21 protein-coding genes and 1 pseudogene are annotated in these 53,542 nt (G+C 69.9%); 15 read left to right on the forward strand and 7 right to left on the reverse strand.

Translation table 11 applies throughout. From position 1 onward, the window contains the following. Positions 1 to 93: 93 nt before the first annotated feature. From ACWDOP_RS35770 to ACWDOP_RS35795, 6 genes and pseudogenes are all read left to right on the forward strand, one after another. Positions 94 to 1,254: pseudogene (locus tag ACWDOP_RS35770) on the forward strand (carboxyl transferase domain-containing protein); the annotation flags it as partial. 5 nt (positions 1,255 to 1,259) lie between these two features. Further along, positions 1,260 to 3,275, forward strand: coding sequence for an acetyl/propionyl/methylcrotonyl-CoA carboxylase subunit alpha (locus ACWDOP_RS35775; RefSeq protein ID WP_456348605.1), 2,016 nt, complete (start codon positions 1,260 to 1,262; stop codon positions 3,273 to 3,275). After that, positions 3,272 to 4,432, forward strand: a complete 1,161-nt coding sequence (locus ACWDOP_RS35780) for an acyl-CoA dehydrogenase family protein (RefSeq protein ID WP_379002422.1) — start codon at positions 3,272 to 3,274, stop codon at positions 4,430 to 4,432. The genes ACWDOP_RS35775 and ACWDOP_RS35780 overlap by 4 nt, the downstream gene beginning before the upstream one ends. 5 nt (positions 4,433 to 4,437) lie before the next feature. Continuing rightward, complete coding sequence (locus ACWDOP_RS35785; RefSeq protein ID WP_456348622.1) at positions 4,438 to 4,917, forward strand: MaoC family dehydratase; 480 nt, start codon at positions 4,438 to 4,440, stop codon at positions 4,915 to 4,917. Continuing rightward, entirely contained in the window at positions 4,914 to 5,738 is an 825-nt protein-coding gene (locus tag ACWDOP_RS35790; RefSeq protein ID WP_454201677.1) for an HpcH/HpaI aldolase/citrate lyase family protein, read from the forward strand. The genes ACWDOP_RS35785 and ACWDOP_RS35790 overlap by 4 nt, the downstream gene beginning before the upstream one ends. A 25-nt stretch (positions 5,739 to 5,763) precedes the next feature. Beyond that, positions 5,764 to 7,704, forward strand: a complete 1,941-nt coding sequence (locus ACWDOP_RS35795) for an acetoacetate--CoA ligase (RefSeq protein ID WP_456348606.1) — start codon at positions 5,764 to 5,766, stop codon at positions 7,702 to 7,704. Positions 7,705 to 7,715: 11 nt separating this feature from the next. Here ACWDOP_RS35795 and ACWDOP_RS35800 read toward each other — a convergent pair whose 3' ends face one another. From ACWDOP_RS35800 to ACWDOP_RS35815, 4 genes are all read right to left on the reverse strand, one after another. After that, positions 7,716 to 8,141 (reverse strand): DUF4254 domain-containing protein, encoded by a 426-nt coding sequence (locus ACWDOP_RS35800; protein WP_456348607.1) that lies wholly within the window; start codon positions 8,139 to 8,141, stop codon positions 7,716 to 7,718. Between the two features lie 268 nt (positions 8,142 to 8,409). Next, positions 8,410 to 8,613, reverse strand: a complete 204-nt coding sequence (locus ACWDOP_RS35805) for a DUF397 domain-containing protein (protein ID WP_456348608.1) — start codon at positions 8,611 to 8,613, stop codon at positions 8,410 to 8,412. A 203-nt stretch (positions 8,614 to 8,816) separates the two neighbouring features. Continuing rightward, positions 8,817 to 9,020, reverse strand: a complete 204-nt coding sequence (locus ACWDOP_RS35810; RefSeq protein ID WP_456348609.1) for a DUF397 domain-containing protein — start codon at positions 9,018 to 9,020, stop codon at positions 8,817 to 8,819. Next, positions 9,017 to 9,901 (reverse strand): helix-turn-helix domain-containing protein, encoded by an 885-nt coding sequence (locus ACWDOP_RS35815; protein WP_456348610.1) that lies wholly within the window; start codon positions 9,899 to 9,901, stop codon positions 9,017 to 9,019. Before ACWDOP_RS35815 ends, ACWDOP_RS35810 begins: the two co-directional genes overlap by 4 nt. Before the next feature lie 198 nt (positions 9,902 to 10,099). Between ACWDOP_RS35815 and ACWDOP_RS35820 the strand changes: the two genes are divergently transcribed. The 4 genes from ACWDOP_RS35820 (at position 10,100) to ACWDOP_RS35835 (ending at position 13,847) form a co-directional block, all read left to right on the forward strand. Continuing rightward, positions 10,100 to 10,345 (forward strand): hypothetical protein, encoded by a 246-nt coding sequence (locus tag ACWDOP_RS35820; protein WP_456348611.1) that lies wholly within the window; start codon positions 10,100 to 10,102, stop codon positions 10,343 to 10,345. After that, positions 10,342 to 10,782 carry a hypothetical protein gene (locus tag ACWDOP_RS35825; RefSeq protein ID WP_456348612.1) on the forward strand — a complete coding sequence of 147 codons (441 nt, stop codon included), beginning with the start codon at positions 10,342 to 10,344 and terminating at the stop codon, positions 10,780 to 10,782. Before ACWDOP_RS35820 ends, ACWDOP_RS35825 begins: the two co-directional genes overlap by 4 nt. Positions 10,783 to 10,976: 194 nt before the next feature. After that, entirely contained in the window at positions 10,977 to 13,436 is a 2,460-nt protein-coding gene (locus tag ACWDOP_RS35830; RefSeq protein WP_456348613.1) for a hypothetical protein, read from the forward strand. Between the two features lie 60 nt (positions 13,437 to 13,496). Next, positions 13,497 to 13,847 (forward strand): hypothetical protein, encoded by a 351-nt coding sequence (locus ACWDOP_RS35835; RefSeq protein ID WP_456348614.1) that lies wholly within the window; start codon positions 13,497 to 13,499, stop codon positions 13,845 to 13,847. A gap of 69 nt (positions 13,848 to 13,916) precedes the next feature. On the opposite strand, the gene ACWDOP_RS35840 is transcribed toward ACWDOP_RS35835, so the two are convergent. The 3 genes from ACWDOP_RS35840 to ACWDOP_RS35850 all read right to left on the reverse strand — a co-directional run bounded on the left by ACWDOP_RS35840 (position 13,917) and on the right by ACWDOP_RS35850 (position 16,831). Next, positions 13,917 to 14,957, reverse strand: a complete 1,041-nt coding sequence (locus ACWDOP_RS35840; RefSeq protein WP_456348615.1) for a TIGR03617 family F420-dependent LLM class oxidoreductase — start codon at positions 14,955 to 14,957, stop codon at positions 13,917 to 13,919. A gap of 68 nt (positions 14,958 to 15,025) precedes the next feature. Next, on the reverse strand, positions 15,026 to 15,754 hold the full coding sequence (locus tag ACWDOP_RS35845; protein WP_456348616.1) for an ABC transporter ATP-binding protein: 729 nt from the start codon (positions 15,752 to 15,754) through the stop codon (positions 15,026 to 15,028). Positions 15,755 to 15,781: 27 nt separating this feature from the next. Further along, complete coding sequence (locus ACWDOP_RS35850; RefSeq protein ID WP_456348617.1) at positions 15,782 to 16,831, reverse strand: ABC transporter permease; 1,050 nt, start codon at positions 16,829 to 16,831, stop codon at positions 15,782 to 15,784. A gap of 131 nt (positions 16,832 to 16,962) precedes the next feature. On the opposite strand from ACWDOP_RS35850, the gene ACWDOP_RS35855 reads away from it, so the two are divergent. From ACWDOP_RS35855 to ACWDOP_RS35875, 5 genes are all read left to right on the forward strand, one after another. Beyond that, positions 16,963 to 18,117: a sensor histidine kinase gene (locus tag ACWDOP_RS35855; RefSeq protein WP_456348618.1), complete on the forward strand. Its 1,155-nt coding sequence runs from the start codon at positions 16,963 to 16,965 to the stop codon at positions 18,115 to 18,117. Next, positions 18,114 to 18,752 carry a LuxR C-terminal-related transcriptional regulator gene (locus tag ACWDOP_RS35860; RefSeq protein ID WP_454201694.1) on the forward strand — a complete coding sequence of 213 codons (639 nt, stop codon included), beginning with the start codon at positions 18,114 to 18,116 and terminating at the stop codon, positions 18,750 to 18,752. The genes ACWDOP_RS35855 and ACWDOP_RS35860 overlap by 4 nt, the downstream gene beginning before the upstream one ends. Before the next feature lie 54 nt (positions 18,753 to 18,806). Continuing rightward, entirely contained in the window at positions 18,807 to 19,232 is a 426-nt protein-coding gene (locus ACWDOP_RS35865) for a PPOX class F420-dependent oxidoreductase (RefSeq protein ID WP_456348619.1), read from the forward strand. An 18-nt stretch (positions 19,233 to 19,250) separates the two neighbouring features. Next, positions 19,251 to 20,030, forward strand: a complete 780-nt coding sequence (gene cobM, locus ACWDOP_RS35870) for a precorrin-4 C(11)-methyltransferase (RefSeq protein ID WP_456348620.1) — start codon at positions 19,251 to 19,253, stop codon at positions 20,028 to 20,030. Between the two features lie 282 nt (positions 20,031 to 20,312). Further along, positions 20,313 to 53,542: non-ribosomal peptide synthase/polyketide synthase (locus tag ACWDOP_RS35875; protein WP_456348621.1), on the forward strand; the 33,230-nt coding region annotated here is incomplete at its 3' end.

Here is a 53,542-nt window from a genome sequence, read left to right on the forward strand (position 1 = left end):
CTTGTTGCCGTCCCGCTCGTCGACCAGGAAGACGGTGTTGCTCAGCGCGGTGATCTCCGAGACCGCCAGCTTCTCCTTGGGATCGTGCAGCGGGTGCCGCGCCAGGACGAGGTCTTCCCCGACCGCGAGCACTTCGGCCGCATCTTCTTCAACCAGGCGAACATGAGCGCCAAGGGCATCGCGCAGATCTCGGCGGTCATGGGCTCGTGCACCGCGGGCGGCGCGTACGTCCCGGCCATGAGTGACGAGACCGTCATCGTGCGCGACCAGGCCACCATCTTCCTGGGCGGGCCGCCGCTGGTGAAGGCCGCGACCGGCGAGGTCGTCACCGCGGAGGAACTCGGCGGCGGCGATCTGCACGCCCGCACCTCCGGCGTGGTCGACCATCTGGCCGACAGCGATCAGGACGCGCTGCGCATCGTGCGCGACATCATCGCCACCCTGGGCCCGAAGACCCCCGTGCCGTGGGACGTGGCGCCCACCGTGGATCCCATCGCACCCCAGGACGAGCTGTACGACGTGGTGCCGGTGGACCTGCGCACCCCGTACGACGTGCGCGAGGTCATCACCCGCGTCGTCGACGGCGGCGAATTCGCCGAATTCAAGGCCGAATACGGCCGCACCCTGGTCACCGGCTTCGCCCGCATCCACGGCCACCCGGTCGGCATCGTCGCCAACAACGGCGTGCTGTTCGCCGAATCCGCCATGAAGGGCGCGCATTTCATCGAACTCTGCGATCAGCGCAAGATCCCGCTGCTGTTCCTGCAGAACATCACCGGCTTCATGGTCGGGCGCGACTACGAGGCCGGCGGCATCGCCAAGCACGGCGCGAAGATGGTCACCGCCGTCGCGTGCGCGCGAGTGCCGAAGCTGACCGTGGTCATCGGTGGTTCCTACGGCGCGGGCAACTACTCCATGTGCGGGCGCGCGTATTCCCCGCGCTTCCTGTGGATGTGGCCCAACGCCCGCATCTCGGTCATGGGCGGCGAGCAGGCCGCCTCGGTGCTGGCCACCGTGCGCGGCGATCAGCTCGACGGCAACGGCAAGCCCTGGTCCGAGCAGGATCAGGAGGCCTTCAAGGCCCCCATCCGCGACCAGTACGAGGCGCAGGGCAACCCCTACTACTCGACCGCGCGGCTGTGGGACGACGGCGTGATCGACCCAGCGGATACCAGAACCATTGTCGGCCTGGCGCTTTCGGCGTGTGCGCAAGCACCGCTGGAGGACGTCTCCTACGGCGTCTTCCGGATGTGATCGAGATGATGAACAAAGCCCACCCCGTCGGCTTCGACACGGTGCTGGTCGCCAATCGCGGCGAGATCGCGGTGCGCGTCATTCGCACGCTGCGCACCATGGGAATTCGCTCGGTCGCGGTGTACAGCGACGCCGACGCCGATGCCCGCCACGTGCACGAGGCCGATGTGGCCGTGCGCCTGGGCCCGGCGCCGGCCCGCGAGTCGTACCTGGACATCGCCAAGGTCGTCGACGCCGCTGTGCGCTCGGGCGCGCAGGCCGTGCACCCCGGATACGGCTTCCTGTCCGAGAATTCGGCCTTCGCGGCCGCGCTGGACGAGGCGGGCATCGCCTTCCTCGGACCGCCCGCGCGCGCCATCGAGGTCATGGGCGACAAGATCGCCGCCAAGAACGCCGTCGCGGCCTACGGCGTGCCGGTGGTGCCGGGTATCGCCCGACCGGGCCTGACGGACGACGAATTGATCGCCGCCGCAACCGATATCGGCTACCCGGTGCTGGTCAAGCCGTCCGCCGGCGGTGGCGGCAAGGGCATGCGCCGCGTCGACGACCCGGCCCTGCTCCCGGACGCGCTGATCAGCGCCCGCCGCGAAGCCGGCGCGGCCTTCGGTGACGACACCCTGTTCCTGGAGCGATTCGTCAACCGCCCCAGGCATATCGAGGTGCAGATCCTGGCCGACGAGTTCGGCCACGTGCTGCACCTGGGCGAACGCGAATGCAGCCTGCAGCGCCGGCACCAGAAGGTGATCGAGGAGGCCCCGTCGCCGCTGCTGGACGCCGAGACCCGGGCCCGCATCGGCGCCGCCGCCTGCAACACCGCGCGCAGCGTGGACTACGTGGGCGCGGGCACCGTCGAGTTCATCGTCTCCGCCGACAATCCCGGTGAGTTCTTCTTCATGGAGATGAACACCCGCCTGCAGGTGGAGCACCCGGTCACCGAGTTGGTCACCGGCGTGGACCTGGTGGAATGCCAGGTCCGGATCGCGGCCGGGCAGAAGCTGTCCGTGCAGCAGTCCGACATCCGCCTCACCGGCCACGCCGTCGAGGCGCGGGTGTACGCCGAGGATCCGGGCCGCGGCTTCCTGCCCACCGGCGGCACCGTGCTGGAGCTGTCCGAACCCGAAGGCGACGGTGTCCGGGTCGATTCGGGCCTGCGCGTGGGCACCGTGGTCGGCACCGACTACGACCCCATGCTCTCCAAGGTCATCGCCTACGCCCCCGACCGGACCCGGGCGCTGGCGAAACTCGATACCGCGCTGCGGAACACCCGCATCATGGGTGTGCGCGCCAATATCGACTTCCTGCGCTTCCTGCTCGCCGACCCCGATGTCCGCGCCGGACATCTGGACACCGGTCTCCTGGACCGCCGCGCGGGCGACTTCACGCCCGCCCCAATCACCGACGAGCAGTTCATCGCCGCGGCGGTCCGGCTGTGGCTGCGGCGCTGGCCGAGCACCCCGGGCGACCTGTGGGCGATCCCGACCGGCTGGCGGCTCGGCGCACCCGCGCCCACCACCTTCCGGCTGGTCGGCGGCGATCGCACCGAACACGTGCACCTCACCGGCACCCCCGCCGACGCGCGGGTGTGGCTGGAGGACGGCGAGCAGCGTTCCCTCACCGCCACCTCGACGGACGGCGACGTGATCCTCACCCTGGACGGCCTGCGCACCCGGGTCGGCGTCGCCGCCCTGGACGAACAGCTCTGGGTCGCCGACGCCACCGGCGTCGCGCTGCTGCGCGAGGTCGCCGAGGCCGATATCCGCAGCGCCGGAGCGCATGTGGGCGATGCCGAGATCACCAGCCCGATGCCCGGCTCGGTCATCGCCACCCCGGTCGCCACCGGCGACGAGGTCGCGGCCGGAACCGCCGTCGTCGTGGTCGAAGCCATGAAGATGGAACACGCGCTCACCGCCCCGGTCGCGGGCCGGGTCGAACTTCTCGTCGCACCGGGTGCGCAGGTCCGCCTGGACCAGCCGCTCGCCCGCATCATCACCGCCGAAAACCAGGAGCACACGCCGTCATGACCGACTTCCTGTCCACGGGCACGCTGCCGGACGAGTACCGCGAACTCGCACTCACCGTGCGCGATTTCGCCAACCAGGTGGTGGCCCCGGTCGCCGCGAAACACGATGCCGAGCACAGCTTCCCGTACGAGGTGATCGCGGGCATGGCCGACATGGGCCTGTTCGGCCTGCCGTTCCCGGAGGAGTTCGGCGGCATGGGCGGCGACTACTTCGCGCTGTGCCTGGCGCTCGAGGAACTCGGCAAGGTCGACCAGAGCGTGGCCATCACCCTGGAAGCCGGTGTCTCGCTGGGCGCCATGCCGATCTACCGCTTCGGCAACGAGAAGCAGCAGCGGGAATGGCTGCCGCAGTTGACCTCCGGCCGCGCCCTGGCCGCCTTCGGCCTCACCGAACCCGGCGCGGGCAGTGACGCGGGCGGCACCCGCACCACCGCGGTGCTGGACGGCGACACCTGGGTCATCAACGGCAGCAAGCAGTTCATCACCAACTCCGGCACCGACATCACCCGCCTGGTGACCGTTACCGCCGTCACCGGGACCACCGACGGCAAGAAGCAGATCTCCACCATCCTGGTCCCCACGGACACACCGGGATTCGTCGCCGAGCCCGCCTACAACAAGGTCGGCTGGAACGCCTCGGACACCCATCCGCTGAGCTTCACCGACGTCCGGGTGCCCGCGGAGAACCTGCTCGGCGAGCAGGGCCGCGGCTACGCCAACTTCCTGCGGATCCTGGACGAGGGCCGCATCGCCATCGCCGCCCTCTCGGTCGGCGCGGCCCAGGGCTGCGTGGACGAGAGCGTCAAGTACGCGAAGGAACGCGAAGCCTTCGGCCGGCCCATCGGCAGCAACCAGGCCATCGCCTTCAAGATCGCCCGCATGGAGGTGCGCGCCCACATGGCCCGCACCGCCTACTACGACGCGGCCGCGCTCATGCTCTCGGGCAAGCCGTTCAAGAAGCAGGCGTCCATCGCCAAGCTCGTCGCCAGCGAAGCCGCCATGGACAACGCCCGCGACGCCACCCAGATTTTCGGCGGCTACGGTTTCATGAACGACTACGCTGTGGCGCGGCACTATCGCGACAGCAAGATCCTGGAAATCGGTGAGGGCACCACGGAGGTGCAGTTGATGCTGATCGGGCGGGAGCTCGGCCTGTGACGGACATCGAGGCCCGGCGCCGAGTGGTGCAGCGCGGACTGTGGTTCGAGGAATTCGAACTCGGCGTGGTGTACGAGCACCGGCCCGGCCGCACCATCACCGAGGCCGACAACGTGCTGTTCACGACGCTGACCATGAACACCCAGGCCCTGCACCTGGACGCGGCTTTCGCCGAGACCCAGGCGCCGTTCAACCAGCGCCTGGTGAACTCCATGTTCACGCTCTCGACCCTGGTCGGGCTCTCGGTCGCGCAGCTCACCCAGGGCACCATCATGGCCAATCTCGGCTTCTCCGACATCGCGTTCCCCAAGCCGCTGTTCCACGGTGACACGCTGTACGCGGAAACCGAGATCGCGGAACTGCGGGAATCCAAGAGCAGGCCCGGGGAGGGCATCGTGACGTTCGCGCACACCGGCCGCAATCAGCACGGCGACGTGGTGGCCACCGCCCACCGCAAGACCCTGGTGCGAAAGCGGCCGGCATGAACTGGGAGATGCCGGGGCCGGCCTGGCTGTTCTGTCCCGCCGACCGCCCCGAGCGCTACGGCAAGGCCCTGGCTGCGGCCGACGTGGTGATCATCGACCTGGAGGACGGCGTCGCGGAGATCGACAAGGCCGCCGCCCGCACCGCGCTCATCGAGCATCCGCAGGACCCCGAACGTACCGTTGTCCGGGTGAACGCGGCGGGCACGCTCGAGCACATGCTCGACCTGGATGCGCTGGCGCGCACCGACTATCGGCGCGTCATGCTGCCGAAGTGCGAATCGGCGGAACAGATCACCCAGCTGACCGACCATGACGTCATCGCGCTCATCGAATCCCCGCTCGGGGCCATGGCGGTGGGCCGGGCGCTCATGGTGCGCAACGCCATCGGCGTCATGTGGGGTGCGGAGGATCTCGTCGCGGCGCTGGGCGGCAACGCGTCCCGGCACGCGGACGGGAGCTACCGGGACGTGTGCCGGCACGTGCGCTCGCAGTCGCTGCTGGCGGCCAAGGCCTACGGGAAGCTGGCCCTGGATTCGGTGTATCTGAACATCCCGGACCTGGACGGCCTGGCGGCCGAGGCGCAGGACGCGATCGCCGTCGGCTTCGACGCCAAGGTCGCGATCCATCCGAGTCAGGTACCGGTCATCCGGCGCGCGTACGCGCCCGCGCCGAGCGAAGTGCAGTGGGCGCACCGGCTGCTGGCGGAGGTGCCCAAGCAGCCCGGGGTGTTCACCTTCGAGGGCCGCATGGTGGACATGCCGGTCATCCGGCAGGCCGAGCGGATCGTGCAGCGGGCGCAGACCGCGGAATCCGCGTCGTAGGCAGCGCAGCGTAGGAGGATTGACGGTGGAACCACAGTGGGTGCCGAGCACGGCGGATATCGCCGGTGCGCGGGTCACCGATTTCGCGGAATTCGTGCGGCGCCGAACCGGGGTACAGGCGCCGGACTACCGGGCGCTGTGGGAGTGGTCGGTCGCCGATCTGCCCGGCTTCTGGGGTGCGCTCTGGGACTACTTCGAGGTGGGCGAGCGCGGAGACGATGTGCTCGCATCGGCGGATATGCCTGGCGCGCGGTGGTTTCCGGGCACCGAGCTGAACTACGCCGATCAGGTGCTGCGCCGAGCGCGCACCGATCGGCCGGCCATTCTCGGTGTGGACGAGGTCGGCGGCGTCACCGAGGTGTCCTGGGCCGGCATGATCGGTGCGACAGCGGCTTTCGCGTCGGTACTGCGTGCGCACGGTGTGGTGGCCGGGGATCGGGTCGCGGGCTACCTGCCGAACATTCCCGAAGCGGTCATCGCGTTCCTCGCCACCGCGAGCATCGGCGCGGTGTGGAGTGCGTGCGGGCAGGACTACTCCGCCCAGGCCGCGCTGGATCGGCTCGGACAGCTGGAGCCGAAGGTGCTGGTCACCGCGGACGGGTATCGATTCGGCGGGAAGACGCACGACAAGACCGGTGACATCGCCGCGCTGCGCGCGGGACTGCCGTCCCTGGCCGCCACGGTGGTGGTGTCCCGATTCGGCGGGGATGTGCCGAACGCACTGTCCTGGAACGACATCGAGATCGCCGGGGAGTCGGCGACGCTGGTCACCGAACCGGTTGCCTTCGATCATCCGCTGTGGGTGCTGTTCTCCTCCGGAACCACCGGCAAGCCCAAGGGCATCGTGCACGGGCACGGGGGAGTGGTGCTCGAGCATCTGAAAGCGGTTGCGCTGCAGTCGGATATCGGTCCGGACGACACGTTTTTCTGGTACACCAGCCCGAGCTGGATGATGTGGAACTTCCAGGTCGCCGGACTTCTGGTCGGCGCGACCATCGTCTGCTACGACGGCAGTCCGTCGGCGCCCACCCCGGATGCGCTGTGGGCCATCGCGTCTCGCGTGGGCGCCACCGTCGTCGGCACGAGCCCCGGCTACGTGCTGGCCTGCGCGAAGGCCGGATCGGTGCCGCGGGTCGATCACGAGCTGTCCGCGCTGCGCCTGGTCGGCATCACCGGATCCTCGCTGCCGCCGTCCTCGTCACTGTGGTTGCGCGACAACGTCGGTGACCGCGTGCCGGTGGCCTCGATCAGCGGTGGCACCGATGTGGTGTCCGCGTTCATCGGTGGCGTGCGCACCGTTCCGGTGTGGCCCGGTGAACTCTCCGCGCCGTATCTCGGCGTGGCCCTGGAAGCCTGGGACGAATCCGGTAAACCGGTGCACGGGGAGGTCGGGGAACTGGTGATCACCGCGCCCATGCCGTCCATGCCGGTGGCGTTCTGGGACGACGCGGACGGATCCCGGTACCGCGACGCGTATTTCGACATGTACCCCGGTGTCTGGCGGCACGGCGACTGGATCACGCTCACCGAGCACGACAGCGTCATCGTGCACGGCCGTTCGGATTCCACCTTGAACCGGCACGGCATCCGCATGGGCAGCGCCGACATCTACCAGGCGGTGGAACGACTGCCGGAAATCGCCGAAGCCTTGGTCATCGGCGCGGAACAGCCCAACGGCGGCTACTGGATGCCGCTGTTCGTAACCCTGGCTCCCGGTGCGGAATTCACCGACGAGCTGAAGTCCCGCATCAATGCCGCCATCCGCACCGAGGTCTCGCCCCGGCACGTGCCCGATCAAATTCTCGAGGCCCCCGGCATCCCGCACACGCGCACGGGCAAGAAACTCGAGGTACCGATCAAGAAGATCTTCCAGGGCGCGGATCCGGCGAAGGTGGTAGCGCCCACCGCGGTGGACGCTCCCGAACTCCTCGACTGGTACGCCACGCTGCGCCCGCCGGCGAAGTAGCCGCCGCGGACTCAGTGCGTACCGGGTAACCGGCGGCGCCCGGTGCAGACCTCCGAGGCCAAATCCTCGTAGCCCACCGCCAATTCGGCGAGGTTCTCCCAGACCATGGCGAGATCCTTGCCGGTGGCGTGCGCCAGCGCGGCATAGGCGCTGGCGGTCAATTGCGCCAGGCGATCGATGACGGCGCCCATGGTTTCGGTGTGCACCCTGGCCGCGCCGTGCGAGGGCGGTAATTGCGCCGTCACCCAGCAGTCGATGACGCGCACCAAATCGGTTCGCATCAGCTCCAATTCGGCTAGATGCTCCGGAAGCGCGGCTAATCGCCGTTCGTGGATCTCGGTGAGATCGTGGGCAGCGCGTAGCACCGGGTGGCCGGGGGAGTGGGTGCCTCGGCAGGCGCGCAGCACCTGGGTCTTGCTCGGAAGTGTGTTCGCCATTGTGACGACTCCTCTACCGCGAACTGCGAATTCCGAAAAGACTAACCAGTGGATGTGACGGGAACATGACCTGTTTTCCAACAGGGAGATGTTGTTGTGGTGAGGACGAACCGGCGATTAACACCCCCGAAATCCACCGCTCGGTGACGAGTGCGGTTCGACCTCGGGCCTGCCTCGACGCCGGCGGCGGATGCGACGAAACCCCCAGGTGTCCCGGGGGTTTCGGTGTCTTCCAGCATGTGAACGATGACGGCCGTCCATATCCCCCTTAGAGGGTGAATTCGCCGCCTTCGACACCGGCGATGAACGCGTTCCATTCACCCGGGGTGAAGACCAGCGCCGGCCCGCCGGGGTTCTTGCTGTCGCGGACGCCCACTCTTCCGCTGGAAAGGCGTGCCACCTCGACGCACTCTCCAGAAGGCTGGCTGAAGCTGCTCTTCTTCCAGACGGCTGTGTTCAGTTCATCGTTCACGGTCGTACTCCTTCGTGATTATGAGGACGAGGCGTCGGCTTCGGTCCTCATCGAGTGCCTGCCCGTCCACATGGGGCGCAGGTGTTCGATTTCGAAGTGGTAGCCACGGTAGATGTGACAGGCGGCGGAAGCATCGGAACCACCAGGTGTCCTCGGGGTTTCGGTGTCTTCGGTATGCGGACGTTTACGGTCGTCCATCTCCCTCAGGGAGTGAATTCGCCGCCCTCGACACCGGCGATGAACGCGTTCCATTCGCCCGGGGTGAAGACCAGCGCGGGGCCGCCGGGGTTCTTGCTGTCGCGGACGCCGACGTGCCCTGCATCAAGGAACGCGACCTCGACGCAGTCTTGGGATGCCGTGCTCCGGCTGCTCTTGAACCATCTTGTGCCCGATAGGTCGATATTCACCGTGTGTACTCCTTCGCGATTTCGAGGACGAGGCGTCGGCTTTGGTCCTCATCGAGCGCCAGCCTGTCCATGCCGGTACAGGCGAGTCGATACTGGGCGACCTTATCGGGCTCCTTCAGGTACAGGCCGCCGGTGTAGCCCTGGACGAAGACGATCGGAGGGAAGGTCAGTTCAGCCTTTGCCCGAGGCGGGAACTCGAACATGACGAACGTCCCCGCGACGAGACCTTGGTACATGCGGGCGGACGAGGGGATGACCCGAATGGAGACGTTGGGCAGCTCCGCCATGGCGGCAAGGTGCTTCAGCTGCCCCTCCATGACGCTGTCACCGCCGTTGTTGCGCCACAACACACCCTCATCGATCAGCACCGACAGCCGAAGAGGGTTGTCCGACCGTGTGATTCGCTCCTGACGCTTCATAGCGACCTGGAGCATTCGCTCCGTTTCTCGAGATGACTTGTCCGGGAACTCGATCCAAGAGATCGCGCGACGGTATTCCAGTGTCTGGAGTTGGCCGGGTATGAAAGTGGTCTGGAAGGAAGTCAGCTTGTGGGCCGCGTTCTCCAGCCGGACAAACAGGTTGAATTCCTTCGGGATAGCGTCGGTGAAGTCGTGCCACCAGCCTTTGCCCTCGGCGGCCTCCTTGATCAACTCGAGGATGGCCTTTTTCTGGGCAGGAGGGGCTTCGAACAGGTCGCACAGCTTGGCGATCAGGACCGGGTTCAGACGCACCTCCGCGTGGCCGGACTCGATCCGCCACAGGGTGGGCCTGCTCATGCCGCTGTCCTCGGCTGCCTGCTCCATGGTGATCGAGGTGCCCTCGCGAAGGGCTCTCAACTCGAGGCCGAGGAGGATGCGGGGCAGAGCCGTCGATGATGCCATCTGACCGTCCTTACGGGAGGGCGTGTTTCGGCTGAAACCAGGATGACGGTTCAGGTGAAGCGACGCCGGGTTTTGGTGAAACTCATCAGCTGAAACGTTTCAGAAGCTCGACTCGCGGTGGTGGACTGTAGATGCGTCCGGAGTCGAGAGGTCCGAAACCGCACCTCACGCCTTCCTCTCTCTCGCCAGCTGCACCGAATGGTCACGCAGCCTGACGGGCCGGGCGCTCTCGAATCTTCGTCACGCATCTGGGAGGACGCGATAGCGATGATTACCGGCACCGGACGACTCAAATGTGAAGATCCCGGCTCGGCCCAGCTGGCCGAGGCTACGAAAATGATTGGGCTGCATCAGGATTGCGGTGATTCCTGCATGGTGGCGCTGCGTGCTCGTCAGGCGCTCGGAACGAATGTGCTGAGCGCCCGGGTAGGCGGTGTCGAATGACGCGGCCGTTCACGCTGATCCGGGGCGGCAGTGCCTCGTCGCTGCGCGTGGTCGAAACCGTGGTGGAACTACCCGCCCGCGAGGCCGCCGTGGCGGTCATCCACGAGGCGTTCGTCGCCCTCGACGTGGACGAGTCGGAGGAGTGGCTCGACCATGTGCGGCGCAGCAAAGGACTGCACTGGCGTTCCGGCATGACAAAACCGACCGCGAGGGACTTGATCCTGATCGACGAGGACAACGAATGCCCGGTCGGCCACATCATCGAGGACATCGATGAGAGCCCGGTCGACGTGGTGCTCGTGTCCGCGCTGGCGGATCTGTGCGGGGAACTGGAGAGGCTGCGCGAATACGTCGATGTTCTTGTCGCGACCGGGATCCGGTACCCCCGCCGGCGGCCCACCGTCGCTCAACGCCCCGTGCTGAGGGTGGTGGACTGATGTACCTCGATGAGAGCCAGGCGAAGCTGCTCAAGGCGCTTCGACGGCATCCGGGACTCATATGGGATCTGGCTAACCAGTGGCGCTGGCAGCAGATCAAGACCGACTAGACGTGGCAACCGTGTCTGCACCACCTTGGAGCGGTAATCGCCCATATCCCGTTTGCTGTCGGCGGTCTGTGATTGGGTACCCAGATGGTTTCGGAAGCGGCGGTCACGTACTCCACGGTGCGGCGCGGACTCCGCGCCTCCCGAGTGGCGATTATTTTCGACGGGGACGAGCACTGGTCACATTGGGCGAGACGTGCGGTGTACCTTGCCAACTCGATCTGGGGCGGTGCGGGGTTCGTCTTCGTGCCGCACCACGGCGGCGAGGTGGCACCGTCGGTTTTGCGGGCGGTCCGGACCTACGATCCGGACCATGTGGTTACCTTTGCCCGGGAGCTCGTCGATTTCGAGTACCTGATTCCTGACCATCTACAGATCCGGAATGTGGACGGACAGCTCCTGACCGGCCGAGACCGGCTTCAGGAGCTGACTAGCGAGCACATCGACTGGGAAACCCACACCGAATCCGATCGCCAGGCACGCGACCAGGTCGCGGCAGCGTGCTCCCCGTACAAGCACGCACACTCCAATGGCAGCGACACCGTTGTCCGGCAATTGGGCTTTCCTGTAGACGATTTCCCCAAAATCCGTTTCATGCCGGGGCTGGCGGTGACGAACTGTATTCAGTGTCCCCCGAATTGGGGCGGGCTGCTCGGAGTGGCCGTAGCGTCGCATGCCGGACTCGTCGACCCTCCGAACCCGGCCGCTATTGAACCCGAAATCGACGACCACACCATGCTCCGGCTTACAGAGTGGCTGATGGGAACCCGGCCGCTCGGCCCGCAACGATTGGCCCGACTTCCGTTGGACGGTGCGTCGCTGACCGATATCGGCCAGGCATGGGATTACACCATGACCAGTCTGGTGGAGGTCTCTATCGCGCACACCCCGTCCTGCCGGACGTTGATTGTGGTTGGGGACACGCCGGAGGATTTCGCGCTGAACCGATTGTGGCAGAACACCTATGGGCGCAGTGTGTGGTTGCCCAGTCCGCTCTGCAGCATCGATCAAGATCAGCTTCCATCCGTAGTCGCCGCCGGCCTTGCCCGAATCTTCGACCACGCCCGCTCCGAGCCTGCAACGGTGCTGGTTACCTCGGCTTCCCTGACCCAGCCGAAACTGGATGCGGTTCTGGAACGCTTCCGACTGGCGGCCCGCGGTCGGCAGAGTGGAGGAGGCGACCCCGGCGAGATCGGTCAGGCGGTGCTGGCTGAGGATCTGACTTGGCCGCAGCGGAATACAACACACCTGGCGATCCGCGAGCAGTTCGACGACGGACTCACCCTCCCGACCGAGGTCGACTCATCGGGAACGAGAACAATGCTGACGCCGCTGCCACCACCGCTGCTCGATGACAAGCTCCTCGCCGAACACCGTTCTCTCACATGGCACGTCGACATCACTTGGATGGACGGCCCATCGATCGACGGTGGTGGACTAACCAGTCGGGATCTCATGCCTAAAACCGACGGACTCCCCACCACAGTGGTGCGCAGTTCACGACACGGGGCTTCGTACCCGTCGAAACGATACGACCTTGTCGTCAGTGGCATCCCGGTCGTCAACCGACTACCGCGCCCAAGGCTTCGCCACCTGAGCCTGGCGTCCTGGGTGGATGCACAGTTGGCGAAGCAGAACCTCAGCACGAAGCTCAGTTCAGCGGGACAGCGAACAGCCCAGCTCACCCGGATGCTCGGCGGGCGTTCCGGACTCGTGGAGTTGTTCGCAGGTCCGCTGCTGCCGGCACTGCGAAGGATGGACGCGAAGGCCGCCCGCACCGCAGACTGCTATCCACACCATGAAGGAGTGAGGATCCGCGCCCACTACGGCGTACTCAATTTCTCTGGATTCGTTGCCCTTTCCGCAGGCAGCGCCGAGGAGGAGGTGCGTGAGCGTCTCGATTTCGCATTGCGAGCAGGCGTGATTCGGCGTGGGCTGGTTCTCCGGTGCGCGGTCTGCACCGAACTTCAATTCCAGACAATCGACAAACTCGGCCAGAGCTGGGTATGTGAACGCTGCGATTCCAACAGCGATCTCGGCCTTTCAGCATGGAGAATGCCACTGCAAGAACCAGTCTGGTTTTACGACCTGCACCCAGTAGGCAGGCAGCTTCTTGACGACAATGGCGACGTCCCGATCGCCTTGGCCGCCCATCTTTCCAGCACGTGCGAATCCGTCGACGAGTACATGGACCTGGCAGAGATCGAGTTCGTAGGCAACAGGCGAGCCGAGGTAGAGGTGGATCTGGTGGCGTACGTCGAAGGTTCCTTGATCGTCGGCGAGGCGAAGAGCGCTGCGCAATTGTCCCGCCGGACAAGGGCGCAACGACACGCAGAGATAGTTAAGAAATGCCGGGCCGCTGCGTGGATCGGGGCCGACGAGCTCATCTTCGCCACATCCACCCCAGCGTGGACCGACCAGGCCGAAAGCGACATCCGCAGCGCGACAACAGCATTCGAATGGCCATCACTGGGCGCGCCGCGGATTCGCTTGATCGCCGGACTCGACCCGTCTGAGACCACGACCTCAACACTTCTCCGTCTCTAGAGTGTTTCGTGCAGTCTCGTCACGACGAGAACCTGCGGACCGCAGCGAAGCGGGATCGACATGAACGATGTCGGTGAGGCGGAGCTTTGGCGACGGTTCACCGACATCGGTTGGACAGATGCCGAGGGATTGTCCGATGAGATCGAACTGTGGACAGGGCCGTTCGCGACGAGTGGGTCATCCGTGCGCCTCGCCGATGTATCTGGTCGCCTCGCCACGACCCTTCGTGACCTCCACGGCGTTCCTGATCCACAGCATCTGACCTTCTATGGGCACCTGCCGACCGACGGCTGCCCTACCTCGATCGCGAACTCGGTCCTCCACGTCGGGCACTTTGCCCCCCGGGTGCCCAAGAAAGATCTCTCCCATCGCGACGTCGGTACCCAAATACACACACTCAATTCGGCATGAGCGTACGTTCGTCAGGCCCGCTCAACGGTTGGCGGTGGCGCGGCCGATGCCGAACCCAGCGTCTCGTCTCTATCGACTCCCGCGAGCCGAAATCTCCCGAATCCCGGCCAGCATCTCGCCGAACTCCCCATCCTCGTCCGGCTCCGCCGGCACATCCAGCGCGATCCCGTGACACCGATCCCCGTACCAGGAATCCAGCACCGCGGGCAGTTCCCCGTACGTCCCCTGCGGCACCAGCGTCGCCACCATGTCGTCGGTCAACAACCCCGGCAGCGCGCCCCACGCTTTGGCCGCCGCACCGGCCGAGAGCTGATCGGCGATCTCGCCCAACCCGAGCCGGTCCAGCGTGCCCCGGTAGGCGGGCGTCGAATACAGGAAGGCGAGTTCGGAGCGGCGCTCGTGCCGCAGCGCGGTCAGGGCCGATTCGTCGCGGCCGGTGATCACCTTGGGTACCACGACAATTCGCGGGCCGCCGTCGGCGCGGCCCACCTGTACCCCGCCGTTGCCGAGGGTCGGCAGCACATGGTTCTCCAGGGAGAGCGGATGCGACCCGGTCGGGTGTGCGACGAAACCGTCGGCCAGCGCCCCGGCCAGTTCGCACATGCGGCGGTTCACCGCGCCCATATAGATGGGCGGTACGGGGACATCGAGCGGTCCTGGATTGAAAAACGGTTGTAGACGGGTGAATTGGTAGTGGCTGCCGTGGTGGTCCAGGGGCGTGCCGTGCTGGAACGCCGCGAAGATCGCGCGCAGCGCGGTGACGTAGTCGCCGAGCTGGGCCACCGGGTCGGTCCAGGGGGTGGAGAAGCGGCCCACGATGTTGCCGCGCACCTGGGATGCCACCCCCAGCTGGAACCGGCCGCCGGAGAACCCTGCCAGGTCCCAGGCGGCCAGGGCGGTCACCATCGGGCTGCGGGGGAAGGCCACCACCATCGAGGTACGGATGGTCAGGCGGGTGCTGTGTTCCACGGCCAGGGCGCAGACGGCGAACGGGTCGCGGATCGTCTCGGAGATGTGGACAGTGTCGAAGCCGAGCGCCTCGATGCGGCGGATTCGGGAGGCCACCTGTGACAGCGGGGTGTCCGCGGGCAGCGACGTCACAACTTCCACGGCGAGCCTTCTCGTTCTCGTGCTCGCCGGGGACGGCAAGCGGGTGCTTGCCGATCGTCGCACGCCGGTTATGCGGCGATTGTCGCGGTACTCCCGAGGGTCAGTACGCCGTCGACCATCCGGTGCACGGTGTCCATCCGATGCAGGTGGGCGCGGTCGTGGGTGACCAGCAGCGTCGCGGCGTTGTGTTCACGGACGATGCGCACGATCAGCTCGATGATCGCCGCACCCCGCTCCTGGTCCAAGGCGCTGGTGGGTTCGTCGATCACCAGCAGGGCGGGCTCGTTCATGAGGGCGCGGGCAATGTTCACGCGCTGGCGCTGACCACCGGACAGCTGCGCGGGGCGCTTGTTCTCGTGGCCGGACAGACCCACCGCGTCGAGCAGTTCGCGCGCGTGCGCCCGGGTCGCGCGGCGGCGGGCCGGGGAGACCAGCAGGGACTGGCCGAGGTGAGCCATGGCCTCGAGCTGTTCCAGGGCGGTGAGGGCGGGAATCAGGTTCGACTGCTGGAAGACGATCCCGATCGCGGTGCGGCGCATGGCGGTTGCCGCGCGGCGCGACAGCGCGGCCAGATCGACCGGACCACCGTCGGTGTCCAGCTCGATGCGGCCCGAATCGGGGCGGACCAGGGTCGACACCGCCGCCAGCAGGGTGGACTTACCGGAGCCGGAGGGGCCGGTGATGGCCGCTATCTCGCCGCCACCCACCCGCAGATTCACCTTGTCCAGCGCGGTCACGCGCTCGGCGCCGTCGGGGAAGGTGAGGGTCAGGTCGGTGACTGTCAGGGTGTTGGTCATGGCGAATCTCCTGGGGGACAGGGCTTGTCAGCGGGCCTGGTTGAGCGCGGTGAGCGGATCGGTGGTGGCCAGGAAGCGCAGGGCGAAGGCCGCGCCGAGCAGGCCGAGCAGGACCAGGGCCGCCGCGGGCAGCAGGGTGGTGCTCACCGTGAGGGTGAAAGGCATTGCGTCGCCGATGAACACGCCCGCCAGCACCGTGCCGCCCAGGCCCGCTCCTACGCCGGCCACCAGGACCACCAGGGCCTGCCCCAGGGCATCGCGGACCAGCGAACCGGTGGTCGCGCCGAGCGCCTTCAGGGTCGCCACGTCGGGCATGCGCTGCACCGTCCACACCGTGAAGAACGCGCCGATGACGAGCGCGGAGATCGCGAACAGCATCACCGTCATCAGGGTGAGCGAACCGTTCTCGGCCTGGTACGAACTCATGGCCGACAGCGAATCCGCCGCCGATGTGCTGGTCGTGCGCGCCGCGCTGTTCACCGCCGCCATGTCGCTCACCCCCGAGACCGCGAGCACCGTCGCCGCACCGGAACGGGGGTTCAGTTCCTGCCAATCGGACAGGGTCATCCACACCACCGGCGTGTGCGCGTACCAGTCGTCGCCGGTCACGCCCGCGACGGTGAAGTTTCCGGCGCCCAGAGCCACCGTGTCACCGGTGCCGGCGCCCAGATCCTTGGCGGCCGCGCTGCTGAGGATCACCCGGCCCGGCTCGGTAGCCGTGCGATTGCCGAAAGGTGTTCCCTCGACCCCGAACAGCGCGACCTGGGTCGCGCCGGCCCCGTCGGCGGTGGCCCGGGCGCGGCTGATGCCGATCGGGTCCACGGTGCCGCCCGCCTCGCGCCAGGCCCGTACCTGGTCCGGGGCGAGGGTGGAGGCGTCGAAGGAGGGCCCCGAGCCGGTGTCGGCGAACACGACCGATTCGGCGGTCAGCGACTCCACCGCCGAGATGTTCTGATGTGCCAGCCCGGCGGTGAGCCCGCTCAAGAAGGTGACGAGCAGCGCGACCAGGGTCACCACCAGGGTGATGAGCAGGAATCGGCCGCGGGCGGCCCGCAGATCTCGGAGTGCGACGAACATGGTTCCACCCTGTCGCGGAATCGCCCGGAAACCATCGCGCCGCCGAAGGAATCGCGGCGCTGCCATCGGTGGGTCGGCGTTTCCTACTTTCGATGGATGCCGCTTGAGTTGCCCGGCATAAGCTGGTCGGCGTGCACCGTTCGCCCCTGACCCCCGTCTTCTCCGGCCTGCAGGTCGGCCTGCACGTGCTGGTGGTGGCGCTGACGGCGGTGGTGGTCGGGCGGGCGTTCGTCGCCGACGCCCACCCCTACGTCGTCCTCGTGCTCGCGGGCGCGTTCCTGGGCGTGTACTTCACCGGCGGGCTGTTCCGGCGGCGGCTCACCGCCGCCCGGGTGTGGCTGCTCGCGCTGACCGTCATGTGGCTGGGGCTGGTGACCGTCGAACCCATCGCGGTGTACCTGGTCTTCGGCCTGTTCTTCCTGTATCTGCATCTGCTGCCGCGCAATTGGGGCCTGCTCGCGGTGGTGGCCGCGACGGTGCTCTCGGTGTTCGGATTCGCCTGGCATCGCGGCTGGTCCATGGGCGGGGTGATCGGGCCGCTGCTGGGCGCGCTGGTGGCGGTCGCCATCGGGCTCGGATACGAGGCCCTGTTCCGCGAGGCCGCCGAGCGGCAGCGGCTCATCGACGAATTGCTGGCCACCCGAAACACGCTGGCCGACAAGGAACGCACCGCCGGCAAGATGGCCGAGCGCGAACGCCTGGCCCAGGAGATCCACGACACCGTCGCCCAGGGCCTGAGCAGCATCCAGCTGCTGCTGCACGCGGTCGAGCGCGCGGCCCCGGATCATCCGGCGCTGGAGAAAATCCGCCTGGCGCGCGAGACCGCGGCGGACAGCCTGGTCGAAACCCGCCAGCTCATCGCCGAACTCACCCCGGCCGCGCTGGAGGGACAGTCGCTGGCGGGCGCGCTCACCCGGGTCGCCCAGCGCGCCGCCGCCCCCGGCCTGGACGCCCAGGTACTGGTGGAGGGCGAACCACACGCGCTGCCCATGTCCGTGGAGGCGGCGCTGGTGCGGATCACCCAGAGCGCGGTGTCGAACGTGGTGCGGCACGCGGGAGCCCGGCGGATGCGGGTCACCCTGACCTACGCCGGGGACGCGGTGCACCTGGACGTGGTGGACGATGGGGTGGGCATCGCGCCGGCGGTGCTGACCCAATCGCCCTCGGGCAGTTTCGGTCTCACCGCCATGCGCAGCCGGGTGGAACAGCAGGGCGGCACCATGAGCGTGGAGTCCGAACCCGGTCACACCGCGGTCACCGTGTCGTTCCCCGTGGAGGAGCCATGATTCGCATTCTGCTCGCCGACGATCACGCGATCGTCCGGGCGGGGCTGCGCGCGCTGCTGGATTCCGGTGTGGCCGAGAGCGATTCCGGCGCGGACATCGAGGTGGTCGGGGAGGCGGCGACCGCGGAGGACGCGGTGGCGTTCTGCGCGACCACCGCCGTCGATCTGGTGCTGATGGATCTGCGCTTCGGGCCCGGCAGCTCGGGCGCCGAGGCCACGGCCGCGCTGCGCGAATTGCCCTCGCCCCCCAATGTTCTGGTGGTCACCAACTACGACACCGACGCCGACATCCTCGGCGCGATCGAGGCCGGCGCGTGCGGCTACATCCTCAAGGACACCCCGCCCGCGGAACTGCTGGCCGCGGTCCGCTCGGCCGCCGCGGGGGAGAGCGTGCTGTCGCCGTCGGTGGCCTCGCGGCTGATGACCCGGGTTCGTAAGCCGGACACCACGCTGAGCCCGCGCGAGATCGAGGTGCTGCGACTGGTGGCGGACGGGCACTCCAACCGGGAGATCGGCAGGCGGCTGTTCCTGAGCGAGACCACCGTCAAATCCCATCTCGTGCACATCTACGCAAAACTCGGGGTCAAGTCCCGGACCTCGGCGGTGGCCCGGGCCCGCGAACGCGGCGCGATCTGAACGGTCCCGCCGGGTTCATCCGGTTCGCGAGGGTTGCGGCCTACGGTGTTCCCCATGGCCTCCCTCTCTGATCCGACAGTGCGTGAATTCCTCTCCGAAGGCACCCGGACCGGCAAGATCGCCTGGGTCGCGGCGGACGGGCGACCGCTGGTCACCCCGATCTGGTTCGTCCTCGAGGACGACGCCGTGGTGTTCAACACCGGCGCGAACACCGCCAAGGGCAAAGCCATCGCCCGCGATCCCCGCCTGACCCTGGTCGTGGATCTCGAGGTGCGCCCGTATGCCTTCGTCCAGGTCCAAGGCGTCGCCGAGGTCTCCGAGGACCCGGAGGATCTGGTGGCCACCGCCACCCGCATCGGCGCGCGGTACATGGGGGAAGAGCGCGGCGAGGAATTCGGCAGGCGCAACGGCGTCCCCGGCGAGCTGGTGGTGCGCCTGCGCCCGACCAAGGTGCAGGCCCACTTCGACGTCTCGGCCTGACCTGCCAGACTCGCTCGTATGACAGTGCACTTCATCGGGGCCGGACCGGGGGCGGCGGATCTACTGACCGTGCGCGCGGTGAACCTGCTGCGGTCCGCCCCGGTGTGCCTGTACGCGGGGACCTACCTGGACCCCGAGGTGCTCGCGCACTGCGCGCCCGGGGCCGAGCTCGTCGACACCCAGGGCCTGGATCTGGACGAGATCATCGCGCACTGCGCGCGGGCGCACGCCGAGGGTAAGGACGTGGCGCGGCTGTGCTCGGGCGATCCGTCCATCTATTCGGCCCTGTCGGAGCAGAAGGCCCGCCTCGACGCCGCGGGCATCCCGTGGGACGTCACCCCGGGCGTCCCGGCCTACGCGGCCGCAGCGGCCATCCTCGGGGCCGAGCTCACCGTCCCGGAGCAGGTGCAATCGGTGGTGCTGACCCGCACCCACGCCCGGTCGACGGCCATGCCCGAGACCGAGGCGCTGGCGAACTTCGCGCGCACCCGCGCGACCTTGATATTGCATCTGGCTATAACCCGTGTTCGCGTGCTGGCGCGGGAGTTGGCGGGTGAGTACGGCGAGCACTGCCCGGCGGCCGTGGTCTACCGGGCCAGTCAGCCCGGGCAACGTGTGCTGCGCGGCACCCTGGCCGATATCGCCGATCGCGTCGAGGCGGCCCAATTGCGCCAGGCGGCAGTGATTCTGGTGGGTCCGGCGCTGGCCGAAAGTATCGATTGCGCCCAGTCGCACCTGTACGACCCGAGCCGCGACAGGACGCATATCACTCGCGCAGACCCCGAAATGCGGCGATAGCGCAGGGCTATGGCCCTTCGTGGTTGCGCGGGCGCGCCGGACGGTAGATTGGTTCGGGTGTTCAGCAGCAGGACTAGGAAAACGGCGGGGCGATGGCCGGTCGGTGCGGGCTCGCCCCTGTAACAAGATCGGCTGCCTGAAGAGATAGCCCAAAGTACACATCTTTGTCTGATTGTTACGTGAAGTGAGCCTCGAGCATCGGACGCCACGCTGGTCAGTGTGGCGTCCTGTTGGGGTTTTCGGTGGGGAGCGCTGCGTGGTGTTCCGGAAACGAGGTTTGGGTTGGACCGGCTAGATTTCGGCGGCAACGACGAAGCTGGCAGCGAAATCGCGCCGGGATCGGGCGAGGCTTTCCCGCTGTCGCCCGCTCAGCTGGGCATCTGGTACGCCCAGCACCTCGACCCGCAGGTGCCGATCAATATCGCGCAGTTCGTCGAACTGCGCGGCGAGATCGACGTCCCGCTGCTCGAAGCCGCCATGGTCGAAGCCTCCCTCGAGGTCGGTTCCGGCTTCCTGCGCATCGTCGAACGTGACGGCGAACCGCTGCAGGTGGTCGACCCCAGCCTGGACCGCACGATCTACCGGGCCGATTTCCGCGACGCGCAGGATCCGCGCGCGGCCGCCCTGGCGTGGATGCGCGCCGACTACAGCCGCCCGATGGACATCACCGCCGACCGCCTGATCCGCGGCGCGGTGCTGCACGTGGGCGAGGACCTCTACTACTGGTACGCCCGCGTCCATCACATCGTGCTCGACGGCTTCGGCGCCATGACCTACATGAACCGGGTCGCCGAGGTCTACACCGCTCGTTTCCACGGCACCGAACTCGCGCCGAGCAAGGCCACCGACCTGCGCACGCTGGTCGAGCAGGAGTTCTCCTACCGCGACAGCACGCGTTTCAAGGGCGACAAGGAGTACTGGACCGAGCGTGTCGCCGGTCTGGAGGACGGCACCAGTCTGTCCGGTCGCTCGGCGCCGCCGGCCGCGATCAACGGCATCGCCTCCGCCGCGCTCACCGAGGATCAGACCTCGCTGCTGGACGCGGCGGTCGCGCGTCACGAGAATTCGCCCGCCGGTCTGCTGATCGCGGGCTTCGCGGCGTACCTGGCGCAGTGGACCGGTTCCGAGGACGTCATCCTCAGCCTGCCGGTGACCGCCCGCACCACCGCCGCCATGCGCCGCTCCGGCGGCGCGGTGTCGAACATCGTGCCGCTGCGCCTGCGCGTGGGATACGGCACGACGGTGAGCGAGCTGCTCAAGGCCGTGACCGTGGAAGTGTCCGGCGCGCTGCGGCATCAGCGCTACCGGCACGAGGACATCCGCCGCGACAGCGCGGGCGAGGGCGTGGTCACCCGGGAGTTCTTCGGTCCCTGGGTGAACATCATGATGTTCCACAACGAGGTCACCCTCGGCGACGTGACCGGTGAGCTGAGCGTGCTCTCCACCGGTTCCATCGAGGACCTCGGCGTCAACCTGTACCAGTCCCGGGGCGGCGCGCGGAACCACATCGACTTCGAGACCAACCCCAACCTGTACTCCGACGCCGAGACGGCGCAGCATCATTCGCGCTTCCTCGAGTTCTTCGACCGCTTCCTCGAGGCGGGCGCCGAACAGCCGGTGTGGGGCCTGCCCATCACCACCGCCGCCGAGCGCACCCGCAGCCTGCTCGACTGGAACCGGTCCGGCCACGAGGTCCCGGACACCACGCTGCCCGCGCTGCTGGACGCCCAGATCCCGCTGACGCCGGACAACATCGCCCTGGAATTCGAGGGCGAGACGCTGACCTACGCCGAGTTCGGCGCGCGCGTCAACCGGCTCGCGCACTTCCTCGTCGCCGACGGCGTCGGGCCGGAATCGCTTGTCGCGCTGGGTATGCGCCGCTCGCTCGACCTGGTGATCGGCATGCACGCGGTGCTGCGCGCCGGTGGCGCGTACGTGCCGATCGATCCGGATCATCCGGCCGATCGCACCGCGTACATCCTCGAGTCCGCGGCACCGGTCTGCGTGCTGACCACCGCCCGTGACGAGCTCGAACTCCCGGCGTCCGTGCGGCGCTTGGAGATCGACACCCTGGACGTGTCGGACTACTCCGACGCCCCGCTGACCGACGCCGACCGGCTGGCCCCGCTGCGGCCGTTCAACACCGCCTACGTCATCTACACCTCGGGTTCCACCGGCCGTCCCAAGGGCGTCGCGGTCACCCACCACGCCATCGTCAATCAAGAGCTGTGGATGCTCGACGAGTACGGGCTCACCGCGGACGATGTCTACCTGCAGAAGACCGCCACCACCTTCGACGTCTCGCTGTGGGGCTACTTCCTGCCGCTCATGGTGGGCGCCAAGCTGATCATCGCGACCCCGGACGGGCATCGCGATCCGCTGTACGTGGCCGAGACCATCCACCGGCACGGCGTCACCGTCACCGACTTCGTGCCGTCCATGCTGACGGTTTTCGTCGCGCACGCCACCGCGGCCCAATGCGCTTCGCTGCAGCACGTTTTCGTCATCGGTGAGGCGCTGCCGCCGGAGACCGGCGCGAGCTTCCGCGCGATTTCCGGTGCGGGCCTGCACAACCTGTACGGCCCGACCGAGGCCGCGGTCTCGGTGACCTACTGGGAGAACACCGCCGCGGACACCGTCACGGTGCCGATCGGCGTGCCCGAATGGAATGTCGAAGTCTACGTGCTGGATTCGCGGCTGCGCCCGGCCGCGATCGGCGCGGCGGGCGAGCTGTACCTGGGCGGGCGCCAGCTCGCGCGCGGGTACAAGGGCCGCCCGGATCTGACCTCGGATCGGTTCGTCGCCAATCCGCTGTCCACCGCCGGCGAGCGCATGTACCGCACCGGCGACCTGGTGCGCTGGACCGTCGCGAGCGACGAGTCCGGGACCTTCGGCGCGCTGGAGTACATCGGCCGCACCGATTTCCAGGTGAAGTTCCGCGGTCAGCGCATCGAGCTCGGCGAGATCGAGACCGACCTGCTCGCGCACCCGACGGTGAGCCAGGCCGCGGTGCTTGTCATGGACACCGCCACCGGCCAGCAGCTGGTGGCCTACGTGGTCCCGGTGCCGGGGCAGACCATCGATCCCGCCGCGCTGACCCGCTTCGCGGCCGAGAAGCTGCCGACCTACATGGTCCCGGCCTCGATCATGGTGCTGGAAGCCTTCCCGCTCAACACCTCCGGCAAGCTGGACCGCAAGGGCCTGCCCGAGCCGGTGTTCAGCGCGGACGCCGCCGGCTACCGCGCGCCGCGCACCGCCGCCGAGGAGATCGTGGCGGGCGTGTTCGCCGATGTCCTCGGGCACGACCGGGTCGGCGTGGACGACAATTTCTTCGACCTGGGCGGCAACTCGCTGGTCGCCACCCAGGTCGTGGCCCGCGTCTCGGCCGCGTTCGGCACCCGGATCGGCGTGCGCGCGCTGTTCGAGACCCCGACCGTGGCCGGACTGGCCGCGCGGGTGGAAGCCGAAGGCCCGTCCGATGTTTCGGCGCGCCCCCCGCTGGTGGCGCAGCAGCGCCCGGCGCGGGTGCCGCTCTCGCTGGCACAGCAGCGCCTGTGGTTCATCAACCAGTTCGATCCCACCTCGCCCACCTACAACCTGCCGTTCGTGGTGAGCCTGCGCGGCGAGGTCGACCTGGCCGCCCTGACTGCCGGGCTCATGGACGTGGTGGAGCGGCAGGAAGCCCTGCGCACGATCTTCCCCGAGTCCGGGGACGGCGGTTTCCAGCAGCTGGTGCCCGCCGGCGAGGTGGACCTGGGCATCGCGGTGCAAACCATCGCGGCGGCGCAATTGCCCGCCGTGCTCACCGAATTCGCGGCCACCGGCTTCGACGTCACCACCGAGCTGCCCATCCGGGTGCGCGTGTACGAGATCGCGGACGGCGGTGACACCCCGGAGTACGCGGTCGCGTTCGTCGTGCACCACATCGCCGCGGACGGCGTGTCGTTCGGCCCGCTGGCGCGCGACATGATCGCCGCCTACCTGGCCCGCGTCGGCGGCGTCGAGCCCGCCTGGGCGCCGCTGGCGGTGCAGTACCAGGACTACAGCATCTGGCAGCGCGAGCTGCTCGGCGCGGAGTCCGATCCCGAATCCATGGCCGCCCGCCAGATCGCCTACTGGCGTTCGACTCTGGCGGGTCTGCCCGATCAGCTCGATCTGCCCTCGGATCGGCCGCGCCCGGCCGAACCCACGTTCGGCGGCGGCCGGGTGCGCTTCGACATCGACGCGGATCTGCACCGCGCGCTCACCGAACTGGCGCGCGCCCAGGGCGTCAGCCTGTTCATGGTCATGCACGCCGCCATCGCGGTGCTGCTCGCCCGCTCCAGCGGCACCACCGACATCGCGGTGGGCACCCCGATCGCCGGTCGCGGCGAGCAGGCGCTCGACGACCTGATCGGCATGTTCGTCAACACCCTGGTGCTGCGCTCGGAGGTGGACGGCGGCGAGCGTTTCAGCGACTTCCTCGCGCGCACCCGCGAATCGGACCTGTCCGCGTTCGCGCACGCGGACGTGCCGTTCGAGCGCCTGGTCGAGGTGCTCAACCCGGCCCGCTCGCAGGCGCGCCATCCGCTGTTCCAGGTGATGCTCTCCTTCCAGGAGATGTCGCACGCCACGGTGGAACTGCCGGGTCTCGCGGTCACCGCCGAAGAGCTCGAAGTCGACATCGCCAAGTTCGACCTGCAGTGGACGCTCACCGAAAGGCGCGGCGGCGCGGGCGAACCCGAGGGCATCGAGGCCGTGGCGCAGTACGCCACCGACCTGTTCGACGAAGCGACCATCACCACCTTCACCGCCCGGCTGCGGCGCATCCTGGAGACGGTCACCGCCGCTCCCGACAGCCTCATCGGCGATATCGACCTGCTCGAATCCGCCGAACGCGCCCTGGTCACCGGCGACTGGACCTCCGCGGGCCCCGATGTCGCGCGCGAGTCCACGCTGCTGGAGCTGTTCGACGCCACCGTGCGCGCGCATCGCGATCGCACCGCGGTCGTCTTCGAGGGCGAGCGCCTGACCTACGCCGAACTCGACGAGCGCGCGAATCAGCTGGCGCGCGCGCTGATCGGCGCGGGCGTGCGGCCGGACACCCTGGTCGCGGTGGCGCTGCCGCGCTCGGCCGAACTCGTGGTCGCGCTGCTGGCGGTGCTCAAGGCGGGCGGCGGCTACCTGCCGGTCGATCCGACCTATCCCGCCGAGCGCATCGAGTTCATGCTCGCGGACGCCGAGCCGATCTGCGTGGTCAGCACCCTGCGGCACGAGATGTCGCTGCCCGCCGCGGTTCCCGTGCTCGCGGTGGACGATCCCGAACTGGCGCTGGTGGATTCGGCCCCGATCGCCGACGCCGAACGCCTGGGCGCGCTGCGCCCGGAGAACATCGCTTACGTCATCTACACCTCCGGCTCGACCGGCCGCCCCAAGGGCGTGCTGATCCCGCACCGGAACGTGGTGCGGCTGTTCGACAACACCGACGCCTGGTTCGATTTCGACGAGAACGACGTGTGGACCATGTTCCACTCGTACGCCTTCGACTTCTCGGTGTGGGAACTCTGGGGCCCGCTGCTGTACGGCGGCACCCTGGTCGTGGTCGACTACTTCACCTCGCGGTCCCCGGAGCAGTTCCTGGAACTGCTGCAGGAGGAGCGGGTCACGGTCCTGAACCAGACCCCGTCCGCGTTCTACCAGCTGGCCGAGATGGACCGCGCCGGGCGCGGCACCGCGCCGCTGGCGCTGCGCTATGTCGTGTACGGCGGTGAGGCGCTGGAACTTCGGCGCCTGAACGAGTGGTACACCCGCCACCCCGAGGACGCGCCGCGTCTGATCAACATGTACGGCATCACCGAGACCACGGTGCATGTCACCTACCGCCCGCTCGACCGCGCCGCGGTCGCGGCGGCCAACGGCAGCCTCATCGGCCAGGCGATTCCGGGCCTGCGGGTGTACCTGCTGGACCGCCGCCTGCGGCCGGTGCCGGTGGGCGTGCCCGGCGAGATCTACGTCGCCGGTGAGCAATTGGCGCGCGGCTACCTGGGCCGGGCGGATCTGTCCGCGGGCCGGTTCGTCGCCAGCCCGTTCGGGGAACCCGGTGCGCGGCTGTATCGCTCGGGCGACGTGGCCAAGTGGAGCGCCGAGGGCGACCTCGTCTACCTGGGCCGCGCCGACGATCAGGTCAAGGTCCGCGGCTTCCGCATCGAGCTCGGCGAGATCGAGGCGGCGGTACTGGCGCACCCGCAGGTGAGCCAGGCCGCGGTCATCGTGCGGCCGGACGACCGGCTCGGCGATCAGATCGTGGCATACCTGGTGCCCGCCGGCGGCGTCATGGACCTGGACGCGGTCAAGGCCGGACTGGCGCGCAATCTGCCGCCGTACATGGTGCCCTCGGCCTTCGTGCTGCTGCGCGAGATCCCGCTGACCCCCAACGGCAAGCTCGATCGCCGCGCCCTGCCCGCGCCCACCTTCGAGGTGCGCGAATTCCAGGCGCCGTCCACCCCGATCGAGGAGATCGTCGCCCAGATCTTCGCCGAGGTGCTCGATCTCGGGCCCGGCGCCCGGGTCGGCGCGCACGACGATTTCTTCGAACTCGGCGGCAACTCGCTGATCGCCACCCAGGTGGCGGCCCGCCTCGGCACCGCGCTGGACACCAAGGTGCCGGTGCGCATGCTCTTCGAGGCGTCCGGGGTGGCCGCGCTGGCCGCCCGGGTGGAGTCGCAGGTCGGCGCGGGCGCGCGCAAGGCGCTGGTGGCCCGCGAACGGCCGGCCGACATCCCGCTTTCTCTTGCGCAGCAGCGCATGTGGTTCCTGAACCGGTTCGACACCGCCTCCGCGGTGAACAACATCCCGGTGGCCATCCGGCTCTCGGGCGATCTGGACGTGGCGGCGCTGCAGGTCGCGGTCATCGACGTGATCGACCGGCACGAGTCGCTGCGCACGGTCTTCCCCGAGACCCCGTACGGCCCGGTGCAGCAGGTCCTGGACGCCGCGCAGATCGTGCCCGACCTGACCCCGGTGCTGGTCACCGAGGACAACCTGGTCGATCACCTGGTCGAGCTGGCCACCATGGCGTTCGACGTGACCGGCGAAGTGCCCATGCACGCGGCGCTTTTCGAGATCAGCGAGACCGAGTACATCCTCGGCATGGTGGTCCACCACATCAGCGCCGACGGCTGGTCCATGGGCCCGCTGGCCCGCGACGTCATGGTCGCCTACGCCGCGCGTACCTCGTGGGAGGCCCCGGCCTGGTCCGAGCTGCCCGTGCAGTACGCGGACTACTCGCTGTGGCAGCGCGAGGTGCTCGGTTCCGAGGACGACCCGGATTCGCTGATCGCCAAGCAGATTCGCTACTGGACCGACACCCTCGCGGCGCTGCCGGACGAGCTGGTGTTGCCCTCGGATCGCCCGCGCCCGGCGGTGGCGAGCTACCGCGGCGGCACCTACCCGTTCGCGATCTCGGCGCAGACCCAGCAGCACCTGGTGGAGCTGGGCCGCCGGCACAACGCCTCGCTGTTCATGGTGCTGCACAGCGCCCTCGCGGTGCTGCTGGCCCGGCTCTCGGGCACCGAGGACATCGTCATCGGCACGCCGGTGCACGGCCGCGGTGAGGCCGCGCTGGACGATCTGGTCGGCATGTTCGTGAACACCCTGGTGCTGCGCACCGAGGTGGACGCGGGCCGGACCTTCGCCGATCTGCTCGCGCAGGCCCGCGACACCGACCTGCACGCGTTCGCGCACGCGGACGTGCCGTTCGAGCGCCTGGTCGAGGTGCTCAACCCGGCCCGCTCGCAGTCGCGGCACCCGCTGTTCCAGGTCATGCTGACCTTCCAGAACACCCGCCAGGCGAGCCTGGAACTGCCCGGGCTCTCGGTCAACGGCGTGGACTACGACGCCGAACTGGCCAAGTTCGACCTGCAGCTGACCCTGCAGGAAGCCCAGGGCCCGGATGGCGAGAACGCCGGCATGTCCGCCGAGTTCTCTTACGCGCGTGACCTTTTCGACGAGGACACGATCGCGGCGTTCGCGCGGCGGCTGGATCTGATCCTGGCGGCCGTGGTGGCCGACCCGGACCGCCCGCTCGGCGACATCGACCTGCTCGCCGGCGACGAGCGCGAGCGCGTGCTGTCGGGCTGGAACGACACCGGATACGACATCGCCCGCGCGCTGCCGATCGGCCTGCGCCCGGAGGCGGCGACGCTGGTGTCGCTGTTCGAGGAACAGGTCCTGAGCAGCCCCGACGCGACGGCCGTCGAATTCGAGGGGACAGCTCTGTCCTACGCCGAGTTCGCCGCGCGGGTGCACCGGCTGGCGCGCAAGCTCATCGCGTCCGGGGTGGGCGCGGAATCGCCGGTGGCCCTTGCCATTCGCCGGTCCACCGACCTGGTCGTGGCGATGTACGCCGTGCTCGAGGCCGGCGGCGCCTACGTGCCGCTGGATCCCGATCAGCCGGGCGAGCGCATCGACTACGTGCTGGACACCGCACGCCCCGCCGCGATCCTGACCACCGGTCGCGACGATTTCGTGACGGGCCGCAACGTGCCGGTGCTCGAGATCGACGCGCTGAACCTGGACGGGTTCTCCGCCGCCCCGATCACCGATGCCGAACGCGGACGGGCGATCTCGCCCGAGCACACCGCCTACGTCATCTTCACCTCCGGCTCCACCGGCCGCCCCAAGGGCGTCGCGGTCGAGCACCGCGCCATCGTGAACCGCCTGCTGTGGATGCAGCACGAGTACCCGATCGACGCGAACGACGCGGTGCTGCAGAAGACCCCGGCCACCTTCGACGTGTCGGTGTGGGAGTTCTTCTGGCCCCTGCAGACCGGTGCGCGCCTGGTCGTGGCCAAGCCCGACGGCCACCGCGATCCGGTGTACCTGGCGAAGATCATCGCCGAGGCGGGCATCACGACCGCCCACTTCGTGCCCTCGATGCTCTCGGTCTTCACCTCTGCCCTCGAAGCCGACACGGACGCGCCGGAGCGGCGCGACGGCCGGAACACCCTCCTGCGCCAGGTTTTCGCCTCCGGTGAAGCGCTGCCGGCGCCCACCGCGCACAAGCTGCGCGAGCTGACCGGCGCCCGGCTGCACAACCTCTACGGTCCCACCGAGGCCGCGGTCGACGTCACGTACCACGAGGTCGTCGACGCCGACACGGTCGCGGTGCCGATCGGCCGCCCGGTGTGGAACACCCGGACCTACGTGCTCGACGCCCGGCTCAACCCGGTCGCCCCGGGTATCGCGGGAGAGCTCTATCTCGCGGGCGATCAGCTCGCGCGCGGCTACCTGGGCCGCCCCGACCTGTCGGCCGACCGCTTCGTGGCCGACCCGTTCGGCGCGCCGGGCAGCCGCATGTACCGCACCGGCGACCTGGTCACCTGGACCGCCGACGGGGAACTGAACTACCTGGGCCGCACCGACTTCCAGGTCAAGCTGCGCGGCCTGCGCATCGAACTGGGCGAGATCGAGGCCGCGCTGCTCGCGGAGCCGAGCATCGCGCAGTCGGTGGTGGTGGTGCGTACCGACGCGCACGCCGGTGATCAGCTCGTGGGCTACGTGGTCCCGGACGCGGACGCCGTCGTGGACACCGACGCGGTCAAGGCCGCGCTCGGCCGGTCGCTGCCCGCGTACATGGTGCCCGCGGCGCTGGTCGTGCTGGACGCCTTCCCGGTCAACGCCTCGGGCAAGCTCGATCGCCGGGCGCTGCCCGCGCCGGTCTTCGAGACCAAGCGCTTCCGCGCGCCCGCCACTCCCATCGAGGAGATCATCGCGCAGATCTTCGCCGATCTGCTCGGCGCCGAACGCATCGGCGTGGACGACGACTTCTTCGAACTCGGCGGCAACTCGCTCGTCGCGACCCAGGTCGTGGCCCGGCTCTCGGTCGCGCTGAAGGCCGAGATCGGCGTGCGCGCGCTGTTCGAGGCGCCCACCGTCGCGGCGCTGGCCGCGCGGGTGGAGTCGCACGCGGGAACCGGTGTGCGCCAGGCGCTCACCGCGCGCACCCGCCCGGAGTACCCGCCGCTCTCGCTCGCGCAGCAGCGCATGTGGTTCCTGAACCGGTTCGACACCGATTCGGCCGCGAACAACATCCCGGCGGCCGTACAGCTCTCGGGCGCACTGGATCTGGACGCCATGCGGGCCGCGGTCGCGGACGTGGTCGCGCGGCACGAGTCGCTGCGCACCATCTACCCCTCGCACGAGGGCCGCGCGTACCAGCGGGTGCTGCCCGCCGCGCGGGCCGTGCCCCAGCTCGACGTGGTCGAGGTGGGCGCGGTCGATCTGCTCACCGCGGTACGGGGTTTCGCCGGTCGCGGCTTCGACGTCACCGCGGAACCGCCGGTGCGCGTGCGCGCGTTCCGGACCGCCGCGGACGAGCACGTGCTCGTGCTCGTCGCCCATCACATCGCCGCCGACGGTTTCTCGATGAATCCGCTGGTGCGCGATCTCATGACCGCCTACGTGGCGCGCAGTGGCGGCGAAGCGCCCGGCTGGACCGAATTGCCGGTGCAGTACGCCGATTACGCGCTGTGGCAGCGCGAAACCCTGGGCGCGGAGGATGATCCGCGTTCGCTGAGCACCGAACAGCTGGACTACTGGCGCGAGACCCTGGCCGGGCTGCCGGACGAGCTGCGGCTGTCCACGCGCCCGCGCCCGGCGGTGGCCACCTACGCCGCGGGCACGCACCGCTTCCAGGTGCCCGGCGAGCTCATCGGCGGGCTCACCCGCGTCGCGCAGCAGCACGGCACCACGCTGTTCATGGTGGTGCACGGCGCTTTCGCGGCGCTGCTGGCGCGCCTGAGCGGCACCGACGACATCGCCGTCGGCATCCCGGTGGCCGGTCGCGGCGAGCAGGCGCTGGACGACCTGGTCGGCATGTTCGTCAACACCCTGGTGCTGCGCTCGCCGGTGGACACCGGCGCGAGTTTCGCCGAGCTGCTCGGCACCGTCCGCGAGCGGGATCTGCAGGCGTTCGCGCACGCCGATCTGCCGTTCGAGCGCCTGGTCGAGGTGCTCAACCCGGCCCGCTCGCAGGCGCGGCACCCGCTGTTCCAGGTCATGCTCTCGTTCCAGAACCTGGGCCGGACCGCCCTGGAACTGCCGGGGCTGCGCGTGGCCGAACTCGAGATCGACCAGCAGACGGCCAAGTTCGATCTGCAGCTCACGCTGAGTGAGATCGTGGACGCCGGTTCGGCGGCCGCCGATGCCGCCGCGATGGAAGCCGAACTCGTCTACGCCACCGATCTTTTCGACGCCGCGTTCGCGGATGTCTTCGGGCGGCGCTTCGTGCGCATGCTCGCCGCGCTGGTCGCCGATCCGGCGGTCCGGGTCGGCGATGTGGACCTGCTGCTCGATCACGAGCGCCAGCGGGTCCTGCACGGCTGGAACGACACCGCGTTCGAACTGGACGCCGCGCTGCCCGTCGTCGCCGAGGGCGCCGCGCAGACGCTGGTCGCGCTGTTCGAGGCGCAGGTCGCGCAGACCCCCGAGGCGACCGCGGTCACCTTCGAGGGGACGAGTCTGTCCTACGCCGAGTTCGCCGCCCGGGTGCGCAGGCTCGCGCGCTGGCTCGTCGCCGCGGGCGTGGGCCCGGAATCCCATGTGGCGCTGGGCATGCGCCGATCCATCGATCTGGTGGCGGGTATGTACGCCGTCACGGTCGCCGGTGGCGCGTACGTGCCGCTGGATCCGGATCATCCGGCCGAGCGCACCGACTACATCCTCGAGACCGCGCGCCCGGTGTGCGTGCTGACTTCCGGTGAGGATCTGGAAGGCGTTGCGGGCCGCCAGGTTCGGATCGACCAGCTGGACCTGTCGGAATTCGCCGACACCCCGCTGACCGATGCCGACCGCCGGACCCCGCTGCGCCCGGGCAACACCGCGTACGTCATCTTCACCTCGGGTTCGACCGGCCGCCCCAAGGGCGTGGCCGTCTCGCACGCCGCCATCGTCAACCGCCTGGTGTGGATGCACGCCCAGTACGGTCTGGCCGGGCACGACGTGGTGCTGCAGAAGACCCCCGCGACCTTCGACGTGTCGGTGTGGGAGTTCTTCTGGCCCCTGCAGGTCGGCGCGCGCCTGGTCGTCGCCAAGCCGGACGGCCACCGCGATCCGGCCTACCTGCTGCGGATCATCGCCGCCGAGCGGGTCAGCACCCTGCACTTCGTGCCGTCCATGCTGGCGGTCTTCGTCGCCGAACTGGCGGCGGGGGACGGCGCCGCCGCGGCCAGTCTGCTCAACGTCTTCGCCTCCGGTGAGGGGCTGCCCGCCACCACCGCGCAGCGGTTGCGCGAGCTCACCGGCGCGCGCCTGCACAACCTGTACGGCCCCACCGAGGCCGCGGTCGACGTCACCTTCCACGAGGTCGTGGACGCCGACACCGTGAGCGTGCCGATCGGCGCACCGGTGTTCAACACCCAGGTGTACGTGCTGGATTCGCGGCTGCGGCCGGTTCCGGCGGGTGTCGCGGGTGAGCTCTATCTGGCGGGCGATCAGCTCGCCACGGGCTACGTGGCGCGCGCGGATCTGACCGCGGATCGCTTCGTGGCCAATCCGTTCGCCGCGAACGAGCGCATGTACCGCACCGGCGACCTGGTGGTGTGGACCGGCACCGGGGAACTGGAGTACCTGGGCCGCACCGACTTCCAGGTGAAGCTGCGCGGTCTGCGCATCGAGCTCGGCGAGATCGAGGCCGCCCTGGCGGCGCTGCCCGCGGTCGCCCAGTCGGTGGTCGTGGTGCGCGCAGACGAGCGCACCGGCGATCAGCTGGTGGCGTACCTGGTGGCCGCGGACGGCGTCATCGACACCGAGGCCGTCAAGGGCGAACTCGCGCGCCGGCTGCCGGCGTACATGGTGCCCGCCGCCTACGTGGTGCTCGACGCCTTCCCGCTCAACGCCTCCGGCAAGCTGGATCGCCGTGCTCTGCCCGCGCCGGCCTTCGCGGCCAAGGTCTACCGCGCCCCGGAGACCCCGGTGGAGCAGACCGTGGCGGGCGTGTTCGCCGACGTGCTCGGCGGCGAGCGGGTCGGCCTGGACGACGACTTCTTCGAACTCGGCGGCAACTCGCTCATCGCGACCCAGGTGATCTCGCGGCTGTCCGCGGCGCTGGACGCCGACATTCCGCTGCGCGCGCTGTTCGAGGCGACCACGGTCGCCGGGCTGGCCGCGCACCTGGAATCGCGCGTCGGCACCGGCAGCCGGGCGCCGCTGGCCCCGCAGGAGCGGCCCGCGGCCACCACGCTGCCGACCGGGGAGACCGTGGCCCTGGTGCCGCTGTCCCCGGCGCAGCAGCGCATGTGGTTCCTGAACCGGTTCGACAACCGCACCGCCGTGAACAACATCCCGGTGGCGCTGAAGCTGACCGGCGCGATCGACCTCGAGGCGTTCGGCGCCGCGATCGGCGACGTGCTGGCCCGGCACGAGGCGCTGCGCACCGTGTACCCCGAGGTCGCCGGCGACGGCTTCCAGCGGGTGCTCGATCCCGCCGAACTCGATGTCCAGGTGCGGGCCGAGACGGTCACCGTCGCCGAACTGCCCTCGCGCATCACCGAACTCGCGACCGTCTACTTCGACGTCACCCGTGAGCTGCCGTTCCGCGCGACGGTGCTGAGCCTGAGCGCCACCGAACACGTGCTGGTGCTGGTGCTGCACCACATCAGCGCCGACGGCTTCTCGCTGCGCCCGCTGCTGCGCGACGTGGTGGCGGCCTACCTGTCCCACAGCGGCGGCCGGGCCCCGGAGTGGGCCCCGCTGCCGGTGCAGTACGCCGACTACGCGCTGTGGCAGCGCACGGTGCTCGGGGTCGAGAACGACGCGGAATCCATTGCGGCCCAGCAGGTCGCGTACTGGTCCGAGCAGCTGCGCGATCTGCCCGAGCAGATCGAGCTGCCGACGGACCGCCCGCGCCCGGAGATCGCCAGCAACGCCGGCGCCACCTACGAGTTCGCCGTCGACGCCGAACTGCACCGGGCGCTGACCGCGCTCGCGCGCGAGCACGACGTCACCCTGTTCATGGTGCTGCACGCCGCGCTGGCCACCTGGTCCGCGCGCCTGTCCCGCTCGGTCGACATCGCGGTCGGCACGCCCATCGCGGGCCGTGGCGAACGCGCCCTCGACGACCTGATCGGCATGTTCGTCAACACCCTGGTGCTGCGCACCCCGGTGTTGCCGGACAACACCTTCCGCGAGCTGCTGGCCGAGGTGCGGCGTACCGACCTGGCCGCGTTCGCGCACGCCGACGTGCCGTTCGAGCGGCTGGTCGACGTGATCAGCCCGGTGCGCTCGCAGGCGCACCACCCGCTGTTCCAGGTCGCGCTGACCTTCGAGGCCGCCGGCGCGAAGGACGCGGGCGCGCTCGAGCTGCCCGAGCTCGCGGTCGAGGCGGTCGAATTCGACGCGGGCACCGCGAAATTCGACGTGCAGCTGACCGTGGGCGAGCGCGCCGACGGCTCGCTCGGCCTGTCCTGGAACTACGCCACCGACCTGTTCGACCCCGAGACCGTGGCCTCGTTCGCCGAGCGCCTGGTGCGGATCCTGCACGCGGTCACCGAGGACGCGGGCGTGCTGCTGGGCGATATCGACCTGCTCGGGGAGAGCGAACGCCTCGACGTGTCCGAGCGCTGGGTCTCCGCCGGCGACGACATCGTCGCGCTGGCCGAGGCCGCGCGCCTGGCCGCCGCGGCGACGACGGGTACGGTCACCCGCGGCATCGCCGAGAGCGTGTTCGGCTCGGCCACGGGTCTTTTCGCCGATCCGGTGGGCGCGCTCACCGGCCCGTTCGCGGCCCCCGGCGCGACCCTGTCCGGACTCTTCGATCAGGCCGTGGCCGCGCATCCGCACCGGATCGCCGCGCGCTTCGGCGGCGACGAGCTGACCTACTCCGATCTGGACCGGCGCGCGAACGTGGTCGCGCGCAGGCTCATCGAGGACGGCGCCGGTCCGGAATCGCTGGTCGCGGTGCTGCTGCCGCGCTCGCTGGACCTGGTCGTCGCCCTGCTCGCGGTCATCAAGACCGGCGCGGGCTACGTGCCGGTCGACCCGAGCTACCCGGCCGACCGCATCGCCTTCGTGCTGTCCGACGCCGAGCCCACCAGCGTGGTGCTCGATTCCACCGTGCAGGTGAGCGTGCCCGCCGGTCTGCCGGTGGTGCTGCTCGACGGCTACGGCGTGGAAGCCGGCGACATCGAGGACGCCGAGGACGGCCCGATCACCGACGCCGATCGGATCGCCCCGCTGCATCCCGATCACGTCGCCTACGTCATCTACACCTCCGGTTCCACCGGCCGCCCCAAGGGCGTCGCGGTGGCGCACCGGAACGTGGTGCGGCTCATGGCCAATACCGATCGCGAATTCGGTTTCGGCCCGGACGACGTGTGGACCCTGTTCCACTCCTACGCCTTCGACTTCTCGGTGTGGGAACTGTGGGGCCCGCTGCTGTACGGCGGCACCCTCGTGGTGGTCGACTACTACGTCTCGCGCTCGCCGGAGCAGTTCCTGGAACTGCTGCGCCGCGAACGGGTCACGGTGCTCAACCAGACCCCGTCCGCGTTCTACCAGCTCGCCGAGGCCGATCGGATCGCCACGGCGGGCCGTGACGCCGACGGCGCCGCGGCGCTCGCGCTGCGCTACGTGATCTTCGGCGGCGAGGCGCTCGAGCTGCGCCGTCTCTCGGACTGGGTTGCCCGCCACGGCGATTCGACCCCGTACCTGGTGAACATGTACGGCATCACCGAGACCACGGTGCACGTCTCGCACCGGGTGCTCGACGCCGACACCATCGCGGCCGCCACCGGCAGCGTGGTCGGCCGCGCCATCGCGGGCCTGCGGGTGTACGTGCTCGACGAGCGCCTGCATCCGGTGCCGGTAGGCGTCGCGGGTGAGATGTACGTCGCCGGAGCGCAATTGGCGCGCGGCTATCTGCACCGCCCGGACCTGACCGCGGCCCGCTTCGTGGCGAGTCCGTTCGGCGCCGACGGCAGCCGGCTGTACCGCTCGGGCGACGTGGCGCGCTGGAATCGTTTCGGCGAGCTCGAATACCTCGGCCGCGCCGACGATCAGGTCAAGGTGCGCGGCTTCCGCATCGAACTCGGTGAGATCGAGGCCGCGGTCCTGGCGCAGCCGGGCGTGGCGCAGGCCGCGGTCATCGTGCGCGAGGACCAGCCGGGCGATCAGCGCATCGTCGCCTACGTGGTGCCCGAATCCGGTGCCGACGCGGCGGAATCCTGGCTGCTCGCCGTACGCGACGGCGCGGGGGAGCGCCTGCCCTCGTACATGGTGCCCGCCGCGGTCGTCCCGCTCGGCGCCATCCCGCTGACCGTCAACGGCAAGCTCGACCGCCGCGCGCTGCCCGCGCCGGCGGCGCAGGCCCGGGCCTTCCGGGCGCCGGAGACCCCGACCCAGGAGACCGTCGCCGCGGTGTTCGCGGAGGTCCTGGACCTGCCGAGAGTCGGCCTGGACGACGACTTCTTCGATCTGGGCGGCAACTCGCTCATCGCCACCCGGGTGGTCTCGCGCATCGGCGCGGCCCTGGACACCACGGTCGCGGTGCGCACGCTCTTCGAGGCGACCACGGTCGAATCCCTCGCCGCGCGTATCGAATCGCACGCCGACGGCGCCTCGCGCGCCAAGCTGGTGGCCCGCCCGCGGGTGCCCGGCGAGTCCGCGCCGCTGTCGTTCGCGCAGCAGCGGATGTGGTTCCTGAACCAGTACGACACCTCCTCGGCGGCCTACAACTTGCCGCTGGCCATCCGACTCACCGGCGAACTCGACACCGCCGCACTGGAACTGGCCGTGGCGGACGTGGTGCGCAGGCACGAGTCGCTGCGCACCCGCTACCCCGAGCACGGCGGCACGCCGGTGCAGGTGGTCGTGCCCGCCGAGCAGGTCGCCCTGGATCTGCGTCCGGTCACGGTCGCCCCGGCGGCGCTCATCGACACGGTGACGGCCTTCGCCACCGTGGGATTCGATGTGGCGGACCAGGTTCCGCTGCGCGCCCGGCTGTTCCGGGTGGCCGCCCCCGCCGCCGACGACGACTCCGGCGCCGCCGCCGGTGAGCACGTGCTCGTGGTCGTGGTGCACCACATCGCCGGTGACGGCTTCTCCATGGCGCCGCTCTCGCGCGACGTCATGCTGGCCTACTCCGCGCGCACCCAGGGCGCGGTCCCCGGCTGGGCGCCGCTCGCCGTGCAGTACGCCGATTTCGCCGTCTGGCAGCGCGAAGTGCTCGGCTCGGAAGAGGATTCGGCCTCGATCATGGCCCGCCAGGTCGGGTACTGGCAGCGCGTGCTGGCCGGTGCGCCCGAGGAACTGGCGCTGCCGACCGACCGCCCGCGGCCCGCGGTGGCCACCCACCACGGCGCCACCGTGCAGCGTGAGCTGAGCCCCGAACTCGTCGGCGCGCTGGAAGAGCTCGCCCGCCGGCGCGGTTCCTCGCTGTTCATGGTCATGCACTCCGCGCTCGCGGTGCTGCTGGCCCGGCTGTCCGGCGGCGACGACATCTCGGTCGGCACCCCGGTCGCCGGTCGCGGCGAGGCCGCGCTGGACGACCTGGTCGGCATGTTCGTCAACACCCTGGTGCTGCGCACCGGCATCGATCCGGCGGAATCGTTCTCCGATCTGCTGGATCGGGCCCGGCACACCGACCTCGACGCCTTCGGCAATGCCGACGTGCCGTTCGAGCGCCTGGTGGAACTGCTGGCCCCCGAGCGCTCGCAGGCCCGCAACCCGCTGTTCCAGGTCATGCTGGCGTTCCAGAACCTGGACCGCACCGCCCTGGAACTGCCCGGGCTCAGCGTCGCCGCGCTCGACCTGGACGAGAACATCTCCCGCTTCGATCTGCAGTTCACGCTGTCCGAACGGGATTCGGGTATGGCGCTGGCGCTGACCTACGCGGTCGACCTGTTCGACGCCGACACCGCCGCGGGCTTCGCGCAGCGCTGGCTGCGGGTGCTCGAGGCCGTCGCCGCGAACCCGGAGATCGCGGTCGGCGCGATCGACATCCTCGATCGGGCCGAGCGCGCCGACCTCGTCGCGCGGCACGGGCTGCCCGCGATCCAGGCCGCCACCCTGCCCGACCTGCTGGCCGCCGCCGTGGCCCGCGGCCCGCAGGGGACCGCCGTCCGCTTCCAGGGGACAGGTCTGTCCTACGCGGAACTCGACGCCCGCTCCAACCGCCTGGCCAGACTGCTCATCGAGCGCGGCATCGGCACCGAGAACCTGGTCGCCATCGCGGTACCGCGTTCGGACGCTTCGTATTTCGCCGAGTGGGGCGTCACCAAGACCGGTGCGGCCTTTGTGCCGGTCGACCCGAACTACCCCGCCGACCGCATCGCGCACATGGTCACCGACTCGGGTTCCCCGGTCGGCCTGACCGTGGCGTCGGTGCGCGCCGAGCTGCCGGATTCGGTGGAATGGCTCGTCCTGGACGATCTCGACCTCGACGCGCATGCCGCCGAGGCGATCTCGGACGCGGACCGGGTGCGCCCGCTGCGCCCGGAGCATCCGGCGTACGTCATCTACACCTCCGGCTCCACCGGCCTGCCCAAGGGCGTGGTGGTCACGCACGCCGGTCTGGCCAACTTCAGCGTCGAGCAGGCCGAGCGCTACGCCCTCGACTCCTCGTCGCGCGCACTGCATTTCGCCTCGCCGTCGTTCGACGCGTCCATCCTGGAATTCCTGCTCGCCATCGGCGCGGGCGGCACCCTGGTGGTCGTCCCGCCGGGCGTCTACGGCGGTGACGAACTCTCGGAACTGATCCGCTCCGAGGGCGTCACGCACGCCTTCATCACCCCGGCCGCGCTGGCCACCTTCGACCCGACCGGCCTGGACACCCTGCGCGTCCTGGTCGCCGGCGGCGAGGCGGTGCCCGCCGATCTGGTCGCCAAGTGGGCGATTCCGCTGGCGGACGGCACGATTCGCGCCTTCCACAACGGCTACGGCCCCACCGAGACCACGATCATGACCAACATCAGCGACGCGCTGGTGCCGGGCGATCAGGTCACCATCGGCGGGCCGACCCGCGGTATGCAGTCGCTGATCCTGGACAACCGGTTGCGGCCGGTGCCGGTCGGCGTCGCGGGTGAGCTGTACATCGCGGGCATTCAGCTGGCGCGCGGCTACCACGCCCGCCTGGGCCTGACCGCGGATCGCTTCGTGGCCAACCCGGCCGTGGCCGGGCAGCGGATGTACCGCACCGGTGACGTGGTGCGCTGGACCCGCACCGGTGAGGTCGAATACGTCGGCCGCTCGGACTTCCAGGTCAAGGTGCGCGGTTTCCGCATCGAACTGGGCGAGATCGACGCCGCGCTGGCCGCGCACGAGAGCGTGGACTTCGCGGTCACCGTCGGGCACAAGAACGCCGCGGGCGCGACCTCGCTGGTCTCGTACGTCGTCGCCGTGCCCGGACAGTCGATCGACATCGCCGCGGTCACCGCGTTCGTGGAGCAGCGCCTGCCCGCGTACATGGTGCCGTCGTCGGTCATGGTGATCGACCGCGTGCCGCTGACCCCGGTCGGCAAGCTCGACCGCAAGGCGCTGCCCGAACCGGTGTTCGCCACCGAGGTTGTCTTCCGCGCGTCGCGAAACGCGCTGGAGCACACCATTTCCGAGGTCTTCGCCGAGGTGCTCGGCCTGGAGCGGGTCGGCATCGACGACTCCTTCTTCGCGCTCGGCGGCGATTCCATCGTCTCCATCCAGCTGGTGTCGCGGGCCAAGGCGCGGGGCGTGGTCTTCAGCCCGCGCGACGTCTTCGAACAGCGCACCGTCGCCGGCCTGGCCGCCGTGGCCGAAACCGCCGACGCGCAGGGCGATTCCGCGCCCAAGCTGCTGGAACTGCCCGGCGGCGGCGTCGGCGTCATGCCGCTCACCCCGGTGGTGCGGTTCATGGTGGAACGGCCCGGCTCGTTCGGCCGCTTCAACCAGACCATGGCCCTGGAACTGCCGGTCGGCATCGACCGCGCGGGCATCGCCGCCACCGTCGGCACGGTCATCGACCGCCACGACATGCTGCGCGCGCGCCTGCGCCGGGTCCCCGGCGCGGACTGGATCGTGGAGACGGCCGCGGCCGGCGCCATCGACGTGGACGCGCTCATCGATCGCACCGAGTTCGATGCCGCCGCGAGCGACGCCGAACTCGTCGAGATCGCCTCCGCCGCACTCGATGCCACCCTCGACCGGCTCGATCCCACCGCGGGCGTCGTGGTGCGCTTCGTCTGGCTGGCCCCGAGCGACGGCTCGCGCGCGGGCCGCCTCATCGTGGCCGCGCACCACCTGGTGGTCGACGGCGTCACCTGGCGCATCCTGGTGCCCGACTTCGTCACCGCCTGGGGGCAGCTCGCCGCCGGGCAGACCCCCGAACTCGTCGCGCCCGAGACCAGCATGCGGACCTGGGCGCACGCCCTCGAACGCGAAGCGGCCACCGAGGCCCGCGTGGCCGAGCTCGACTTCTGGCGCGGCGTCGTGGACGGCCCGGATCCGCTGCTGACCGAGCGCCCGATGGATCCGGCCGTCGACGTCACCGCGGTGCTGGCCAAGCACCGGGTCGAACTCTCGGCCGAGGTCACCAGGTCGCTGCTGACCACCGTGCCCGCGCTCTTCCACGGCGGCGTCAACGACGGTCTGCTGACCGCGCTGGCGCTGGCCGTGGCGAAGTGGCGCACCGCCCGGGGTATCGCGGCGGACGAGTCCGCTCTGATCCGCCTGGAGGGCCACGGCCGCGAGGAGGAGGTCGTGCCCGGCGCCGACCTGTCCCGCACGGTCGGCTGGTTCACCGCCATCTTCCCGGTGCGCTTCGATCTGTCGCAGCTCGATGTGGACGCCGCTCTCGCGGGCGGCCCGGCCATGGGCGCGGCCATCAAGGCCGTCAAGGAGCAGCTGCTCGCGGTGCCGGACAAGGGCATCGGCTACGGCCTGCTGCGCTACCTGAACCAGGCCACCGCCGATCAACTGCCCGCGCGCCTGCCCGGTCAGGTCAGCTTCAACTACCTGGGCCGGGTCAACACCGGCGAGGTGCCCGAGGCGCTGCGCGGCTTCGGCTGGATCCCGGCGGCCGAACTGGCCGATCTGGGCGGCGCGTACGACGCCGACATGCCCGCCATGGCCCCGCTCGACATCAACGCCATCGTGGTCGGCGATCACCTGACCGCCAATATCGGCTACCCGAGCACGCTGCTGGACGCGGCGGCCGTCGCCGAGTTCGGCGCGCTGTGGATCTCCGCGCTGGAAGCCGTAGCGCGGCACGCGGAATCGGCGCGGGCCGGTGGGCACACCCCGTCCGACTTCGGGCTGGTGCGGGTCACCCAGCGCGACATCGACGGCTGGGAGCGGCGTTTCGGCGCCATCGACCAGGTGTGGCCGCTGTCCGCCCTGCAGTCGGGTCTGCTCTTCCACGCGCAGCTCGCGGCCACCTCGGTGGACGTGTACACCGCGCAGGCGGTGCTCACCCTCACCGGCCGCGTCGACGCCGACCGCCTGCGCGCGGCCGCGCAGGCGCTGCTGGACCGGCACGAGATCCTGCGCACCGCATACGTTTCCGACGCCAGCGGCGTGCCCGTGCAGGTCGTGCTCGACAAGGTGCACGTGGCGTGGGCGCAGCACGATCGCACCGGAACCGGTTACGCCGGCGACATTCTCGAGGCCGATCGCGTCCAGCGCTTCGACCTCACCGAACCGCCGCTGATCCGCTACACCCTGGTGCAGACAGCCGCCGACGAATGGCAGCTGGCCGTGGCCAACCACCACATCCTGCTCGACGGCTGGTCCATGCCGCTGCTCATGCAGGACCTGCTGGTGCTGTACGCCACGCACGCCGACACCGCGGTGCTGCCGCCGGTGCGCTCCTACCGCTACTTCCTGGAATGGGTTGCGCAGCAGGACCGTACGGCGTCGCTGGACGCGTGGAAGCACGCGCTGGACGGGGTCTCCGAGCCCACGCTGCTCACCCGCCCCGACGCGGGCCGGGAGATCACCGCCCTGTCCGGCGAGTACTTCTTCGAGCTGGACGAGACCGCCACCGCGCGCCTGACCGCGCTGGCCGCCGACATCGGCGTCACCCCGAACACCGTGCTCCAGGTCGCCTGGGGTCTGCTGCTCGGGCGCCTCACCGGGCGCGAGGACGTGCTCTTCGGCACCACCGTCTCGGGCCGCCCCGCCCAGCTCGCGGGCGTGGAATCCATGGTGGGCCTGTTCATCAACACCGTGCCGGTGCGGGTCGCCTTCGATCCGTCCGAATCGGCGCGGGCGCTGCTCACCCGCACCCAGGGCGAACAGGCCGACCTGCTCGATCACCACTACATCGGCCTGGCCGACATCCAGTCGGCCGCGCGGATCGGCGGGCTCTTCGACACCCTGGTGGTGTTCGAGTCCTACCCCGTCGACGCCGACGGCATCCGGGCGCAGGCCGCCGACATCGACGGCATGGGCGTCACGAACCTCGAGGCCGCCGACGCCACCCACTACCCGCTGACGCTCATCGCCCAGCTGGACACCCGCCTGCGCATCCGCGCGGGCTACCTGCGGGATCTGTTCGACGAGGCCACCGTGCGCCGGATCGCCGATCGCCTGGTGCGGGTGCTCACCGCCGTCACCGCGAATCCCGAAGCGGCGGTGGGCGATATCGAGCTGCTCGACATCTTCGAGCGCGAGCAGGTCGTCTCGGAGTGGAACGACACCGCCTACGACGTCGACACCGTGCTCGCGGTGCTGACCGGCGGCGGGACCGCCGAGGACGACGCCGAGGGCGGCGTGCGCGCGGCCTCCGGCGACACCGCGGCCACCCTGGTCGCGCTGTTCGAGGCGCAGGCCGAACGGACCCCGGACGCCACCGCCCTCAGCTTCGAGGGGACGAGTCTGTCCTACGGCGAGCTGGCCGCGCGGGTGCACCGCCTGGCGCGCTGGCTCATCGAGCGCGGCGTCGGCGCGGAATCCTTCGTCGCACTGGGCATGCGGCGCTCGCTGGATCTGGTCGTCGGCATGTACGCGGTCTCGGCCGCCGGCGCGGCGTACGTACCGCTGGACCCGGACCATCCGGCCGAGCGCACCGAATACATCCTGGCCACCGCGGATCCGGTGACCGTGCTGACCGCCGGCGAGGACCTGCCGGTGGACACCGCGCAGGTCCGCATCGACCTGCTCGATCTGGCCGGGTACTCGGCCGCGCCGCTCACCGACGCGGATCGCCTCGCGCCGCTGCGGTCGTCGAACACCGCGTACGTCATCTTCACCTCGGGCTCGACCGGCCGCCCCAAGGGCGTCGCCGTGCCGCACGCGGCCATCGTGAACCGCCTGGTGTGGATGCAGTCCGAATACGGGCTCGCCGCCGAGGACGTCGTGCTGCAGAAGACCCCGGCGACCTTCGACGTGTCGGTGTGGGAGTTCTTCTGGCCCCTGCAGATCGGCGCGACGCTGGTCATCGCCAAGCCGGACGGGCATCGCGATCCGGCGTACCTGGCCGATCTCATCGCCCGCGCGGGCGTGACGGTCACGCACTTCGTGCCGTCCATGCTCGCGGTCTTCGTGGCCGAGCCCGCCGCCGTGCGCTGCGAGAGCCTGCGCCTGGTCTTCGCCTCCGGTGAAGCCCTGGCGCCCAAGCCCGCCCAGCGCCTGCGCGAGATCACCGGCGCCGAGCTGCACAACCTGTACGGGCCCACCGAGGCCGCGGTCGACGTCACCTACCACCGGGTCGACGTGGCCGACATCGACACCGTGCCGATCGGCCGCCCGGTGTTCAACACCCAGGTGTACGTGCTGGATTCGCGGCTGCGGCCGGTTCCGGTGGGTGTCGCGGGTGAGCTCTATCTGGCGGGCGATCAGCTCGCCACCGCCTACGTCGCGCGTCCCGACATCACCGCGGATCGCTTCGTGGCCAACCCCTTCGGGTCCGGCGACCGCATGTACCGCACCGGCGACCTGGTCATGTGGAACGGCGGCGGCGAGATCGAGTACCTCGGCCGCACCGACTTCCAGGTGAAGCTGCGCGGTCTGCGCATCGAGCTCGGCGAGATCGAATCCGCGCTCACCGCACTGGATTCAGTCGCGCAGTCGGTGGTCGTGGTGCGCGGGGACGTGCACACCGGCGATCAGCTGGTCGCCTACGTCATCGCCGCCGCGGGCCGCACCGTGGACATCGAGGGCGTGCGCGCCGAGCTGACCGATCGCCTGCCGGCGTACATGGTGCCGTCCATCCTCATGGTCCTCGAGGAGTTCCCGCTCAACGCCTCGGGCAAGCTGGACCGCAAGGCGCTGCCCGCGCCGGTGTTCGAGGCGGCGGTCTTCCGCGCCCCGACCACGCCGGTGGAACAGATCGTGGCGGGCATCTTCGAGGAGATCCTCGGCCTCGAGCGCGTCGGCCTGGACGACGACTTCTTCGCCCTGGGCGGCAACTCCCTGATCGCCACCCAGGTCGCGGCCCGCCTGTCGGCGGCGCTGGACACCGAACTGGGCGTGCGCGAGATCTTCGAGGCGTCCTCGGTCGCGGCGCTGGCCGCGCGCGCCGAGGTGCACTCGGGCTCGGGCCGCAGGCAGGCGCTCGTCGCGCGGGAACGGCCCGAGCGACTGCCGCTCTCGCTCGCGCAGCAGCGCATGTGGTTCCTCAACCGCTTCGACACCGAATCGGCCGTGGAGAACATCCCGGCCGCGGTCCGGCTCTCGGGTCTGGTGGACCGCCAGGCGCTGCAGATCGCGGTCGCCGACGTGCTGGCCCGCCACGAGTCGCTGCGCACCCGCTACCCCGAGATCGACGGCGTCGCGTACCAGGAGATCGTCCCCACCGGGCAGGTCATCCCGGACCTGACCCCGGTCGAGGTGGCCGACGCCGACATCGCGCGCGCCCTCTCGGAGTTCCTGTTGCGCGGCTTCGACGTCACCACCGAGGTGCCGTTCCGGGCCCGCCTGTTCGAGGTCAGCCCGACCGAGCACGTGCTGGCCCTGGTGGTGCACCACATCTCCGCGGACGGCGTGTCCATGGGCCCGCTGACCCGCGACGTCATGACCGCCTACGGCGCTCGTGTCGAGGGCGGCGAACCCGGCTGGGCTCCGCTCGCGGTGCAGTACGCCGATTACGCCCTGTGGCAGCGCGAGGTGCTCGGCGACGAGAGCGACGCGGAATCGGTCATCGCCCAGCAGATCTCGTACTGGGGTGAGACCCTGCGCGGGCTGCCCGAGCAGCTGGATCTGCCCTCGGATCGCCCGCGCCCGGCGGTCGCCACCGGCCGCGGCGCGACCCACGTGTTCACCATCGACGCCGAAACCCACGGCAGGCTGGCCGAATTGGCTCGCGCCCGGGGCGCGACGCTGTTCATGGTCGCGCACGCCGCGCTCGCGGCACTGCTCTCGCGCCTGTCCGGGGAAGCCGACATCGCCATCGGCACCCCGGTCGCCGGCCGCGGTGAACGCGCCCTCGACGACCTGATCGGCATGTTCGTCAACACCCTGGTGCTGCGCACCGAGGTGGACGGCGGCGCGGACTTCACCGCGCTGCTGGAATCGGTGCGCGCCACCGACATCGCCGCCTTCGGGCACGCCGATCTGCCGTTCGAGCGCCTGGTGGAGATCCTCAACCCGGCCCGCGCGCAGAACCGGCACCCGCTGTTCCAGGTCATGCTGGCGTTCCAGAACCACGCCGCGGCCGAGCTGGAGCTGCCGGGCCTGAGCGTCAGCGGCGTCGACCTGCCGCTGGACACCGCCAAGTTCGACCTGCAGCTGGTGCTCACCGAACAGGCGGGCGCACAGGATGTCTCGGGCAACGGCCACGGCTCCGCGCCGTCCGGTCTGACCGCCGAGCTCATCTACGCCACCGATCTGTTCGACGCGGCCACCATGGAGCTGTTCGGACAGCGCTTCGCGCTGCTGCTGCGCTCCATCGCGGACCGGCCCGAACTCGCCATCGGCGACATCGACCTGCTGGCCGAGGCCGAGCGCGGCCGAATCCTGGTGGACTGGAACGAGACCGAGCACGCGCTGCACGACGGGCGCGCCCGCGCGGGCGGCGACGCCTACACCCTCACCTCGGGCTTCGTCGCGCAGGCGGCGCTGACCCCCGACGCGACCGCGGTTGTCTTCGAGGGGACGAGTCTGTCCTACGGCGAGTTCGCCGACCGCGTGAACACGCTGGCCCGCCGCCTCATCGCGGCCGGTGTCGGACCGGAATCGCTGGTGGCCCTGGGCATTCGCCGCTCGCTGGACCTCGTGGTGGCCATGTACGCGGTGCTCGAGGCCGGTGGCGCGTACGTGCCGCTGGATCCCGACCACCCGGCCGAGCGCATCGGGCACGTGCTCGACACCGCCCAGCCGGTCTGCGTACTGTCCACCAGCCGTGACGATTTCGACGCCGGTGACCGCGCCGTGCTGGAGATCGACGTCGAGGACCTGTCCGGCTACCCGGGCACGCCGATCACGAGCGCGGAGCGCCTCGGACCGGTGCGCGCGTCGAACACCGCGTACGTCATCTTCACCTCGGGCTCGACCGGCCGCCCCAAGGGCGTCGCGATCACGCACGCGGCCATCGACAACCAGATCGAATGGATGCTCGCCGAGTACCCGATGGGTGCGGCGGACGTGTACTTCCAGAAGACCGCGACCACCTTCGACGTGTCGCTCTGGGGCTACTTCATGCCGCTGCGCGTGGGCTCCACCCTGGTGGTGGCCACCCACGACGGGCATCGCGATCCCGCCTACATCGCCGAGGTCATCGCCGCACAGGGCGTGACGGTCACCGACTTCGTACCGTCCATGCTGACCGTCTTCGCCGCGCACACCCCGGCCGGCTCGCTGCCGACCCTGCGCGACGTCTTCGTCATCGGTGAGGCGTTGCCGCCCGAGACCGCCGCCGCGGTCCGCGAACTCGGCGACATCGCCGTGCACAACCTGTACGGCCCGACCGAGGCCGCGGTCTCGATCACCTACTGGCAGGTGACCGCGGCCGACACCCGGACCGCGCCGATCGGCATCCCGCAGTGGAACAGCCGTGTCTACGTGCTGGATTCGCGGCTGCGGCCCACCCCGGCCGGTGTCGCGGGTGAGCTCTACCTCGCGGGCGATCAGCTGGCGCGCGGCTACGTCCGTCGCCCGGATCTGTCCTCGGATCGCTTCGTGGCCAACCCCTTCGAGCCGGGGCAGCGGATGTACCGCACCGGCGACCTGGTGGTGTGGCGCGAGCCCGCCGGCGAACCGCAGCGCCTGGAGTACATCGGCCGCACCGACTTCCAGGTGAAGTTCCGCGGTCAGCGCATCGAGCTCGGCGAGATCGAGACCGCGCTGCTGGCCCAGCCCGCGGTCAGCCAGGCCGCGGTGCTGGTGGTGCCGACCCCGACCGGCGATCAGCTCGTGGCCTACACCGTGCCCGCCCCGGGGCACACCATCGAGCCGCGCGAACTGCTCGCGCAGGCCGGGCAGTCGCTGCCGGTGTACATGATTCCGGCCGCCGTGGTGGCGCTGGACGCCTTCCCGCTCAACACCAGCGGCAAGCTGGACCGCAAGGCCCTGCCCGAACCGGTCTTCGAGGCGCGCGAGTTCCGCGCGCCGTCCACGCCGTCCGAATCGGCGGTGGCCGCGGTCTTCGCCGAGGTCCTCGGGCTGGAACAGCCCGTCGGCGCGGACGACGACTTCTTCGAGCTCGGCGGCAACTCGCTCATCGCCACCCAGGTCGTGGCCCGCCTCGGCGCGGCGCTGGACACCCGGGTGCCGGTGCGCGCGCTGTTCGACGCCCCGACCGTCGCGGCCCTGGCCGCCCGGGTCGCGGTGCAGGCGGGTACCGGCGCACGCCGCGAACTCGTGGCACAGCGGCGCCCCGACGAGATCCCGCTGTCCCTCGCGCAGCAGCGCATGTGGTTCCTCAACCGCTTCGACACCGCCTCCGCGGTGAACAACATCCCGCTCGCGGTCCGCCTCACCGGCGACCTCGATGTGGCGGCCCTGCGGGACGCCGTCGGCGATGTGCTCGAACGGCACGAGGTGCTGCGCACCTACTACCCGGAGAACGCCGAAGGCCGTGGCGTGCAGGTGGTTCTGCCCGCCGATCGGGTCACCGTGGACTCCGCGCCGGTCGAGGTGACCGAGTCCGAACTGCCCGAACGGGTCGCCGGACTGGTGCTCACCGGATTCGACGTCACCGTCGCGGCGCCGGTGCGCGCCGGGCTCTTCCGGGTGACCGATGCCGAACAGCCCACGCACGTCCTGGTTTTCGTGGTGCACCACATCTCCGGCGACGGCTGGTCCGTGCGCCCGCTGGCGCGCGACGTCATGCTGGCCTACGCCTCGCGCGCCAACGGCGCTGTGCCGCAGTGGGCTCCGCTGCCGGTGCAGTACGCGGACTTCGCGCTCTGGCAGCGCGAGACGCTCGGCTCCGAGGACGACGCCGAATCGCTGATCTCCCAGCAGGTGGGCTACTGGTCCCGCACGCTGGCGGGGCTGCCCGACCAGATCGACCTGCCCGCGGATCGCCCGCGCCCGGCCGTGGCCTCCAACCGCGGCGGCGTGCACGAATTCGGTATCGACGCCGAACTCCTCGACGGCCTGAACACCCTGGCCCGCGAACACGGCGCGAGCCTGTTCATGGTCGTGCACGCGGCCTTCGCCGCGGTGCTGGCCCGGCTCTCCGGCGGCGACGACATCGCCATCGGCACCGCGGTCGCCGGCCGCGGCGAGCAGGTGCTCGACGACGCCATCGGCATGTTCGTCAACACCCTGGTGCTGCGCACGCCGGTCGAGGCCGGCGCGAAGTTCACCGAACTGCTGGCCACCACCAAGGACATCGACCTGGCCGCCTTCGGGCACGCCGACCTGCCGTTCGAACGCCTGGTGGAGATCCTCAACCCGGCGCGCTCGCAGGCCAGGCACCCGCTGTTCCAGGTGATGCTGTCGTTCCAGAACACCGGCGCGGCCACCTTCACCCTGCCCGGGCTGGAAGTGGCGGGCGTGCCGCTGGACGTGGTCACCGCCAAGTTCGATCTGCACCTGGAGCTGACCGAACGCGTCGGCGCGGACGGCCGCGGCGCGGGCATGACCGCCGAATTCGCCTACGCCACCGACATGTTCGACGCGAACACCATCGCGGGCTTCGCGGGCAATCTGCTGCGCGTGCTGCACGCGGTGGTCGCCGATCCGGCGGCCCTGGTCGGGGATATCGACATCCTCGACGACCTCGACCGCCGCCGGGTGCTGCGTTCGTGGAACGCCACCGAGTACGACGTCACCCGGGTCGCGCTGGCGGGCCGCAAGTCCGCCGCCGATGTCACCCTGGCCTCGATGTTCGCGACCCAGGCCGCGCAGACGCCGGGCGCGACGGCCCTGGTATTCGAGGGCGAGTCGCTGACCTACGGCGAGTTCTCCGCCCGCGTCAACCGCCTGGCCCGCTACCTCATCGCGGCGGGCGTCGGCAACGACTGCCTGGTGGCGCTGGGTATGCGCCGTTCGCTCGACCTGGTGATCGGCATGTACGCCGTCATCGCCGCCGGCGGCGCGTACGTGCCGCTGGATCCGGATCACCCGGAGGAGCGCAACCGCTACGTCCTCGATATCGCCAAGCCGGTGTGCGTGCTCACCACCACCCGCGACGGCGTCGAGGCCGGGGTGCGCACCCTGCACATCGACACCCTGGATCTGGCGTCGTTCTCCGACGCGCCGATCACCGACGCCGACCGGGCCGCCCCGCTGCTGGCGGGCAACATCGCGTACGTCATCTTCACCTCGGGTTCGACCGGCCGCCCCAAGGGCGTGGCGGTCAGCCACGAGGCGATCGTCAACCGCCTGGTGTGGATGCAGACCGAATACGGCCTGTTCGACGACGACGTGGTGCTGCAGAAGACGCCCGCCACGTTCGACGTGTCGGTGTGGGAGTTCTTCTGGCCCCTGCAGATCGGCGCGGCGCTGGTCGTCGCCAAGCCGGACGGGCATCGCGATCCGGCGTACCTGGCCGGGCTCATCGTCGACCACGACGTCACCACCGTGCACTTCGTGCCGTCGATGATGTCGGTCTTCGTCGCGGAAGAGCGTGCGGCGGAATGCGTCTCGCTCCGCAACGTCTTCGCCTCCGGTGAAGCCCTGCCCGCGCCGACCGCGCACCGGCTGCTGGAACTGACCGGCGCGCAGCTGCACAACCTGTACGGCCCCACCGAGGCCGCGGTCGACGTCACCTACCACGAGGTCACCCCGGCCGACACGGCCTCCGTGCCGATCGGCCGTCCGGTGTTCAACACCCGTGTCTACGTGCTGGATTCGCGACTGCACCCGGTCGCGCCCGGTGTCGCGGGTGAGCTCTACCTCGCGGGCGCCCAGCTGGCGCGCGGCTACGTCGCGCGCCCGGATCTGACCGCGGATCGCTTCGTGGCCGACCCGTTCCACTCCGGCCGCCGCATGTACCGCACCGGCGACCTCGTCAAGTGGACCGGCGCGGGCGAGCTGGAATACCTGGGCCGCACCGACTTCCAGGTCAAGCTGCGCGGTCTGCGCATCGAGCTGGGCGAGATCGAGGCCGCCCTCACCGCGGTGGACTCCATCGCGCAGTCGGTGGTCGTGGTGCGGTCGGACGATCGCCTCGGCGATCAGCTCGTCGGCTACGTGATCCCGGCCGCGGGCCACACCGTCGACACCGACGCCGTGCGCGCCGAACTGCAGGAGGCGCTGCCCGGTTACATGGTCCCGGGCGCCTACGTGATCCTGGACGCCTTCCCGCTCAACGCCTCCGGCAAGCTCGATCGCAAGCAGTTGCCCGCACCGGTCTTCGAGACCAAGGTCTTCCGTGCGCCCACCACCCCGATCGAGGAGATCGTGGCGGGGACCTTCGCCGACGTGCTCGGCGTCGGCCGGGTCGGCGTGGACGACGACTTCTTCGAGCTCGGCGGCAACTCGCTCATCGCCACCCAGGTCACCGCCCGCCTCGGCGCGGCCCTGGACATCCACCTGGCGGTGCGCGATCTCTTCGAGGCCTCCACGGTCTCGGCGCTGGCCACCCGGGTCGAGCGGCACGCCGGATCCGGCCGGGCCCGCCCGCGCCTGGTCGCGGGCGAGCGGCCCGATCTGGTGCCGCTGTCCCCGGCGCAGCAGCGCTACTGGTTCCTGAACCAGTTCGACACCAGCACCTCCGCGGTCGACAACATCCCGCTGGCCGTACGCCTGACCGGCGCACTGGATCTCAACGCCCTGGAGCAGGCGCTCGGCGACGTGATCGGGCGCCACGAGGTGCTGCGCACCATCTACCCGCGCACCGCCGACGGTCCGCACCAGGTGATCCTGCCCGCCTCGCAGACCGACCTGATGCTGGTCCCGGAGGCCGTGCGCGAGGGCGACCTGCTCGGCAAGGTCATCGAATTCGCCATGACCACCTTCGACGTCACCGTCGAGGTGCCGCTGGCGGTCAAGCTGTTCCGCATCACCGACAGCGATGTCGAACAGCACGTGCTGACCTTCACCGTGCACCACGTCTCGGCCGACGGCTCCTCCATGGGCCCGATGTCGCGCGACGTGATGGCCGCCTACGTGGCCCGCGCCAACGGCGAGGTGCCGCAGTGGGCGCCGCTGCCGGTGCAGTACGCGGACTACGCGCTGTGGCAGCGCGCGGTGCTGGGCTCGGAAGAGGACCCGGAATCGCTTGCCGCACAGCAGGTCGCGTACTGGACGCGGGCGCTGGCCGGACTGCCGGACCAGCTCGAGCTGCCGACCGACCGCCCGCATCCGCCGGCCCAGTCGTTCGTCGGCAAGGCGCTGCGCTTCGACATCGACGCCGAGCGCCACGCCGGGCTGCACGAGCTGGCGCGCGCCAACAACGCCTCGCTGTTCATGGTCGTGCACGCCGCCCTCGCGGTGCTGCTGGCCCGGCTCTCGGGCACCGACGACATCGCGGTCGGCACCCCGATCGCCGGTCGCGGTGAACGCGAACTCGACGACCTCATCGGCATGTTCGTGAACACCCTGGTGTTCCGCACGCGGGTCGATTCGTCCGCGACCTTCGCCGGCATGCTGGCCGAGGTGCGCGAGCGCGACCTCGAGGCGTTCGCCAACGCGGACGTGCCGTTCGAGCGCCTGGTCGAGGTGCTCAACCCGGTGCGCTCCACCGCGCGCAATCCGCTGTTCCAGGTGGGCCTGTCCTTCCAGAACCTGGCCGAGAGCGCCTTCGAGCTGCCGGGCCTGCACGTGGCCGCGGTGCAGTTCGAATCGCAGCTGGCCAAGACCGGCCTGCACGTGACGCTCTACGACCGGTACACCGACAGCGGTGCGCCGGCCGAGATCCTCACCGAATTCGGTTACGCCACCGATATTTTCGACGAGAGCACGATCCGCGCCTTCGCCGATCGCTTCATCCGCATCCTGGACGCGGTGCTGGCGAACGCCGACGTCACCGTCGGCGAGATCGACCTGCTCGGCGCCGAGGACAGCGTGCGCATCCTCGAGCGGTGGAACGACACCGCACGGGATCTGGACCCGGTGTTCCCGGGCGCGGAGTCCGCCACGCTGGTCTCGCTGCTGGACGCGGCCGTCGCCGCCGACCGCAAGGCGGTGGCCCTGGTGGCCGACACCGCCGAGGGCGTGGCGGAGAACATCACCTACGCCGAGCTCGACGCCCGGGTGAACCGCCTGGCCCGCGAGCTGATCGCGCGCGGCATCGGCGCGGAAGACCGGGTGGCCCTTGCCATCCGGCGCTCGGCCGATCTGGTCACGGCGATGTACGCGGTGGCCAAGGCCGGTGCGGCGTACGTGCCGATCGATCCCGATCAGCCCGCCGAGCGCACCAACTACATCCTCGAAACCGCCGCGCCCGCCTGTGTCCTGACCACCGGCCGGGACGCGTACGAGATCACCGGTGAGGGCGCGGAATCCCTCGCCGGCCTCGCGGTGCTGCGGATCGACGAGCTCGATCTGTCCGAGCACTCGGACTCCCCGATCACCGCCGCCGAACGGGTGCGCGAGCTGACCGCGGCGAACACCGCCTACGTCATCTTCACCTCCGGTTCCACCGGCCGCCCCAAGGGCGTGGCCCTGCCGCACGGCGCCGTGGTGAACCAGTTGCTGTGGAAGAGTTCGGAATTCGGGCTCGACGCGGCCGACGCGGTGCTGCTCAAGACCGCCGCCACCTTCGACCTCTCGGTCTGGGAGTTCTGGTCGGCGGTGGCCTGCGGCGGCCGCCTGGTCATCGCGCTGCCCGACGGGCACAAGGATCCGGCGTACCTCAACGAGCTCATGGCGCGCGAATGGGTCACCACCCTGCACGTGGTGCCGTCCATGCTCGACGCCCTGGTCACCGACGGCCTGCCGGATTCGCTGTGGCGCATCCTGGCCATCGGCGAGGCACTGCCCGGGCCGCTGGCGCAGCGCGTGCTGCGCGAGAACCCGCGCACCGAGCTGTTCAACCTCTACGGTCCGACCGAGGCCGCGGTCTCGATCACCAACCACCGGGTGAGCGCCGCGGACGCGGTGTCGGTCTCCATCGGCGCGCCCGAGGCGAACAGCCGGGTCTACGTGCTGGACGCGCGTCTGCGTCCGGTGCCGGTGGGTGTGTCGGGTGAGTTGTATCTGTCGGGTGCGCAGTTGGCGCGCGGGTACTTCGGTCG

This window comes from Nocardia sp. NPDC003693 (genome assembly GCF_053981095.1).

What these genes read in the sequence shown, in the direction of transcription:
- ACWDOP_RS35775 (WP_456348605.1), top strand. Translation starts at nt 1,260, where the DNA reads ATGATGAACAAAGCCCACCCCGTCGGCTTCGACACGGTGCTGGTCGCC.
- ACWDOP_RS35780 (WP_379002422.1), top strand. Translation starts at nt 3,272, where the DNA reads ATGACCGACTTCCTGTCCACGGGCACGCTGCCGGACGAGTACCGCGAA.
- ACWDOP_RS35790 (WP_454201677.1), top strand. Translation starts at nt 4,914, where the DNA reads ATGAACTGGGAGATGCCGGGGCCGGCCTGGCTGTTCTGTCCCGCCGAC.
- ACWDOP_RS35800 (WP_456348607.1), bottom strand. Translation starts at nt 8,141, where the DNA reads ATGGCGAACACACTTCCGAGCAAGACCCAGGTGCTGCGCGCCTGCCGA.
- ACWDOP_RS35815 (WP_456348610.1), bottom strand. Translation starts at nt 9,901, where the DNA reads ATGGCATCATCGACGGCTCTGCCCCGCATCCTCCTCGGCCTCGAGTTG.
- ACWDOP_RS35820 (WP_456348611.1), top strand. Translation starts at nt 10,100, where the DNA reads ATGGTCACGCAGCCTGACGGGCCGGGCGCTCTCGAATCTTCGTCACGC.
- ACWDOP_RS35825 (WP_456348612.1), top strand. Translation starts at nt 10,342, where the DNA reads ATGACGCGGCCGTTCACGCTGATCCGGGGCGGCAGTGCCTCGTCGCTG.
- ACWDOP_RS35830 (WP_456348613.1), top strand. Translation starts at nt 10,977, where the DNA reads ATGGTTTCGGAAGCGGCGGTCACGTACTCCACGGTGCGGCGCGGACTC.
- ACWDOP_RS35835 (WP_456348614.1), top strand. Translation starts at nt 13,497, where the DNA reads ATGAACGATGTCGGTGAGGCGGAGCTTTGGCGACGGTTCACCGACATC.
- ACWDOP_RS35845 (WP_456348616.1), bottom strand. Translation starts at nt 15,754, where the DNA reads ATGACCAACACCCTGACAGTCACCGACCTGACCCTCACCTTCCCCGAC.
- ACWDOP_RS35850 (WP_456348617.1), bottom strand. Translation starts at nt 16,831, where the DNA reads ATGTTCGTCGCACTCCGAGATCTGCGGGCCGCCCGCGGCCGATTCCTG.
- ACWDOP_RS35860 (WP_454201694.1), top strand. Translation starts at nt 18,114, where the DNA reads ATGATTCGCATTCTGCTCGCCGACGATCACGCGATCGTCCGGGCGGGG.
- ACWDOP_RS35865 (WP_456348619.1), top strand. Translation starts at nt 18,807, where the DNA reads ATGGCCTCCCTCTCTGATCCGACAGTGCGTGAATTCCTCTCCGAAGGC.
- cobM (WP_456348620.1), top strand. Translation starts at nt 19,251, where the DNA reads ATGACAGTGCACTTCATCGGGGCCGGACCGGGGGCGGCGGATCTACTG.